General features: G+C 70.2%; 58 protein-coding genes (2 of these 58 only partly in view). 29 read left to right on the top strand and 29 right to left on the bottom strand.

Translation table 11 applies throughout. From position 1 onward, the window contains the following. Positions 1 to 460, top strand: partial view of an MFS transporter gene (locus tag M2157_RS25665; protein ID WP_280866311.1) — the 3' portion only. 800 nt of this gene lie to the left of the window's left edge; only the last 460 of its 1,260 coding nucleotides appear in the window; its start codon lies off the left edge, out of view; the stop codon is at positions 458 to 460. Positions 461 to 464: 4 nt separating this feature from the next. Here M2157_RS25665 and M2157_RS25660 read toward each other — a convergent pair whose 3' ends face one another. Then, entirely contained in the window at positions 465 to 890 is a 426-nt protein-coding gene (locus M2157_RS25660) for a DUF2000 domain-containing protein (RefSeq protein WP_280866310.1), read from the bottom strand. Between the two features lie 49 nt (positions 891 to 939). On the opposite strand from M2157_RS25660, the gene M2157_RS25655 reads away from it, so the two are divergent. Next, positions 940 to 1,803, top strand: coding sequence for an AraC family transcriptional regulator (locus tag M2157_RS25655; RefSeq protein WP_280866309.1), 864 nt, complete (start codon positions 940 to 942; stop codon positions 1,801 to 1,803). A gap of 10 nt (positions 1,804 to 1,813) precedes the next feature. After that, positions 1,814 to 2,308 (top strand): hypothetical protein, encoded by a 495-nt coding sequence (locus M2157_RS25650; protein WP_280866308.1) that lies wholly within the window; start codon positions 1,814 to 1,816, stop codon positions 2,306 to 2,308. Positions 2,309 to 2,334: 26 nt separating this feature from the next. Here M2157_RS25650 and M2157_RS25645 read toward each other — a convergent pair whose 3' ends face one another. Both M2157_RS25645 and mshA read right to left on the bottom strand, forming a co-directional pair. Beyond that, complete coding sequence (locus M2157_RS25645; RefSeq protein ID WP_266517426.1) at positions 2,335 to 2,835, bottom strand: YbjN domain-containing protein; 501 nt, start codon at positions 2,833 to 2,835, stop codon at positions 2,335 to 2,337. Further along, positions 2,828 to 4,165, bottom strand: a complete 1,338-nt coding sequence (gene mshA, locus M2157_RS25640; RefSeq protein ID WP_266517425.1) for a D-inositol-3-phosphate glycosyltransferase — start codon at positions 4,163 to 4,165, stop codon at positions 2,828 to 2,830. The genes M2157_RS25645 and mshA overlap by 8 nt, the downstream gene beginning before the upstream one ends. Positions 4,166 to 4,377: 212 nt before the next feature. Between mshA and M2157_RS25635 the strand changes: the two genes are divergently transcribed. The 3 genes from M2157_RS25635 to M2157_RS25625 all read left to right on the top strand — a co-directional run bounded on the left by M2157_RS25635 (position 4,378) and on the right by M2157_RS25625 (position 8,120). Beyond that, complete coding sequence (locus tag M2157_RS25635) at positions 4,378 to 5,208, top strand: class I SAM-dependent methyltransferase (RefSeq protein WP_280866307.1); 831 nt, start codon at positions 4,378 to 4,380, stop codon at positions 5,206 to 5,208. 216 nt (positions 5,209 to 5,424) lie between these two features. Next, positions 5,425 to 6,498, top strand: a complete 1,074-nt coding sequence (locus tag M2157_RS25630; RefSeq protein ID WP_280866306.1) for a C40 family peptidase — start codon at positions 5,425 to 5,427, stop codon at positions 6,496 to 6,498. Between the two features lie 323 nt (positions 6,499 to 6,821). Further along, positions 6,822 to 8,120: a response regulator gene (locus M2157_RS25625; RefSeq protein WP_280858519.1), complete on the top strand. Its 1,299-nt coding sequence runs from the start codon at positions 6,822 to 6,824 to the stop codon at positions 8,118 to 8,120. A 409-nt stretch (positions 8,121 to 8,529) separates the two neighbouring features. On the opposite strand, the gene M2157_RS25620 is transcribed toward M2157_RS25625, so the two are convergent. The 3 genes from M2157_RS25620 to M2157_RS25610 form a co-directional block, all read right to left on the bottom strand. After that, entirely contained in the window at positions 8,530 to 8,868 is a 339-nt protein-coding gene (locus M2157_RS25620; protein WP_280858520.1) for a DUF2516 family protein, read from the bottom strand. 144 nt (positions 8,869 to 9,012) lie between these two features. Further along, positions 9,013 to 9,690 carry a hypothetical protein gene (locus M2157_RS25615; RefSeq protein ID WP_280866305.1) on the bottom strand — a complete coding sequence of 226 codons (678 nt, stop codon included), beginning with the start codon at positions 9,688 to 9,690 and terminating at the stop codon, positions 9,013 to 9,015. A 95-nt stretch (positions 9,691 to 9,785) separates the two neighbouring features. Continuing rightward, complete coding sequence (locus tag M2157_RS25610) at positions 9,786 to 10,298, bottom strand: helix-turn-helix domain-containing protein (RefSeq protein ID WP_280858521.1); 513 nt, start codon at positions 10,296 to 10,298, stop codon at positions 9,786 to 9,788. Between the two features lie 110 nt (positions 10,299 to 10,408). On the opposite strand from M2157_RS25610, the gene M2157_RS25605 reads away from it, so the two are divergent. The 3 genes from M2157_RS25605 to M2157_RS25595 all read left to right on the top strand — a co-directional run bounded on the left by M2157_RS25605 (position 10,409) and on the right by M2157_RS25595 (position 13,623). Beyond that, positions 10,409 to 11,149 carry a VOC family protein gene (locus tag M2157_RS25605; RefSeq protein ID WP_280866304.1) on the top strand — a complete coding sequence of 247 codons (741 nt, stop codon included), beginning with the start codon at positions 10,409 to 10,411 and terminating at the stop codon, positions 11,147 to 11,149. A gap of 156 nt (positions 11,150 to 11,305) precedes the next feature. Then, positions 11,306 to 11,779: a DUF3592 domain-containing protein gene (locus tag M2157_RS25600; RefSeq protein ID WP_280866303.1), complete on the top strand. Its 474-nt coding sequence runs from the start codon at positions 11,306 to 11,308 to the stop codon at positions 11,777 to 11,779. An 89-nt stretch (positions 11,780 to 11,868) separates the two neighbouring features. Further along, positions 11,869 to 13,623 carry an ankyrin repeat domain-containing protein gene (locus M2157_RS25595; protein ID WP_280866302.1) on the top strand — a complete coding sequence of 585 codons (1,755 nt, stop codon included), beginning with the start codon at positions 11,869 to 11,871 and terminating at the stop codon, positions 13,621 to 13,623. Between the two features lie 92 nt (positions 13,624 to 13,715). On the opposite strand, the gene M2157_RS25590 is transcribed toward M2157_RS25595, so the two are convergent. The 3 genes from M2157_RS25590 to M2157_RS25580 are packed head-to-tail and all read right to left on the bottom strand — an operon-like array spanning position 13,716 to position 15,662. Beyond that, the gene (locus tag M2157_RS25590) at positions 13,716 to 14,441 is read right to left on the bottom strand and encodes a class I SAM-dependent methyltransferase (RefSeq protein ID WP_280866301.1); all 726 of its coding nucleotides are present in this window, start codon (positions 14,439 to 14,441) and stop codon (positions 13,716 to 13,718) included. A gap of 52 nt (positions 14,442 to 14,493) precedes the next feature. Then, positions 14,494 to 15,015, bottom strand: a complete 522-nt coding sequence (locus tag M2157_RS25585; RefSeq protein WP_280866300.1) for an HAD domain-containing protein — start codon at positions 15,013 to 15,015, stop codon at positions 14,494 to 14,496. Between the two features lie 23 nt (positions 15,016 to 15,038). Next, positions 15,039 to 15,662: an RraA family protein gene (locus M2157_RS25580; protein ID WP_280866299.1), complete on the bottom strand. Its 624-nt coding sequence runs from the start codon at positions 15,660 to 15,662 to the stop codon at positions 15,039 to 15,041. 193 nt (positions 15,663 to 15,855) lie between these two features. On the opposite strand from M2157_RS25580, the gene M2157_RS25575 reads away from it, so the two are divergent. After that, positions 15,856 to 16,698: a nitroreductase/quinone reductase family protein gene (locus M2157_RS25575; RefSeq protein ID WP_280866298.1), complete on the top strand. Its 843-nt coding sequence runs from the start codon at positions 15,856 to 15,858 to the stop codon at positions 16,696 to 16,698. A 299-nt stretch (positions 16,699 to 16,997) separates the two neighbouring features. Here M2157_RS25575 and M2157_RS25570 read toward each other — a convergent pair whose 3' ends face one another. The 6 genes from M2157_RS25570 to M2157_RS25545 all read right to left on the bottom strand — a co-directional run bounded on the left by M2157_RS25570 (position 16,998) and on the right by M2157_RS25545 (position 24,729). Then, entirely contained in the window at positions 16,998 to 19,043 is a 2,046-nt protein-coding gene (locus tag M2157_RS25570; protein WP_280866297.1) for an AAA family ATPase, read from the bottom strand. Between the two features lie 56 nt (positions 19,044 to 19,099). Beyond that, positions 19,100 to 19,708 (bottom strand): TetR family transcriptional regulator, encoded by a 609-nt coding sequence (locus M2157_RS25565; RefSeq protein ID WP_280866296.1) that lies wholly within the window; start codon positions 19,706 to 19,708, stop codon positions 19,100 to 19,102. 30 nt (positions 19,709 to 19,738) lie between these two features. Further along, positions 19,739 to 21,547 carry an aminoglycoside phosphotransferase family protein gene (locus tag M2157_RS25560; protein WP_280866295.1) on the bottom strand — a complete coding sequence of 603 codons (1,809 nt, stop codon included), beginning with the start codon at positions 21,545 to 21,547 and terminating at the stop codon, positions 19,739 to 19,741. A gap of 460 nt (positions 21,548 to 22,007) precedes the next feature. Beyond that, positions 22,008 to 22,892 (bottom strand): GntR family transcriptional regulator, encoded by an 885-nt coding sequence (locus M2157_RS25555; protein WP_280866294.1) that lies wholly within the window; start codon positions 22,890 to 22,892, stop codon positions 22,008 to 22,010. A 224-nt stretch (positions 22,893 to 23,116) separates the two neighbouring features. Further along, positions 23,117 to 23,851 (bottom strand): HAD family hydrolase, encoded by a 735-nt coding sequence (locus M2157_RS25550; protein ID WP_280866293.1) that lies wholly within the window; start codon positions 23,849 to 23,851, stop codon positions 23,117 to 23,119. Continuing rightward, entirely contained in the window at positions 23,851 to 24,729 is an 879-nt protein-coding gene (locus M2157_RS25545; protein WP_280858534.1) for a winged helix-turn-helix domain-containing protein, read from the bottom strand. The genes M2157_RS25550 and M2157_RS25545 overlap by 1 nt, the downstream gene beginning before the upstream one ends. A gap of 166 nt (positions 24,730 to 24,895) precedes the next feature. Here M2157_RS25545 and M2157_RS25540 point away from each other — a divergent pair, with 166 nt between their 5' ends. After that, complete coding sequence (locus M2157_RS25540) at positions 24,896 to 25,084, top strand: hypothetical protein (RefSeq protein ID WP_266517371.1); 189 nt, start codon at positions 24,896 to 24,898, stop codon at positions 25,082 to 25,084. Positions 25,085 to 25,119: 35 nt separating this feature from the next. Here M2157_RS25540 and M2157_RS25535 read toward each other — a convergent pair whose 3' ends face one another. Beyond that, the gene (locus tag M2157_RS25535; protein WP_280858535.1) at positions 25,120 to 26,037 is read right to left on the bottom strand and encodes a GntR family transcriptional regulator; all 918 of its coding nucleotides are present in this window, start codon (positions 26,035 to 26,037) and stop codon (positions 25,120 to 25,122) included. Positions 26,038 to 26,221: 184 nt separating this feature from the next. Between M2157_RS25535 and M2157_RS25530 the strand changes: the two genes are divergently transcribed. Next, positions 26,222 to 26,407, top strand: a complete 186-nt coding sequence (locus tag M2157_RS25530) for a hypothetical protein (protein WP_280858536.1) — start codon at positions 26,222 to 26,224, stop codon at positions 26,405 to 26,407. A 213-nt stretch (positions 26,408 to 26,620) separates the two neighbouring features. Here M2157_RS25530 and M2157_RS25525 read toward each other — a convergent pair whose 3' ends face one another. Next, a complete protein-coding gene (locus M2157_RS25525; protein ID WP_280866292.1) occupies positions 26,621 to 27,868 on the bottom strand; it encodes a GNAT family N-acetyltransferase in 1,248 nt (415 codons plus the stop codon). 70 nt (positions 27,869 to 27,938) lie between these two features. Beyond that, complete coding sequence (locus tag M2157_RS25520) at positions 27,939 to 28,565, bottom strand: aerial mycelium formation protein (RefSeq protein ID WP_280858538.1); 627 nt, start codon at positions 28,563 to 28,565, stop codon at positions 27,939 to 27,941. A gap of 158 nt (positions 28,566 to 28,723) precedes the next feature. Here M2157_RS25520 and dtd point away from each other — a divergent pair, with 158 nt between their 5' ends. Then, entirely contained in the window at positions 28,724 to 29,149 is a 426-nt protein-coding gene (gene dtd / locus M2157_RS25515) for a D-aminoacyl-tRNA deacylase (RefSeq protein WP_069765012.1), read from the top strand. Positions 29,150 to 29,168: 19 nt separating this feature from the next. Here dtd and M2157_RS25510 read toward each other — a convergent pair whose 3' ends face one another. From M2157_RS25510 to M2157_RS25485, 6 genes are all read right to left on the bottom strand, one after another. After that, the gene (locus M2157_RS25510) at positions 29,169 to 30,134 is read right to left on the bottom strand and encodes a folate-binding protein (RefSeq protein ID WP_280858539.1); all 966 of its coding nucleotides are present in this window, start codon (positions 30,132 to 30,134) and stop codon (positions 29,169 to 29,171) included. 10 nt (positions 30,135 to 30,144) lie between these two features. Next, positions 30,145 to 30,582 carry a transcriptional repressor gene (locus M2157_RS25505; RefSeq protein ID WP_057608747.1) on the bottom strand — a complete coding sequence of 146 codons (438 nt, stop codon included), beginning with the start codon at positions 30,580 to 30,582 and terminating at the stop codon, positions 30,145 to 30,147. A 15-nt stretch (positions 30,583 to 30,597) separates the two neighbouring features. Further along, positions 30,598 to 31,173, bottom strand: coding sequence for an FABP family protein (locus M2157_RS25500; protein ID WP_057608748.1), 576 nt, complete (start codon positions 31,171 to 31,173; stop codon positions 30,598 to 30,600). A 214-nt stretch (positions 31,174 to 31,387) separates the two neighbouring features. After that, complete coding sequence (locus M2157_RS25495; protein WP_280858540.1) at positions 31,388 to 32,227, bottom strand: hypothetical protein; 840 nt, start codon at positions 32,225 to 32,227, stop codon at positions 31,388 to 31,390. Continuing rightward, complete coding sequence (locus M2157_RS25490; protein ID WP_280866291.1) at positions 32,224 to 32,886, bottom strand: hypothetical protein; 663 nt, start codon at positions 32,884 to 32,886, stop codon at positions 32,224 to 32,226. Before M2157_RS25490 ends, M2157_RS25495 begins: the two co-directional genes overlap by 4 nt. Positions 32,887 to 33,041: 155 nt before the next feature. Next, a complete protein-coding gene (locus M2157_RS25485; protein WP_280866290.1) occupies positions 33,042 to 33,851 on the bottom strand; it encodes a hypothetical protein in 810 nt (269 codons plus the stop codon). A 111-nt stretch (positions 33,852 to 33,962) separates the two neighbouring features. Between M2157_RS25485 and M2157_RS25480 the strand changes: the two genes are divergently transcribed. The 6 genes from M2157_RS25480 to M2157_RS25455 all read left to right on the top strand — a co-directional run bounded on the left by M2157_RS25480 (position 33,963) and on the right by M2157_RS25455 (position 37,548). Next, positions 33,963 to 34,325 carry a DsrE family protein gene (locus tag M2157_RS25480; protein ID WP_037711040.1) on the top strand — a complete coding sequence of 121 codons (363 nt, stop codon included), beginning with the start codon at positions 33,963 to 33,965 and terminating at the stop codon, positions 34,323 to 34,325. 134 nt (positions 34,326 to 34,459) lie between these two features. After that, entirely contained in the window at positions 34,460 to 35,188 is a 729-nt protein-coding gene (locus M2157_RS25475) for a DUF2993 domain-containing protein (protein WP_280866289.1), read from the top strand. A gap of 412 nt (positions 35,189 to 35,600) precedes the next feature. After that, on the top strand, positions 35,601 to 36,440 hold the full coding sequence (locus M2157_RS25470; RefSeq protein ID WP_280858544.1) for a sulfurtransferase: 840 nt from the start codon (positions 35,601 to 35,603) through the stop codon (positions 36,438 to 36,440). A gap of 60 nt (positions 36,441 to 36,500) precedes the next feature. Beyond that, positions 36,501 to 36,788 (top strand): DUF1416 domain-containing protein, encoded by a 288-nt coding sequence (locus M2157_RS25465; protein ID WP_020122955.1) that lies wholly within the window; start codon positions 36,501 to 36,503, stop codon positions 36,786 to 36,788. A gap of 75 nt (positions 36,789 to 36,863) precedes the next feature. Further along, positions 36,864 to 37,124, top strand: coding sequence for a DUF3099 domain-containing protein (locus tag M2157_RS25460; RefSeq protein ID WP_280858545.1), 261 nt, complete (start codon positions 36,864 to 36,866; stop codon positions 37,122 to 37,124). Between the two features lie 10 nt (positions 37,125 to 37,134). Next, complete coding sequence (locus tag M2157_RS25455) at positions 37,135 to 37,548, top strand: VOC family protein (protein ID WP_280866288.1); 414 nt, start codon at positions 37,135 to 37,137, stop codon at positions 37,546 to 37,548. Here M2157_RS25455 and M2157_RS25450 read toward each other — a convergent pair. From M2157_RS25450 to M2157_RS25440, 3 genes are read right to left on the bottom strand one after another with little or no spacing between them, the layout of a single operon-like run. Next, entirely contained in the window at positions 37,545 to 38,957 is a 1,413-nt protein-coding gene (locus M2157_RS25450; RefSeq protein WP_280866287.1) for a hypothetical protein, read from the bottom strand. The genes M2157_RS25455 and M2157_RS25450 overlap by 4 nt on opposite strands. 2 nt (positions 38,958 to 38,959) lie before the next feature. After that, on the bottom strand, positions 38,960 to 39,214 hold the full coding sequence (locus M2157_RS25445) for a MoaD/ThiS family protein (RefSeq protein ID WP_007382997.1): 255 nt from the start codon (positions 39,212 to 39,214) through the stop codon (positions 38,960 to 38,962). 37 nt (positions 39,215 to 39,251) lie between these two features. Continuing rightward, positions 39,252 to 40,130 (bottom strand): alpha/beta fold hydrolase, encoded by an 879-nt coding sequence (locus M2157_RS25440; RefSeq protein WP_280866286.1) that lies wholly within the window; start codon positions 40,128 to 40,130, stop codon positions 39,252 to 39,254. A 118-nt stretch (positions 40,131 to 40,248) separates the two neighbouring features. Here M2157_RS25440 and M2157_RS25435 point away from each other — a divergent pair, with 118 nt between their 5' ends. From M2157_RS25435 to M2157_RS25395, 9 genes are all read left to right on the top strand, one after another. Continuing rightward, positions 40,249 to 41,049 (top strand): response regulator transcription factor, encoded by an 801-nt coding sequence (locus tag M2157_RS25435; RefSeq protein ID WP_280866285.1) that lies wholly within the window; start codon positions 40,249 to 40,251, stop codon positions 41,047 to 41,049. Between the two features lie 117 nt (positions 41,050 to 41,166). Continuing rightward, positions 41,167 to 42,189, top strand: a complete 1,023-nt coding sequence (locus M2157_RS25430; protein WP_280858550.1) for a LacI family DNA-binding transcriptional regulator — start codon at positions 41,167 to 41,169, stop codon at positions 42,187 to 42,189. A 155-nt stretch (positions 42,190 to 42,344) separates the two neighbouring features. After that, positions 42,345 to 43,541 carry a trypsin-like peptidase domain-containing protein gene (locus tag M2157_RS25425; RefSeq protein WP_280866284.1) on the top strand — a complete coding sequence of 399 codons (1,197 nt, stop codon included), beginning with the start codon at positions 42,345 to 42,347 and terminating at the stop codon, positions 43,539 to 43,541. A 31-nt stretch (positions 43,542 to 43,572) separates the two neighbouring features. Then, positions 43,573 to 43,755, top strand: a complete 183-nt coding sequence (locus tag M2157_RS25420) for a hypothetical protein (RefSeq protein WP_280866283.1) — start codon at positions 43,573 to 43,575, stop codon at positions 43,753 to 43,755. A gap of 99 nt (positions 43,756 to 43,854) precedes the next feature. Then, positions 43,855 to 44,592 carry a response regulator transcription factor gene (locus M2157_RS25415; protein WP_280858552.1) on the top strand — a complete coding sequence of 246 codons (738 nt, stop codon included), beginning with the start codon at positions 43,855 to 43,857 and terminating at the stop codon, positions 44,590 to 44,592. Beyond that, on the top strand, positions 44,589 to 46,055 hold the full coding sequence (locus M2157_RS25410; RefSeq protein WP_280858553.1) for a HAMP domain-containing sensor histidine kinase: 1,467 nt from the start codon (positions 44,589 to 44,591) through the stop codon (positions 46,053 to 46,055). The genes M2157_RS25415 and M2157_RS25410 overlap by 4 nt, the downstream gene beginning before the upstream one ends. A 133-nt stretch (positions 46,056 to 46,188) precedes the next feature. After that, positions 46,189 to 47,046, top strand: a complete 858-nt coding sequence (locus M2157_RS25405; protein ID WP_280858554.1) for a hypothetical protein — start codon at positions 46,189 to 46,191, stop codon at positions 47,044 to 47,046. Between the two features lie 78 nt (positions 47,047 to 47,124). Beyond that, positions 47,125 to 49,182, top strand: a complete 2,058-nt coding sequence (locus tag M2157_RS25400; RefSeq protein WP_280866282.1) for a pectinesterase family protein — start codon at positions 47,125 to 47,127, stop codon at positions 49,180 to 49,182. A 90-nt stretch (positions 49,183 to 49,272) separates the two neighbouring features. Continuing rightward, positions 49,273 to 51,036: an immunity 49 family protein gene (locus tag M2157_RS25395; protein ID WP_280866281.1), complete on the top strand. Its 1,764-nt coding sequence runs from the start codon at positions 49,273 to 49,275 to the stop codon at positions 51,034 to 51,036. Between the two features lie 63 nt (positions 51,037 to 51,099). Here the strand turns inward: M2157_RS25395 and M2157_RS25390 are convergent, their stop codons facing one another. Beyond that, positions 51,100 to 52,233, bottom strand: a complete 1,134-nt coding sequence (locus M2157_RS25390) for a DUF2993 domain-containing protein (RefSeq protein ID WP_280858558.1) — start codon at positions 52,231 to 52,233, stop codon at positions 51,100 to 51,102. Positions 52,234 to 52,305: 72 nt separating this feature from the next. Further along, entirely contained in the window at positions 52,306 to 54,120 is a 1,815-nt protein-coding gene (locus M2157_RS25385) for a bifunctional metallophosphatase/5'-nucleotidase (protein ID WP_280866280.1), read from the bottom strand. Between the two features lie 174 nt (positions 54,121 to 54,294). Here M2157_RS25385 and mshD point away from each other — a divergent pair, with 174 nt between their 5' ends. Next, positions 54,295 to 55,191 carry the 5' portion of a mycothiol synthase gene (gene mshD / locus M2157_RS25380; protein WP_280866279.1) on the top strand. Its footprint extends 30 nt past the window's final position, so only the first 897 of its 927 coding nucleotides appear in the window; the start codon lies at positions 54,295 to 54,297; its stop codon lies beyond the right edge, outside the window.

Genomic DNA, 55,191 nt, shown 5'->3' with positions numbered 1-55,191 from the left:
CGTCGCGCTGCAGATCCCGGTGACCCGGTTCATCCAGGACCGGGACCCCCAGCGCCTCCTCGTGGTCTCGTCCCTGCTGGCGGGATACGGCTTCGGGCTCACCGCCTTCGCCGGGTCCGTCGGCCTCTTCGCGCTCACCGTCTGCGTGTGGACCCTGGGCGAGATGATCAACGCGCCCACCCAGACCGGGCTCGTCGTCCGCCTCTCCCCCGCCCACGGCCGCGGCCGCTACCAGGGCATGTACACCCTGTCCTGGTCCGTCGCCGCCCTCGTGGCGCCCCTGATGTCCGGTTTCGTCATCGACCGGTTCGGGGCGGAGTGGCTGTGGGGACTGTGCGCGGTCGTCGGGACGGTGGCGGCGGTGGGGTACGCCGCCCTCATGCGCCGGCTGTCCACGGAAACGGCCGCCGAGGCCGCCGTATCGGAGAAGTCCGCCGCCACCGAGGCCAGCCCGGCCTGATCCGTCACGGATGCATCCGCGCACCCTTGAGCACCTTGTCCACGGCGTTGCGCGGCCCGTACACCGCGAGGCCCACCAGGTCCAGCTCCCCCGTCGCGACCGCCCGGACCGCCGCGCGGTTGTCCCGGTCGTTGCCCGTCGCGAACAGGTCGCTCGTGAAGAGCGCACGCGGGAGCGAACGGGACAGCACGCGCGCGTGGGCCGTCTTCAGCGTCTCCTTGGTGCCCTCGAAGACCAGCACCGGCTGCCGGAACATCGGCAGGTAGGGGATGCCGTCGGCGTCCTCGTACGGCTCACCGAGCACCTCCGGGGCCTGGGTGCCCAGGCCGCTGACGAGGAACGCGGTGACGTTCAGGCGCTGCCAGGTCTCCAGGTCCTCGCGCAGCAGGACGGCGATCTTGGTGTCGAAGCGGATGGGTTCAGTACTCATGGAATGAGACTGGCGGGCGTCGTACGGCCTCGTCTTGTACGTTCTTTGCATGGCGGCCAGAACCATGCCCGCGCAGGAGGTCACCGCGTGGCGCCCCGCCGTTCCGGGCGTCACCGAGGTCTTCCACGCCCACTTCACCGAGTACGCCTATCCGATGCATGTGCACGAGGCGTGGACGCTGCTCATCGTGGACGACGGGGCCGTACGGTACGACCTCGACCGGCACGAGCACGGCACGCCGGACGACACCGTGTCGGTGCTGCCGCCGCACGTCCCGCACAACGGCTCGCCCGTGTCGCCGGACGGCTTCCGCAAGCGGGTCCTCTATCTCGACGGCACCCATCTCGGCGACGAGCTCATCGGGCCCGCCGTCGACGGCCCCGATCTGCGTGATCCCGTACTGCGGCGGCGGGTGGGGCAGTTGCACACGGCGCTGGCCAGGCCCGGTGAGGAGTTCGAGGCGGAGAGCAGGCTGACCCTCATCGGCGACCGGCTCAGGACGCTCCTACGGCCACCACTGCACGACGGGCCCGCACGCCGCGATCCCGTCCTCGCCCGCCGACTGCGCGAACTCCTCGACGAGCGGGTCGTGGAGGGGCTGTCGCTGGAGGAGGCGGCCGGGGTCGTCCAGGCTCATCCGACGCATCTCGTACGGGCGTTCAGTGCCGCTTACGGCATCGCGCCGCACCAGTACCTCAACTCCCGCCGTGTCGGCCGGGCCCGGCGTCTGCTGCTCGCGGGGCAGGGTCCCGCCGAGGTCGCCGCGCTCACCGGTTTCCACGACCAGGCCCATCTCACCCGGCACTTCAAGCGGCTGGTGGGGGTGACGCCGGGGCGCTATCGCAACAGCTCCAGGGTCGAGTCAATCAGGCGTTCGACGGAAGGCGTCCGTCCGGTGATCGACACCGATTAGCGTCGCCGGCATGGATGACAGACAGAACTCCTTACCGTTCGGACGTCTCTCCGTGGCCGTCGCGGGTGCGGCCGCCCTGGTCGCCCTCAGCGTCGGTGGCGCCATCGCCGCGAACTCGGACGACGGGCCCATCGCCGAGCCGAGCGTGTCGACCACCCTCCCGCCGGACGAAGGCGGAACCGACGGCGGCACGGTCGGCGGCAGTGGCGGCACCGACGGCGGCGGCGGCACCGACCCCAGCCCGACCGCCACGTCCCCCGACGAACCTCCGATCACCGACGAACCCTCCGCCCCGAGCGAGCTGGCGGAGCTCAACCGCCGTATCGCCGAGCTCGAGAAGAAGGTCGACGAGCTGCCCACCAAGAAGGAACTCGCCGACGCGCTGCGGGCCTTCGCGGACCAGCTGGACAAGCCGGCCGCGCCCGGGGACCCCGGCCAGACCCATGAGCCGACCGACGAGCCGACCAACGGACCGCAGCCCACCGACTCGCTTCCGCCCAACTAGGCGTAGAACGGCGAAAACGCCCGGGATCAGTCCTGCGAGCGCTGGGTCAGATGCGCGAACGCGTCCAGGTTGCGCGTCGACTCGCCCCGGGCCACCCGCCACTCGTACTCCTTGCGGATCGCGGTGGCGAAACCCAGCTCCAGCAGGGTGTTGAAGCTGCCGTCGGCCGCCTCCAGGACCTGGCCGAGGAGGCGGTCGACCTCGTCGGCGGTGACCGCGGCGAGGGGGAGCTTGCCGGCGACGTAGACGTCACCGAGCCGGTCGACGGCGTAACTCACGCCGTACAGCTTGAGGTTGCGCTCCAGGAGCCAGCGGTGGACGCCGGGTTCGTTCTCGTCGGGGTGGCGGATGACGAAGGCGTTCAGCGACAGGGAGTGGCGGCCGACGAGGAGCGAGACGGTCGTCTTGAGCTTGCGGGTGCCGGGGAGCTGCACGACGTAGTTGCCGGGTGCGGGGCTCTCCCACTCGACCTCGGCGTCCTTGAGGACGCCCTCGATGACCTGCGCTGCCTTCTCTGCCTCAGCCATGGTGGGAGCGTACGTGACGCCGGTACGACTGCGCCGCGGCCGCGTACACGTCCGCCGTCGCCGCGGCGGCGGTGTCCCAGCCGAAGGACTGGGCGTGCCGCGCCGCCGCCTCGCCCATGCGGGGCGTGAGCGCCGGGTCGTCGGCGAAATCGCGCAGCACGCGCGCGTAGGCGGCCGGGTCGTGTCCGCGTACGAGGAAACCGGTCCGTTCGTCGGCCACGGCCACCGGCAGTCCGCCGACCGCCGCCGCGAGCACCGGGGTGCCGGCCGCCTGGGCCTCTATGGCGACCAGGCCGAAGGACTCGCTGTAGGAGGGCATGACCAGTACGGACGCGGCCCGGAACCAGTCGGCGAGCTGCTCCTGGCCGACGGGCGGGTGGAACCGTACGACATCCGCGATGCCGAGGCGGGAGGCCAGTTTCTGCAGGCCCTCGGGTTTGGCGAGGCCGCTGCCGCTGAGGCCGCCGACGACCGGGACGAGGATGCGGGAGCGCAGGTCGGGGCGCTGGTCGAGCAACACCGCCACGGCCCGCAGGAGGATGTCCGGGGCCTTCAGGGGCTGGATGCGGCCCGCGAAGAGCGGGATCAGGGCGTCCTGGGGCAGACCGAGACGGGCTCGGGCCGCCGCTCGGCCGTCCGCCGGGCGGAAGCGCTCGAGGTTCACGCCGGGGTGGACGACGGCGACCTTGGCGGGGTCGGCGGCGTAGTGCTGTACGAGTTCCTCGCGCTCCTCGGCGGTGTTCGCGATGAGGCGGTCGGCGGCGGCGACGATCTGGGTCTCGCCGATGACCCGGGCGGCGGGCTCGGGGGTGTCGCCGTCGGCGAGGTTGGCGTTCTTGACCTTGGCCATGGTGTGCATGGCGTGCACGAGCGGGGTGCCCCAGCGCTGGGCGGCGAGCCAGCCGACGTGGCCGGAGAGCCAGTAGTGCGAGTGGACCAGGTCGTAGTAGCCGGGGCGGTGGCCGGCCCAGGCCTGCATCACACCGTGGGTGAAGGCGCACAGCTGGGCGGGGAGGTCCTCCTTGTTGAGTCCCTCGTAGGGGCCCGCGTCGATGTGGCGGACCAGGACGCCGGGGGCCATCTCGACGGTCGGCGGGAGACCGCCGGTCGTCGCGCGGGTGAAGATCTCGACCTCGATATTGATCGCGGCGAGGCGCTGGGCCAGTTCGACGATGTAGACGTTCATGCCGCCCGCGTCGCCGGTGCCCGGCTGGTGGAGCGGTGAGGTGTGCACGGAGAGCATGGCGACGCGGCGGGGGCGGCGGTGCAGGCGCAACCGGTGGGGTGCGGCCTGGGAGCGACGCTGGAGCCTGCTGACGTACTGGCTCACGTGGCGTTCCTCCTTGCTGCGGGCATGCCGGACGGAGGGTGTGGGGACCCTCCGAGGGCGGCAACACCGGAAGTCGGCATTCCCATTCCGTGCGGGGCGGTTTTTGCCGAGGTATTACCAGATTTCGCTCAACCGTTCGAGGCCGGGGTGCGTCTCGGCGCGGACCGGGAGAGCGCGCGGTGGCCCGTCGCCCGCCGCATACCCTCGTAGGCATGACATCCCGCGCCGCCTCCCGTCCTGTGGGCACGGTCACGCGCGGGACGACCAACCCCAACCGGCTGCGCCGCATGGACCGCTGGATCGCGGCCGCACACGGCGCCGAGCTGCGCCGCGCCGCCGATCCGGTCGCCGTCGATCTCGGGTACGGCGCCGCGCCCTGGACCGCCGTCGAGTTGCTCGCCAGGCTCCGTGAGGAGGCTCCACGCACGCGCGTGGTCGGTGTCGAGATCGAACCGGCCCGGGTGGCGGCGGCGAAGCCGTACGAGAGGGAGGGGCTCGTCTTCCGGCACGGCGGGTTCGAGATCCCGGTCACCCAGCGGCCGTTGCTCGTCCGGGCGGCCAATGTGCTGCGCCAGTACGACGAGGCCGAGGTGGCCGCCGTATGGGAGCGGCTGTGTGCCCGGCTGGCGCCGGCCGATCCGGCGCGGGGGTCGCGCGGCGGGCTGCTCGTCGAAGGAACCTGCGATGAGATCGGGCGCCGGCACGTGTGGGTCGCGCTCGGTCCGGAGGGGCCGCGGACGGTCACCTTCGCGACCCGGCTGGGCTCGCTGGAGCGGCCCTCCGACTTCGCCGAGCGGCTGCCGAAGGCGTTGATCCACCGCAACGTCCCGGGTGAGCCGGTGCACTCCTTCCTGCGCGACTTCGACCGCGCGTGGGCGGCCGCCGCGCCCTACGCGTCGTACGGCGCCCGGCAGCGGTGGATCCGGACCGTACGGGACCTGACGGCCGACTGGCCGGTGATGGACGGGCCTTCGCGGTGGCGGCAGGGGGAAGTGACGGTGGCGTGGGGGGCGTTGGCGCCGCGCGGAGTGCCGGACGCGTGAACTCCGGTGCGCCTCACGGGTGAACCCGTTCCGGGGTGACCTGCAGGGAACGATCTGTGTGAGTCGTTCGTCACACAGGCGGGGAGATCGTCTTCGGGGGGAGGGAAGAGGGGGATGCACCGGGAAGGCCTACCTCTGTCGCTTTCGGCCATGACGTGGCACGATCCCCCGAGCGCCGTAAGTTACTGACGGTAAATCAGCTTTGGGGGCAGGGGTATGGGAACGGGCAAGCGCGGTCTGATCGCTACGGCCGTGACCGTGATCGGCGCGGTAGCCGTGCTGGCGGCACCGGGTACCGCCTTCGCCGCCCCGAGTCCGACCCCCAGCCCCACGGCTTCGCCGACCACCGTGACCAACAAGGACATCGAAGCCGTACACAAGCAGCTCGAAGCGCTCTATCACGACGCGGCCGTCGCCACCGACGCCTACAACGCCGCCGAGGAGAAGGCCGAGCAGCAGTCGGCGCAGATCGTCGCGCTGGCCCAGAAGATCGTCAAGGGCCAGGAGAAGCTGGCGAAGCTGAAGGCCCGCGCGGGTGCCGCGGCCGCCGCCCAGTACCGCAGCTACGGGCTGTCGGACGAGGCGCAGCTGATGCTGAGTGACGATCCGCAGGAGTTCCTGGACAACACCGGCCGGGTGCTGCAGGGCCAGCGCGCCACCAAGGCGCTGATCGCGGAACTGACCCGGACCCAGCAGGACTTGAAGCAGTACGCCGCCGACGCCTCCGCGCAGTGGACGAAGCTCGAGGCGAACCGCAAGGCGAAGGCGACGGCCAAGAAGCAGGTGCAGCAGCAGATCGCGGCCGCCGAGAAGCTCGAGTCCCAGCTGGAGGAGAAGGAGAAGAAGCGCCTCGCCGAACTGGAGGAACAGGCCGCCCATCAGGCGCAGACCGCCTGGCTGGACTCCGGCATCCTCGACGAGATCGACGGCAAGGCGAGCGCGGCCGGGAAGATCGCGGTCGCCTTTGCGACGACCCAGATGGGCAAACCGTATGAATGGGGCGCCGAGGGCCCTGACTCGTACGACTGTTCCGGACTGACCTCACAGGCCTGGGCGAGCGCCGGCAAGTCCATTCCGCGCACCTCGCAGGAGCAGTGGAAGCAGCTCAAGCACGTCGACGTGAAGGACATGCGGCCCGGCGACCTGATCATCTACTTCGACGACGCCAGCCATGTGGCGATGTACCTCGGCGAGGGCGCGATCGTGCACGCGCCGCGGCCGGGGCGGACGGTGACGATGGCCGGGGCGGGGTCGATGCCGATACTCGGGGTGGTGCGGCCGGACGCGTGAGCGCCGCCGGTCGGCCGATTGGGACCTGGATCAAGTGTGACCTGGGTCGAGTGTGACCTGGGATCAAGTGAGACCTGGGTCATGTGATGCGGGGCACGCCTGACGGCCCCGCAAACCTGCCGCGAACGTGACGTTCGTCATCCCCGCGGCATGCGCCATCTGTCCAACTGCGGTGGATAACGCGGCATATGACAGTGGCCACCGGCCGAGCGGCGTGTCCCACGCCATTCCTTTCCCGCCCCGCCACCCGCTATGGTCCCCGTCGGTGGATCGAGGTCCCTCGCTCCACCATGCCCTCGGGGGGAGGGAAGGAATCCGAGACCATGCCCGTACCCATACCGCGGCAGCGAGCGATCCCGGCCGTGGAAAGTGGTCAGGCGCCGGCCGCACCGAAGGACCCCCCCTCCAAGGAAGCCCCGCGCAAGGAAGCCACGGTCGACAACAACGCCACCACCCAACTGAGCCTGCTGGTGATCGAGGACGATCCCGGCGGGTCCACAGTCGTCCCCGAACTCCTGGACTCGGCCGGCAAACCGATCCGCGTCCGCACCGCCCGCAACCTCACCGAGGCGGAGCGACTGCTCACGGACGACGTGCACTGCATCCTGCTCGACCTCGCGCTGCCCACGCCCGGCCGTTCCGATGACGACGACGAGCTCGCCGTACTCCGTCATGTCCTGGAGCTCGCACCCCGGCACGCCGTCCTCGCGCTCACCGCGTCCGGCGACGCCGAGCGCGGTGCGGAGGCCGTGCGCGTGGGCGCCCAGGACTATCTCTTCCGGGACGAGCTGGACGGACGGCTGCTGAGCCGGGCGATCCGGTACGCGGTGGAGCGGAAACGTTCCGACACGGCGGAGCGCAGGCTCGCCGAGGGACGGGTGCGGGCGCAGGAGAACCGGCGCCTGGAGCGCGGGCTGCTGCCCACGCCGCTGCTGGAGGGGTCGTCGCTGCGGTTCGCCGCGCGGTACCGGCCGGGCCGGTCGCGTGCGCTGCTCGGCGGTGACTTCTACGACGTCGTACGGACCCCCGACGGGACCGTGCACGCGATGATCGGCGACGTCTGCGGGCACGGCCCCGACGAGGCGGCGCTCGGCGTGGAGCTGCGGATCGCCTGGCGTGCGCTGACCCTGGCGGGGCTGTGCGGGGACGAGTTGCTCGGGACGCTGCAGGAGGTGCTGGAGCACGAGCGCTCCGACGAGGAGATCTTCGCGACGCTGTGCACGGTCGACATCGCGCCGGACGGGCGGCGGGCGGGGCTGTGTCTCGCCGGGCACCCGTCGCCGCTGGTGGCCCGGCCGGGGTGGCCCGCACGGCTGTTGCCGTACGACAACAACGGGCCCGCGCTGGGCCTGCTGCCGGGGGCTCGGTGGCCTCGGATGCAGGTGGAGCTGGGGGCCGAGTGGAGTCTGATGCTCTACACCGACGGGCTGATCGAGGGGCGTGTCGGGGAGGGCGGCGAGCGGCTGGGCCAGGACGGAATGGTCTCCATGATCCGTCGCCAGCTGTCCGAAGGGCTGCGCGGCGAGGCGCTGCTGCGGGCCGCGGTGAACGAGGTGCGGTCGCTCAACGGGGGCGAGTTGGCGGACGACGTGGCGGTGCTGCTGCTCGACCGGGAGGGTTAGCGGGCTGCTTGCCCGACCGGGAGGGCCAGCGGGCTGCTGCTCGACCGGGAAGTTCAGCGGGCTGTTGCTCGACCGGAAGGGCCAGCGCGGTCCTGCTCGACCGGGAGGGTTAGCGGGCTGCTGCTCGACCGGAAGGGCCAGCGCGGTCCTGCTCGACCGGGAGGATCAGCGCGGTCCTGCTCGACCGGAAGGGCCAGCGCGGTCCTGCTCGACCGGAAGGATCAGCGGGCTGCTTCCGACCGGAAGGATCAGCGGGCTGCTTCCGACCGGGAGGGTCAGCGGTTCGCGCCGTAGGGGTGGCTGTCGTGTGCCGGCCGCGGGTGCGTTGTGGCCGGCCGCGTCCACCCGGCGGTGCCGCCTGTCGACACGGCCGGCGCCCACCGAGGGGCGCTGCCCGCGGCCGGCATGATCACCTGCCGCCGTTGTACGGGCCGTAAGGGCCGTCGCTGCTCGAACCCCTGCCCCCGCCGCTGCGGCCGCCGCCCGGGAGGGCGCGGATCGCCGGGCGTACGTCGACCATGTAGACGATCGTGGCGATGAGGCCGATGATCGGCAGGAACGACAGGATGTTGAAGATCAGGTTCACCACGAAGGCGAGCCCGAGGATGATCAGCCAGAAGGGCTTGGTCTTCTTGTCGGCCGCGCGGTAGGCGTCCTCACGGCGGATGGCGGCGTCGAACAGTGCGAAGCCGCTGAAAACGATCAGGGCCATGCTCAGCAGCCACATGAAGCCTGCGAACCCCTGCATCAGCACAACGTCCACCACCTGACTCGGCTCGTCATTTCGCGATTACGCGGTCACCGTACCCGCTCCCGTGAGTCCGCTACCCGCAGAACGGGCCGGGCACTCGGTAAGTGCCCGGCCCTGAGTCCTGAAGTGTCCCGCGGTGCCTTACTTGGCGGGCGGGGCCTTCTTCGCCGTGGTGGTCTTGCGCGGCGTGGCCTTCTTGGCGGTGGGGGTCGTCTTCTTGGCCGGGGCCGGGACGGCGGCCGTGGCCGTGGCCGGGGTGGGCTTCGCGGCCGGAGTCGCGGTCGCCGGCTGCTTGACCTCGCCCGGCTCGGCGTTCGGCTCGACGGCGATGGCCAGCTCCTCGATCTCCTCGGCGGCCTCGCCACGCCAGGTCTTGACGGCCTGCTCGCCGTGCTCGGCGACCTTCTCGTAGGTCTCCCGGGCCTTGACGGCGTACTCGGCGGCAACGCCGACACCGCGCAGGGCGAAGTCCTGGGCGGACTCACCGAGCTTCTTCAGGTCCGCGTCGAGGGTGGTGCCGATCTTCTTGATGTCCCCGTCCAGGTTGGTGATGAACTCACCGACCTTGGTCTGGAGGGTCTCCTGGGTCTCCTTGACCTTGGCGCCGGCCTCCTTGGCACGGGCCTGGGCCTTCTCCTGGACCGCCTTCGGGTCGGTGCCGCGCACGGCCTCGATACGGGCCGGCGCCTCGGCGCGCAGCTGCTCCACCAGGCCGGGCACCTTCTTGGCCTCCTGGAGGGCGAGGTCACCGGCGCCGGCGAGGAAGTACAGCGGGGTCGGGTCCGTGACGGCCTTGCGGATGTCGTCGGTGATGGCCATGGTGGTGGTCCTCCCGGATCGCTTTCTGATGAGGGTTTTGGGTCCCGCGGTGCCAGTCGGCGTGCTGTGAGGCGTGCCGGGTCTCCGGTCGAGTCTCAACTGGCCGTCTGGTGCGGGTCGGCGTCGCTGCCGTCGGTGGTGCGGGGGTCCGCTGCTGCGGCGGTGTCGTCGTCCAGTACGTCACTGTCCTGGACGTCGCTGCCCCGAAGGGCCGTACCGTCGCTCTGCGCGGAGGGTGCCGCGTCCGGCGGGGCTATCTCGAACCCGTTCTCCTTGCGGAAGGATTCGTAGATCTGGATCAGCACCTGCTTCTGCCGCTCGTTGAGCGTGGGATCGGCGAGGATGGCCGCACGTGTCTCCACGTCGTCCCGGTCCCGCTCGGCGTCGAGGATGCCGGCCCGCACATACAAGGTCTCGGCGGAGATCCGCAGCGCCTTGGCGACCTGCTGCAACACCTCCGCGCTCGGCTTGCGCAGCCCGCGCTCGATCTGGCTCAGATACGGATTGGACACCCCGGCGGCATCGGCGAGCTGCCTGAGCGACAGCTGCGCGGTGCGCCGCTGTTCACGCAGGTATTCACCGAGATTGCCGACGTTGAGGGATGCCATGTCTCCACTGTGCAGCACCCGCGCTAACTATTGCAAGCAGGCGCTTGCAATAGTGTGCCACGCCACTCGTCTGCCTCATTCCTCTTCCGGACCTGCATAGGATCGCCGGTATGGCCCTGCGACCGGTTCAGGTGAACATCAAGGCTCTTGACGGGCCGGCGGTCGGCCGGTTCTGGGCGGAGGCGCTCGGCTGGGATGCCTACAGCCCCGGTGTGACCACCTACGTCGGCCCCGCGGGCGGTCTCGTGTGGCCGGAACCGGTCGGTGTCGGCATCGACGTCGTTCCCGTCCCGGAACCCAAGACGGCGACGAAGAACCGTGTGCACCTCGATCTCGCCACCACCTCCGCGGCCCATCAGACGGAGTTGGTCGCGCGACTGAAGGCACTTGGCGCGACGCCCGTCGACGTGGGCCAGGGCGAGGTGCCGTGGGTGGTCCTCGCCGACCCGGAGGGCAACGAGTTCTGTGTGCTCGAGCCTCGGGAGGTCTACCGGGACACCGGGCCGATCGCCGCGGTGGTGGTCGACTGCGCGGATCCGCAGGCCATGGCCCGGTTCTGGGGCACGGCGACGGACTGGACCCTGCACGAAGTGACCGACGACCAGGCGGCGTTGCGCTCCGCCGAGGGTGTCGGCCCGCATCTCGAGTTCCTCCGCACGCCCGACGTGAGGAGCGTGCCGGACCGCGTCCATCTCGACCTGCTGCCGTACCCCGGTGACGACCGGGCGGCGGAGGTGGCCCGGCTGCGTGCCCTAGGCGCCACCGACCTCGACCTCGGCCAGGGCGACGTCTCGTGGACGTGCCTGTCCGACCCGGAGGGCCACGAGTTCTGCGTGCTCTCTGCGCCCTGACGCGGACCCGGTGGGTCGGACTGCGGCGGGGCGCCGGAAGCGCCGGGTCACCCACTTGTCGTCCTCTCCGGGCCCTTCGCTTGGCGTGCTCCTGCGTTGGGATAGCGTCCCTTGTCACTCCGGGTGAGCGGACGAGTGGATGAGCGAGGGGGCGGTGTGCGGGTTCCGTGGCGTGGGTGGGGTGCCCGGCAGTGGGTCACGTTCGGGGTGATCTCGTTCGGGTCGTTGTTCCTCGTCATCGGGTTGGTCCTGGCGGGGGTGTCGGTCTCGTTCCTGACGGATGCGGAGAAGGCCCGGGGCACGGTGGTCGCGCTGGAGTGGCGCAACGACAGCGTCGGCACGTCCTCCCGCAAGGTGAGGTCGCAGGACAAACCCGCGGCGTACCCCGTGGTCGAGTTCACGCCCACGGACGGCACGCCGCGGACCTTCCGCAGCTCGACGGGGGCCAATCCACCGTCGTACGAGGAAGGCGACCGCGTCGAGGTGCTCTACCGCGCCGATTCGCCCGACGACGCGGAGATCAACGGCTTCGCCTCACTGTGGCTGCTGCCTCTGGTCTTCGGCGGGCTCGGGCTGCTGTTCGCGGGGATCGGGACGGCCGTCGCGGTGGTGGGGCGCCGGCGTTCCTGACCTGGACGCCCAGCCCCGCCCCGAGCCCCCCCACATCAGGAAGTTCCTCGCGCCCGGGCGTTGTCAGTGCCGTGTGCAACGCTCGGCGCATGGGGTTCTTTGACGATCTGGTGCTTGCTGAGGAACCGGCCGATGAACAGGCCGTGTTGGCCCGGTTAGGGCCGCCGGGAGAGGACGACGGACGGTATGCGCCGCCCGTCGACCGGTTCGCGCCCGCGCTGTCGCCGCAGCTGGAAGTGGTCGGCGTGGGGGCCGAGACGCGGGTTCTGGTGACGGGGTGGTCCGTGTGGCCGCGGTCGGTCACGCTGCATCTGGCGGTGTACCGCAAGACCCGCCGACAGGGCGGGGACCGGCGACGGCAGTCCGGGCTGCGGGTGGGGCTGCTGTTCTCCGACGGACGGCGGGTGACCTCGCTGGACGGCACCGTGATGCGGAGCATCTCCTTCACCGGGCCGCAGGGACGGCCGCAGCAGGCGTCGACCGAGCAGGCGGTCGGGCTGATCCCGTTGGATCCGGGCCTGCACCACTCCCGCAGATCCCTGTTCAAGACGGACGTCGACCTGTATCTGGCGGAGCTCCCCCCGCCCGGGGAGACACAGTTGGTCGTCGAGTGGCCGGACGAAGGCGTGCCCGAGACCCGTACGCCGGTCGACGTGGACGCGCTCCATGCCGCCGCTCGACGGGCGATCGAGGTCTGGCCCGGACTCCAGCCACCGGAACAGGAGGCGCTGCCGGGTTCGTTCGCGACGATAGAGGTCAGCGGCCCGCCGGCGCTCCTGGCGCCACCCCTGAACCGACGCCAACGCGAGGCGCTACGGCTCGCGGAGGAGGCCCGGCAGCGCTACGTACCGCAGTCCGACTGGCAGCGCATGGGCTACGGCGACTGGGGCGACGCGGCCCTGGTCAGGGCCCGGTTGGAGGCCGGCGCCCCGCCCGACGCCCGGGTGGGATGGCGTGGCGCCACCCCGCTGCACCTCACGGCGGAACAGGGCTCGGCCGAAGCGGTGGCTGCGCTCCTGCCCCACGTCGCGGACGTCGACGTACGCGACGACGAAGAGCACACCCCGCTCTGGTACGCCGTCCACAGCATGGACGAGGCCACCGTGCGCGCGCTGATCGACGCCGGGGCGGACGTGTGGACACCGCAATCGGACCGCTGGTCGCCGGGGCGGCTGCTGCTGACCACGCCGTTCGCTCCGCTCGTCCGACACCTGGCGGGGGCGGTGGAGCTGCCCCCGGAGGAGGTCGCCGCGCAGCAAGCCGCGGACGCGCTCATCGCGGCCTTCGGTACGGAGCCGATGTGGACCGAAGGGCTCGGAGTCTGTTTCGTACAGGGCCTCGACGAGGACGAGTTGATACGGCGCCTCGGGGCCGATCCCGCGCAGTGCCCGAGCACCGCTCCCGACGACGCGCCCTTCGACCCGATGGACTACGACGAGTCCCTGCGTTACGTGGGCGTCAGGGGCGTCGACGGCACCCCCGGCGGCTGTGTGATCACACAGGACGGGTACATGCCGAGCGATGACGCCGTGCTGCGGGCGATATCCGCGGGCACCACCGCCTACGGGGTGTACTTCAACCCCAAGGGCGGCACGTTCGGCGCCCTGGCACGTGACGGCGAGATCGTCGGCGGCGACGAGATCCACATCGGGCCGCACGACTCGGACCCGGACGCCTACTGGACCTTCCGTTTCTGGCAGCGCAAGCACGCGTTCCCCTACGGCGCCGACGTCCTCGCCTACTGCTGCGCCGCGGCCGGTCTGCGGATCAGCGACGGGCGGGACGCGGTCGACGGCCAGGCCCCCCGCCGCTGGGTGGCCCTGCCGACGCGACTTCAGCGCTAGGCGCGCGGTTCCGGTGTGGCTCAGCGGTCGCAGGCGATCAGTGAGCCGCACCGGAACTCCCTGTTCAAGTAACCCACTGCGTAACTACCTTTTCAGGGTCGCCGCGCCACGAAGACCAGCTCCTTGCCCGGCCGGTCCGGCGCATCCCGTACGTCCTCCACCACCAACCCCCGCGCGACCAGTTCCGCCTCGACCTCCCCCCGCTCCCGGAAGCGCAACGTCGAGTCCGAGGTCAGTGTCCGCCCGTCCGCGGCGAACACATAGCTCCACCGGAACGACACCACCAGCCCGTCCACGCCAGTGACTTCGACCCAGCTCTCCACGGCTCCGACACCGGGCACGTCCGTCACGGCGTAGGACGCCTCCCGGTTCCACTCCTCCCAGGCCCGCCGCGCAGGGTCCCGCGTCTCGAACACCAGCCGCCCACCGGGCCGTAGCGCCGCGTGCACACCCAGCAGCGTCTCCCGCCAGGCATCTGCTTCCACGATCTGCTGGGCGACGTTGGCCGTCATGGTCACCAAGTCGACGCTGAGCGGCGGCAGTGCGGACGCGTCCCCGTGGATCCAGCGAACCCGCTCGCTCCCCGGCTTCCCCCGGGCCACGTCGAGCGAGGCAAGGGCGGGGTCGACCCCCACCACCTCGATCCCCCGCCCGGCCAGCAACAGCGCGAACACCCCCGTCCCACAGCCGATGTCCAGCACCCGCCGCGCCCCGAACTCCTCCACCATCTCGACATACGCGTCGAGGTCGCCGCGATCGGGTTCGACCGCGTCATAGATCGCGGCGAGCCGGGGATGTGTGAAGCCTTCGTCAGCCATGCGGGCGACCGTAGAGGGAGCGGGGCTCGGCCGACCACTCGATATCGCCCGGTCACCGCCCTCCTCTCGCCAGCCACTCCTCCAGCACCGCGAAGTCCTCTTCGGTGAGTCCCACTTGGGGATCCACTCGGTGCAGGAGAGCCCGTTCGGGATGATGCGTCGCCACCCAGGCCCGGTCGGCGTCGGTGATCTCGTCGTCGACCCAGACGAACGGCCGCCCGGCCGCCCAGGAGACGAGGGGGCGGGTCTTCCAGTGCAGGCCGACCGTCTCGTCGTCGTCCGGGTCGTCCGGGTCATCCGGGTCATCCGGGTCGTCCGGCCAGTCCACTAGCGGCAGCCGGGGCAGCCCGAGCCAGGGCGCCAGACCGGTGTTGGCGTCATCTCCCCAGGTCGTGGCCCACACCAGGGCACAGTCCAGCGAGGTCAGACGCGCGCCGAGCGCGGGATCGACACGGGTCAGCAGCGGATGGTCGGTGGCGGCCCCGGCCGACGGAAAGGCCGGTTCGTACTGCGGATACGGCCCCGCCGCCCCGAACGGCAGCAGTGTCCCGTCGACGTCCAGGAAGAGAAGCACCCTCAGCCTCCAGCCCCCATCCGTCACCCCTCGAACCCGGCCTCCGCGAGGATCTCGTCGATACGCGCCCGATGCGCCGCCTCCCACGCGTCGAGCGTCTCGGCCGCCTCCTTCGCCAGCTTGGCGCGGGCAGCGGTGAGGACGTCGGACCGGCGCGCGGCGGGGACCGCCACGATCCCCTCCTCGTCGGCGACCACCACGTCCCCGGCCTCGACCCGCACCCCGCCGCACCGCACCGGCCCGCCCAGCGGCGCCACGGCCTTCTTCGCGGCCGGGATCGGGACGACTCCGCGGGCGAACACCGGGAAACCGGCCTCCCGGACCTCGGCGAGGTCGCGGATCAGCCCGTCGGCGACGAACCCCGCGATCCCCCGCCGCTGCGCCACCGCGCACACGTTCCCGCCGGCCAGGGCGTAGTCGAGGTCCCCCGACTCGACCACGATGACCGAGCCGGCCGGCGCCCGGTGGATCGCGGCGTGCAGCATGAGATTGTCGCCGGGCGGGCACAGCACGGTGAACGCCGGCCCCGCCACCCTCGGCACCGGCCCCCACACAGGCCGGATCCCGATGTCCATGACCTGGTCCCGACCGAGCAGATCGGCCAGGGTGGTCGTGGGAATGTCCGCAAACTCGCTGGTCTCGGTCATGTCCCGGACGTTACCGTGCGTGCATGACTGCCGGGTCGGCCTTGTGCCGTGAGCGAGTTGGGTGCCCGGCCTCTGAGTGAGGCCGATGGGGGTCCCCCCACTCGAGCGAAGTCGAGAGTGGGGGAGGGCGAGGAGCCCGCCGCTTCCTCTGAGTCGTCCAGGAAATGACCGGAGACCAGAGAAAGCAGAGAGAGTGACCAACCCCATCCACGACTTCAACCAGCGGATCATCGACGAGTTCCGCGCCAACCACGGCCGGGTCGGCGGCCCCTTCGAGGGCGGCCGCCTGATCCTCCTCACCACCACCGGCGCCCGCACCGGCACCCCGCGCACCAACCCCGTCGGCTACCTCCCCGACGGCGGCGACCGCATCCTCGTGATCGCCTCGGCGGGCGGCTCACCACGCCACCCCGACTGGTACCGCAACCTCGTCGCGCACCCTCAAGTCACCGTCGAGAGCGGGGTGTTCACCTACGAGGCGAAGGCAGTGGTGCTGGCGGGCGAGGAGCGGGACCGGGCCTTCGCCCGGGCCGTGGAGTCGGACCGCGGCTGGGCCGCGTACCAGGAGAAGACCGACCGCGTCCTCCCCGTGGTCGCCCTGCACGAGATCGCCCGCCCGGGCCCGCCGAACATCAACGCCTCGTCCCCGGGTGAGGCCATCCGGCTCGTCCACGACGTCTTCCGCCGCGAACTCACCCTGATCCGAAAGGAGTTGTCTGCCGGGGCCAGCACCCTCGGCGCCCAACTCCGCGTCAACTGCCGGACGTTCTGCCAGGGCCTGCACAACCACCACACCGGCGAGGACGTGGCGATGTTCCCGTTCCTGGCCGGCCGCCACCCGGAGGCGGCGCCCGCCATCGACCGCCTGCGCACCGAGCACGAGCACATCGCGGCCCTGGTCGAGGAGTTGCGGGAGGCTCTCTCCGGCACCGACCTCGATTCCGTCCGCACGGAGGTCGACCGCCTGACGACCGAGCTGGAGGCCCATCTGACGTACGAGGAGGAGCAGTTGATCCCTGTCCTCGACCGCGCCTGACCTAGCCACGGGCGGCCGCCGCCGGGTGGGCTGTCCACGGGTGACCTTCACGCGCCTCCCCACGGACGACCGCCACCGGACAACCCACCCGCGATACCACCACCCGGCCGCCCGTGGGCAGCCACCACCCCGCACCCCATGGACCGCCGGGTGGGCTGTCCACGCGTGACCGTCACGCGACTCCCACGGACGACCGCCACCGGGCTACCCGTGCTCGGGCACGGCGCTCCCGTGGACGGTCATCACCCGGAACCCGTGGACGGCCACCACCCTGCTGCCCCCGGGCGCCCGCCGCCGCGCTAGAACGGCAGCGGCCGCCCGTGCACCACCACCAGACGCGACACCGCCCGGGTCAGCACGACGTACAGCCGGTGCAGCCCGCGCTCCTCCGCCTCCGCGATCGCGGCCGGCTCGACGGCCACGACATGGTCGTACTCAAGTCCCTTGACCACACCGGCCGGTACGACGCTCACCCGCGCACCGAGCTCGTCGGGTCCGGCGGCGACGATCCCTGCCGCGTCGAGGGCCTGCCGTAGGCGTTCCACATCGGCGTCGGCGGCGACGACCCCCACGGACCCCTCGTGCGCGAGCGATTCCCGTACGGCGTCCACGACCGCGCCGGGCAAGGCGTCCAGGGAGGTGGGACGCATCCGCAACTCCCCGTCCCCGCGCAGGGATCGCCCCTCCGGCACCGCCACGTCCAGCAGCCCGAGAAGCCGGTTGGCGAGCTGGACGACGGCCTGCGGGACACGGAACCCGATGGTCAGCGGTACGACGGCCGCCTCCGGCTTGCCCAGATGGCGCAGGACGGTGTGCCACGAGCGGGCCGCCCAGGGCGTGGTCCCCTGCGCCAGGTCACCGAGCACGGTGACCGACCCGAAACGGGCCCGGCGGGCAATCGCCCGGCACTCCATGGGAGACAGGTCCTGCGCCTCGTCCACGACGAGATGGCCGTACCCCTCAGGATGCTCCACGAGCCCGGCGACCTCGTCGAGCAGCACCAGATCGGCCGCCGACCAGCGCGCCGACTTCCACGACCGCGGCGGCTTGGTCCACAGCAGGTTCTTCTGCTCCTCGGAGTCGAGGATCCCGTCGGCGGCGGCCGCCAACTCCTCACGGTCACCGAGCAGTTCGGTCACGACCTCCTCGGGCCGCGCCTTGGGCCACACGGCGTCGAGGAACGCCCCGAGCACCCGGGACCGCGAGACCCGCTGCACCCACGCACCGCTTTGCGGCCCGGCTCGCCGCTCGGCCTGCAGCTGCACACTCCGCACCACCCGGCTGCGCACCCGCTCCCTCCCGGTCGAGTACGGCGGTTCCTCCTCCCGTACGTCCGCCACGATCCGCGCGAGTTCACCGGCCCCGACCCGCCACTGGTACGAACCGTCCTTGATCTCCAGGGAGTTGACCTGCGCGGTCGACACCCGCGCATACAGCGCCCGGCGCAGCACCTCCGCCATCCGGGGGTCGTGCTTGAGGACGGCGGTGGGGTGGGCGTCGATGGCGGTGACCGGGTGGCGGGCGATCTCGTCCTGGAGCGTGGACTGCCGTACGCCGGTCTCCCCGAGCGCGGGCAGCACCTGCGCGATGTAGGAGAGGAAGGTCCGGTTGGGCCCGAGGACGAGGAGCCCGCCGCGCCGCATCCGCTGCGGGTGCGTGTAGAGGAGATAGGCGGCCCGGTGCAGCCCGACGGCGGTCTTGCCGGTCCCGGGAGCCCCCTGGACGCACACGGAGACGGCGAGGTCCCCTCGTACGAGATCGTCCTGCTCGGGCTGGATCGTCGCGGCGATGTCCCGCATGGGGCCGACGCGGGGCCGTTCGATCTCGCGGGCGACGATGTCGCTGACCTGCGGCGGCCCGCCGTCCCGCAGGTGCTCGTCCTCCAGCCCGGTGAGATCGGCGGACTCGCCCTTGCTCCCCGGCGCCCACCCGAACCGCCGCCGCACCGCGACACCCTGCGGATCGCGGGCGCTCGCCTGGTAGAAGGCGCGGGAGACGGGCGCGCGCCAGTCGACGACGAGGGGCGGGGCGGCGGGGTGCTCGGTGATCCGCAGCCGGCCCAGGTGATACGCCTGCCCGGCATGGTCGCCGTGGTCGAACTCCAGCTTCCCGAAGAACAAAGGCCCTTCGGGCAGCTCCCGCATCTCCTTGGCCTGACTGCGCAGCTGATACCCGAGCACCTCGGCGTCCGCCCCGGAGGCGGAGACGTCCTCGCCGACGACGACCTGCTCCTGGGCGCCGTCGATCATGGCGACGAGGGCGGTACGGCAACGGTCGTGGTGGACGCGCTCGCGGTGGAGGGCCCCTTTCAGGGCGGGGTGCGGGACGGGACCGGCTGACGTCATGGGGACGAGCGTACGCGAGAAAATGAAACCGAGTAAAATTCTTTACCCAGTATCACTCAGCTGAGCCGGGGCAACGCGGCTGCCAACATCCCGAAGGCCCGCTCGGCCGCAGCCACGGCATCCCCCCGCACGTCCTCCAGCCGCTCCCCCGCCGAGATCCGCCGCCAGTTCTCCATGGCGAGAATCCGCCGCACGGCGATGATCTGCCCCGCCGCCAGCTGCGCGTCGAGATCCCCTCCGAGCACCTCGGCGAGCGCGGTCTCCTGCCGCTCCAGGTGCCCGTGGGCACGGGCGACGAGGGCGGGGGTGCCGTAGAGCAGCGAGTGAAAGGCCAGGACCTGGGGGTGATCATTGAGCCCGGTGACGGGATCGTCCCGCTCCAGCCCTTCGAGGAAATGCCGCCGGAGGGCGGCAAGGGGCGGCTCGTCGGATTCGGCCACGACCCGAGCCGCCTCGTCCTCATGATCGGAGATCCGATGCAGAACGAGGTCCTCCTTGGCCGGAAAGTACCGGAAGAGGGTGGGCTTGGAGATCTCGGCGGCGGCGGCGATCTCGGCCACGGAGACGGCGTCGAAGCCCTTCTCCAGGAAGAGACGGATGGCGATCTCCGACAGGGTCTCGTACATCCGGTGCTTCTTGCGCTGGCGCAGGCCGAGGTCATTCATGGCCGTGAGCCTACGCACTGGGGCCGGGAGTCAGGACGCCCTGAGCGACGCGGGCGCCTTCGGCACGACACGCCTGCGCAGCCCCAGAGAGCCCGTGGCGGCGGACAGGGTCATCTCGTACGCGTCGACGGCCCGCCGTACGTTCGGAGTGCTCAGTGCGGCACCCGTCGTCATCCTGTCCAGGTCGACGTAGGCCGAGCGGATCTGCTCGATCCAGCGGTAGACGCGCCAGTCACGCTCCCACCCCGCGACACACCCGGCAGGAAGCTTCCTGCTCCAGCGCTCGAACATACGCATCCGCATCTCCGTGCGCGTCGGCGTCAGATGCAGATGGCGCACGAGGTCGTACAGGGGATCGCCGATCATCCCCATTTCCCAGTCGATGATCGTCAGCCCTCCCCGGCGCCCGGCACGCACCAGATTCCAGGGGTTGAGGTCGCCGTGCAGCAGAACGGGGGTGCGCTCGGTCACCTCGTAGCGGCCGAGGATCCGCCGGAGCACCTGACCGTCCGGCAGTCCCCGTTGGTCGGCGGCCCGCAGGGTCTCGGCGGGGAGATCGTCGACGAAGCCGGCGAGCCGTTCGGTCAGCCAGCGGTAGAAGCCCCCCTCCGGCTCGTCGGACGGCAGTGACGAGTGGTCCACCTTCGCGAGCGCGGCGAGTTCGTCGACGAGTTCGTCCGCCTCGGCGGGCAGCAGGCCGTCCACGGGATGCTGCGGAGGCCGGCCCTCGGGCCCCTCGTATGTGTGGATGGCGAAGTGACGCCCACGGTCGTCGTACCCGAGCGCCAGGATTCGCGGTGCCCGGATCTGCGCGCCGGACTGCTCGATCACCTGCAGCACGGCGTGTTCCGGGAGAAGCCCTTGCTCACGGCGAGGAGCCGCCGCGGTTTCGCGACGAACCACCACGGGTCCCGGGGAGTCCTCCGGTTGGACGACGGTGTTGAGATGAGCCGTCCCGCGGAAGACCCGGTGAGCGGGGGCGATGCCCTCCAGTGCCAGGGCCTGCCGGACCAGGCCGTACGGGAAGTCCTCCCGGTCGGTGACACGTGTGTCCCGCGCCCACCGGAACAACGCGATCGGCAGCCGCTTCTTCCGCTGCACGAGGTGCCCCGACTGCCATCGGAACAGCGCGTCCGCGATCTCCCTCACGGGCGGAACCTCGGACATCCCGAGCACGCCGGACGCGGCCCCCAGGGCGGCCTTGACGTTCTCGGCAACCGCGGCCAGCCGTGGTACGTCGATCACGTCGCCGAGGGATTCGGCCGCCCTGATCACTTCGGCGTAGGCGACATTGATGCGCTCGAAGGTGACGTAGTGCGCAAAGTCCCGGCGGGCACCGTTGACCGCCGTGAGCCTCACGCTTCCCATCTCGCGCACCCATGCGTCCAGGACCTCGTCCAGCTGGTGGTCGGGGTAACGCATCCGCACCACATGACTCGCGAGACCGTGCAGCGGATCCCCGTACGACGCGGAGTTCCAGGCGAGGCGGGCCATCGAGAGCTTGGGGCCCTCCAGGACGATCGCGTTGTCACGGTTGAGGTTCATGAGCAGGAAGCCGTAGGGGCGGCGGGCCGGGGAGGGCATCTGTCCGGCAAACCGGGCCAGAGCGTCGCCGGGCACCCCGAGCACGGCGAACAGCCCGCTGAAGTCGGTCCCGTCGGAGCCGAGGATCCGCTGTGTCGCCCTTCGCACGACGGTGTCCAGATAGGCCCGGCTGTCTTTCTCGTTGGGTGGCCATTCGGCCGGTAGCGGAGGCAGCGCTTCCTTGCGCACCAGCGTCAGTTGCGCGAGGAGACGGGTCAGTGCCCTGATGGTCAGGGGATCGACGGGCTTGCCCACGGGACATGTCCTGGGCTGCAAACCGCCGCCTGCCTCAGGAAAGGACATGGGTGCCCCCAGGGAGATCTCCAGCCGGTATCGGCTCTTACTGATCTCCGAGAGGACGGCATTACGGACTTCACCCCCGCGGTCAGGCCAAGCCCCGATCGCCACCTGTGCTCCTGAAACGGTAGTTCTAAACCTCTAAGGGGATGCGCACCCAGGAAAATTGATGCACACGATAGCGGGACGCGCCCCCTGACATGGCCGCATTGCCGCCCTTGGAGCGAGACCTGTCGGACATGTCTGGGCCGCGCCGGATTTTTTAACGTCTCCGTGCCCACTTTGTTACGTGGCGAGCAGCCGCCACGCCGAGTCGAAGCCCATGACGTCGATGACGTCCATGGCAGTTCCTCTGGGCCTTCCGGCCACTGTGCGACGACTAGCCCATTGGGCTGAAAGCAGGAGGGTGACCATGCCGTCACATCGGCGCGTAGCGATGCCAACAAGCGTCGAACCAGTCCTGCCAGCTCTCCATGAACATGGATCCGATGGCTCCGGGGTCACCCTCGTCGTGAACGAGACGTATCAAGGTGGAACCCAGCCCCAGGACGTCCCAGACATCGATCTCGGAATCGTCGTCCATCAGGATCGTGCGTTCCACGATCTTGTACGGGCCGAGAAGTCCCTCCGCACCACGCCTCAAGTACAGCTTGTGCGTCGGTACGAGCGGCACCTCACGGACCCTGACCTCCACGTCGCCCACCAGCCCGTCCGCCTGGAGGTTGCGCAGGACATTGCGCAGGGACGAGGCGTGCCGACGGATGATCTCGCGGGTTCGCACCTGAAGCTTCCGGTCCAGTTCCGCGACATCTGCAGTGGAGTCCTTCGGCACCCTGGCCCGCGGGTACGGCAGCTCGATCTCGTCCGAGGGCAGCAGCATCCGGAGCGCGATGCGCTCGGGGGCGGGAATCTGTTCATGACGGATCGCCTCGGCCTGCACCCGCACATGGGTGTCGAGGCTCTCCGAGGTGAACGTGAAGACGTCCAGTTCCACGGTCGGTTGGGCGAAGGCGCGGGCGACGAAGGGGCCGAGGGCCACACGGCCGGCCGGTACCTTCGTCGGCGACGTCACTTGCAGGGGAGGAGTCGCCAGCACCTTCGACCCGCTGCCCTGGCGGGATTCGATCCAGCCGTCGTCGCCCAGCGCCCTCAGGACTCGCTGGATCGTGTCGCGCGAGACGCCGAACTCCGTGGCCAGATCGCGCTGCGGGGGCAGGTTGCTGCCCGGCTTGTACTCCCCCTCAGAGATGCGGGATCGCAGCGTTGCCAGGATGGTGGCTCCCTTGCCGCGTTCTTCGCTCACACCGCGACCGTACCTCTCTCATCGGTCACGCAAACCGCTTTCAGTCCACCTGCAGTTCAATCTCGCCGGACCAACGGCACCATATTTGCAGGCTAGTTAGTCGATCAAGCAGTCCGGGCACAACCCAATTCAAGAGATCCGGCCAATTGGACCGCTTAGATCAAACAGACCTACCAATGTGGACAGGTGGTGGCTGAGTGGTGGACCGGTTACGTGAACGCGGTTCAGTGCCGGCTGTGCAGGACGTCCAGCACTTGCTCCAGCGAGCCCACGACGACCTCGGCACCCGCGTCCCTCAGGATCTGCTCCTTGCCCCCGTTACGCGCGTAGCCCAGGAACGCGACCCCGGCCTGTTGCGCGGCTTCGAGGTCCGTGGCGGCGTCGCCGATCATCAGAGTGGCCGCAGGAACGGCTCCCATTGCCTTGAGCGCCTCTTCCAGGCAGTGCGGGTTCGGCTTCATCAGGTCGAGGTTCGGCGTGCGGCCGTAGACGTGGGGGAAGCAGTCCGCCAGTCCGCGGCTCTCGACGTATGCCGTCGCCGCGAGGGCGGCGTTGTTGGTGGTGATCGCGAACCTCACGCCGAGCGCCGACCACGTCCTGATCAACGGATCCGCATACGGCGTAGGCATCGCCGTGCCAACAGCCTTCAGTTCACGCCGGGTCAGCCACTCCTCCAGTTCGAGGACCAGATCGCTTCCCGGGCGACGTTCGTGGACACCGCGCAAGGCATCGTGCGGATCATTGCTGGATCGTTCCTGCGCAGTCAGCAGGGAATCCATGCCCAACTGCTTGATCTTCTTGACCAGTTGACCGGCAATCTCGTGCGCCGGATACCCCGCGAACAACCCGCAGATCGGCCCGTCCAGATCCCAGAGCACGTACCGAGCGGAGGCGACCAGTGATGCGAGTCGTGCTGTCTCTGCTGTCACCGGATCAGTGTGCGTCGTTTCAGGAGTCACTAGGAGAGTGTCAGGTCCGTCGTGATGGTTTCCCAGAGGGCGTCGAACCACTTCTGCGATTGGACGACGAACGCGGCGTCACGCTCGCCGGCGCTCTTCGTGAAGGAGAAGAGGAGGGATTCCGTGCCGAGGACGTCATACATGTCGAGCGTTCCCGCGTCAGTCGCCTCCTCCCGGCGCGCGACCATGTAGTACGCGATCAACGCCTCCGACTGGTTGAGCAGGTACAACTTCACCGGCGGGGTGAACGGCAGGGCGCGGAACCTGACCTTGACGTCGATCCCGTGGGAGGAGCGCAGGGAACGGAGATTGTGTCGCAGGACGTGACCCTGGGCGTTGCGCATCTCCAGCCAGCGCTGGTGGACCGGGTTGTCGTCGTCGAGGGCCTCCACCGGCACCGGGAAGGCCAGGTTGATGTCGCGGGAGGGCAGCAGGATGCGGACGTCGATGGAATCGGGGTGGATCCGGCCCTCGTGAATGAGGCGGACCGGCTCGCTCAGGGCCACCATGAGCGTCTCCGCCGTCAGGCAGGCGGCGTCGATCCGGACCTGGGGGCTGGCGAACGCGTCGGTCAGACGGGGCGCCAGGGCCACCATCGTCGGCTGCGGTCCCCCCTGAGCGACCGGCACCTCCGCGATCCGCGGCGGACTCCCCTTGCTCACATTGCTGAGCAACCCGTCCTCCTGCAGTGCGCGCAGCGCCTGGCGGACCGCGCCCCGTTCCACGCCGAACTCCTCCGCGAGTTCGGCCTGCGTGGGGAGGCGGTCGCCCGCCCTGAGGTCGCCCACGCGGATGCGTTCCCGCAGGGTGTCGGCGATTTCCTGGGGCGAGAGCCTTCTGCTGCCGTTCACTGCCACGTTCTCCTGAGTCACGACCAAACGTTACAACTCCAATCCATCTATGGGGAGTTGTCTGGAAGTTGTTTATCAACCCCCACCAAGTGGGGACAACATAAGCAGAGTTGGTTGCCAACTTGGATGAGTTGGCGGAAGTTTTACCTCCTCGCCCGCCTCGCCCGCCCGCAAGTCCGAAGGGGGAACCAACATGCCGGCCCTCGCCATCCTCTCCGCCGTCTTCGTAGTCGGCGTCGAGCAGACCCTGCAGTGGAAGTACGGCGCCAGCGGCATCATCGGGATGCTCCTGCTCACCATCGGCATCAAGGCCAAGAACCCCGCCATCAGTTCGACCGGGGCCGTGGTGCTCGCTCTGCTGGTCGCGGGGCCCGCCCTATGACCCGAACGCACCCGGATCCGCCACTGTGGGAGACGTCAGCCCGTGAGCGCCAGCTCCGAACTGATCGTCTCCCACAGTGCGTTGAACCACAGGTGCGACTGCTCCACGAAGGTCGTGTCGCGCAGGCCGGCGCCCTGTTCGAAGGCGAACAGCATCGACTGGGTGCCCTCGGAGTCGTACAGCTCCAGGTGCTCGTGGTCGATCTCCTCCTTGCGGCGCGTCAGCGTGTAGTACGCGAACAGCGCCTCCATGCCGTTGAGGAGGTACAGCTTCACCGGTGGTGTGAAGGGCAGGGCACGGAAGGAGACCTGGACGTCGATGCCGTGCGTGGCACGCAGGGCCAGGAGGTTGTGCCGCAGGACCTGCCCCTGCGCGTTGCGCTGGGCCAGCCAGCGCTCGTGGACCGGGTCGTCGTCGCCGCGGTCCTCGACCGACACCGGGAAGGCGAGGTCGATGTCCCGGCCCGGCAGCAGGACGCGGACATCGATCTTGGCCGGATTCAGTCGTCCGGCGTGGATCTGGCGCAACCCCTCGCCGATGGCGAGGTTGAGGGACACCGACGTCAGGCACAGGGCGTCTATCTCGACGTGCGGGGCCGCGAAGGCGGTGGCGATCCGGGGACCGAGGGCGACCATCGTGGGCTGCGGCGCTGCTCCGGGGCCGGTGAGCGCCCCGCTGAGCCCCAGGTCGGGGGCGACGGTCGCCGGGCTTCCCTTGGAGACGTTGGTGAGCAGGCGTTCCGTCTGCAGCAGGTACAGCGCCTGCCGTACGACCCCGCGCTCGACGCCGAACTCGTCGGCCAGCCGTGCCTGTGTGGGCATGCGTTGACCTGCCCGCAGCGTGCCGGACCGGATCCGGGTGCGGAGCTCGTCGGCCACCTCGCGAGGTGACGTGTGTGGCCGCTGTGACCTCTTCCGTCCATTGACGGAGGCGTGTTTCGGGTCCACGACCAAACACTACAACTTCTCGCCATCTTTGGGCAGTTCACTGGAAGGTGGTTATGAGCCGCATCCAAGCGGAGATAAGTACAGTGAAGTTGGTCGCCAACTTGAGCAACCTTGAGAAACATGGTCAAAACTTCACAAGGTTGGCCACTCGGCGGCCGACAGGGGCCACCGTCCCGAAGGGGGGACCGTCATGCCGTTCATCGCAGTCGCCATCGCCGCCCTCGCCGTCGGCTTCGAGGCACTCGTGCAGTGGAAGTGGGGTGCGATGGGCATCGTCGCGTTCGTCGCCCTGACCGTCGGCATCAAGTCCAAGAACCTCGCGATCGGTGGCATCGGAGCGGTCATCCTCGTGATGCTGCTCGCCCAGTCCGGATGACGGCCACCCGCCGGGCCCAGGTTCCGGCTGATCGGGCTCCCTTCCGGAGGGGAGCCGGGAGCCCGGTCGGTCTGCACAGTCACAACTGAACACCGACAACTGAACAGCAGCGACAGCTGCACACACCGCACAGCCACAACTGAACAGCCACAACTGAACAGCTCGCTACGGATGCGAAGCAAACAGCCCGCCCGTCCCCGCCAGAAGGGAGCGTCAGAACATGTCCGGGCACCAAGGACGCCTGGATGTGTGCAGCAGGGCGTCGGCCCCCCGGCCGGCGCCCGCTTGTTCTTCCTGCACTCGCCCGAGCGCCACGAGCCGCGCCACCGACTCGTCACCGAGCCACAGCGTCGCCAACTCCCGCACGTCCAGTGTGAGATCGGCGCTCTGCGTCGTCGCCGTACAGGTGGCCCCGGCGGGCGAGGCCTCCAGCCGGTACCGGCCGCCGGCCATCCCGGACCCGTCCACGACCTGCAGCACCAGCGCGCCCTCACCCTCGTACGTCCGCGCCTCCAGGGCCCGTACGACATCCAGGATCCGCACCCACAGCCAGTCCGACTGCATGGTGATCCTGGCCGCCGGGGGGTTGGGCAGCAGGTTCGGGAGCAGGTCGTCGGGGGCCCGCCAGCCGCTCTTGACCTGCATGACCCAGTCGATCGAGCAGAGGTAGTGCCACAGGGCACGCTCGGCGGCCGGGGTCGAGGCGATCATTTGACGCACGTCGGCCGTGTTCAACGGCTGCATGGTGTCGGCCCACTTGTCGTCCACCGCGTACGCCATCAGCCCCTCGACCGTTCCGTCCGCCGCCCGGTACACGGCGAAGAACGGCTCGGTCCACGGGGCGGTGCGTACGGCCCCCGTCTTGAGCTGCCAAAACCAGTCGTCCCGGCTGATCGCCCCCGGCGTGGCACGGCGCATCCGGTCGTGCAGTTCCGGACCGAGCTTGCGTACGTCGCCGGGTTCCACCAGGTCGATACGGCCGCCGTCCAGATCCGGGCCGCGAGGGTCGAGGCCGGCGCGCGTGACGTCGACCGTCCACTCGGCGGCCGAAGTGGCGGGGCCGAAGCCGTAGCGGCCGTAGATCCGGTACTCGGCGGCGATCAGCGTCGCCAGGACGTCTCCGCGCTCCTTCGCGGCGGCGAGGTCCTGGCTCATCATGCGGGTCAGGAGCCCGCGCCGGCGGTGGGTGGCGGTCACGGTGACGGCGGAGATCGCGTCGGCGGCCACGAACTCACCACCGACCGCCGTCACCTCCTGCGCGAAGGACCGGAAGGTCGCCACGCAGCGGTCCCCGTCGAAGGCCCCGAGCAGCCGCCCCGGCTCGAACTGGCTCCTGCGGGCCTCCAGTTCCGTCTCCGACACGACCGGCTCCCGCAGAAACCCGGCATGCACGGCACGCAGCCATTCGGGATACTCGGCCTCGGTGACGGGACGGACGTCTATGTCGGCTGGGGCGTTCATGGGGCCACGGTAGGCGGGCGGGGATGAGGTGTCGCGTCGATTTTCCTGCCCGGGCCCGCCGCGACGTTCCCTAGGTCAGCAGATCCGCCACCCGCGCCTCCCCCTCCCGGTACCGCCGTGCGATCTCCCCGCTGCACTCGTCCGCCGTCCGCTGCAACCGCTGCCGCCGCCCGGACACCTGCTGCTCGTACCGCACGAGCCGGCCCATCGCGGTGCTCAGTTCGAGGTCGGTCCGCGCGGAGAGGTCCGACAGCTCGACCTCGGCGAGCGTCTCGGCGGCCAGCAGCCGGTACTCCTCGCTGTGCGGGGTGCCCAGCGTGACGTGGCGGGCCGAGGAGCGGTGGCGGGCCGGGGCGTCGGTGAGGATCTCCGGGAGCCGGTCGACCACCGAGGCCTCGGGGAGGCGTTCGAGCAGCGAGTCCGCGCCCGTCGGGGACCGGCGCAGCAGTTCCGCGCGGAGGATGTCGATACGGCCCTGCAGCAGCCGTCGGACATAGCTGAGGTCTGCCTCGTCCCGCTGGGCGTCCCGGCGCAGCGTGCGCAGCTCGGGCAGGCTCAGCGTGGCGAGATCGTGTTCTGTCGGATCCGGGGGCAGCAGGTGGCTGTCCGTACGCTGCGCGGGCGGCCGGGGTGTCTCCGGCTCCGCCCTGTGGGCAACGCGGACGGGCCCCTGCTGCCCGGTACTCGGTGTGCTCATGCGCCTCTACCGTCCCCTCGACCGGCGTGTGGAAGCATCGTGCCACCCCAAGTGGCCGCTATGTGACCGAGTGCCCCCGAACGGCCCCAGATGGGGGGTTAAGGATCAAAAACAAACCCGAACAAGGGTCCTTCTTGCGCGACCGGCATGATGGGCACATGCGTGCAGTGGTGCAGAGGGTGGACGGCGCGAGCGTCGTCGTCGACGGTGAGACGGTCGGGGAGATCAGCGGCGAGGGGCTGTGCGTCCTCGTGGGGGTCACCCACGAGGACACCAAGGAGAAGGCGGCCCAACTCGCCCGCAAACTCTGGTCGGTGCGCATGCTGCACGACGAGAAGTCGTGCAGCGACATCGACGCCCCGCTGCTCGTGATCAGCCAGTTCACCCTGTACGGCGACGCCCGCAAGGGCCGCCGCCCCACCTGGAACGCCGCCGCCCCCGGCGACATCGCCGAGCCGCTCGTCGACGAGGTCGTCGCCCAGCTCCGCGCCCTGGGAGCGACGGTGGCCACCGGCCGCTTCGGGGCGCGGATGCGGGTGTCCCTGACGAACGACGGCCCTTTCACGGTCCTGCTGGAGATGTGAAGGCCGCTCGGGCGAGGTGCTACGGCTCCACGACGACTTCCTGGGCCGCGGCCGTCGTGTCGGCGACGAGGCGCGCGTCCAGGGGGACGTTCCGCTTGACCAGGGCGAGCGCGACCGGGCCGAGCTCGTGGTGCCGTACGGACGTGGTCACGAAACCGATCTTGCGGCCGTCGGGCCCTTCGTCCGCGAGCCGGATGTCGGTCCCGGCGGGCGGGAGGTGCACCTCGCTGCCGTCCAGGTGCAGAAAGACCAGGCGCCGCGGGGGCTTGCCCAGGTTCTGCACCCGGGCGACGGTCTCCTGACCCCGGTAGCAGCCCTTCTGGAGGTGCACCGCGGTGCCGATCCAGCCGAGCTCGTGCGGGATGGTGCGGTGGTCGGTCTCGAAACCGAGGCGCGGGCGGTGCTGCTCGACCCGCAGCGCCTCGTAGGCGAGCAGGCCGACCGCGGGACCGGACTTCTCGGCGTACGACTCCAGGTCGGCGCGCGGCAGGAAGAGATCGCGGCCGTACGGCGTCTCGCGTACGACGACCCCCTCCGGCACCTCGGCGATGGAACCGGCGGGAAGGTGGACGACGGCGAACTCGTCCGTGCGGTCGGCGACTTCGACCCGGTTGAAGAACTTCATCGACTCCAGGTAGGCGACCAGCGCCCCCTGGGTGCCGGGTTCGACGTGCGCCCAGACGGTCGTGCCGTCGTCGACGAGATACAGGGCGTGCTCGATGTGTCCGTGCGCGGACAGGATGAGCGCCTCGGTGGCCTGGCCCGTCGGGAGGTCGCTGACGTGCTGGGTGAGCAGCAGGTGCAGCCAGCTGAGGCGGTCGTCGCCGGTGACGGACACGACCCCGCGGTGCGAGAGGTCGACGAATCCGGTGCCTTCGGCGAGGGCACGCTGCTCGCGGAACAGGTCGCCGTAGTGCGCGGCGACGCCTTCGTCCACACCCTCGGCGGGGACGGCACCGGGCAGGGACAGCAGAGGGCTCTTCATATGACTAAGCCTACGACTCGGTAGTTGAAGCCTTGAGAGAGCAGTCCTTGCAGCGGCCGAAGATCGCGAAGTGCTTCATGTCCGTCTCGAAGCCGAACTCCTGCCGGAGCTTCGCGGTGAAGTCGGCGGCCACCTTGATGTCCGCCTCGATGACGTTCTGGCAGTCGCGGCAGACCAGGTGGATGTGGTGGTGGCGGTCGGCGAGGTGATACGTCGGCGCCCCGTGCCCGAGATGGGCGTGGCTGACCAGTCCGAGCTCCTCCAGGAGCTCCAGGGTCCGGTAGACCGTGGAAATGTTGACCCCCGACGCCGTCTTCTTCACTTCCGTGAGGATGTCGTCGGGGGTCGCGTGCTCCAGGGTGTCCACAGCTTCGAGGACAAGCTGGCGCTGCGGGGTCAGCCGGTAGCCGCGCTGCCTGAGGTCGCTCTTCCAATCGGTGCTCACCACACTGGAAGTCTAGAACTACTTGAAGAAGGCGATCCCGTCGTCCGGCAGGTCGTCGGGCAGGGCCTTGGCCCAGCGCTCGACCTCCTCCGGGGTGACGACCTTCTTCAGGTGGGCCGACATGTAGGGGCGCAGCTCGACCTCGGGGGTCTGCTTCTCGCCGACCCACATGAGGTCGCTCTTGACGTAGCCGTACAGGCGCTTGCCGCCGGTGTACGGCCCCGAGGCGGCCGTACGCGCGACGGCATCGGTCACCAGGTCGATCTGTGGCTTCTGGGCGGCCATCTCGCCGTACCAGATCTCGACGACGCCGTCGTCGCGGACCATCGTCACCTCGACCTTGCGGTCGGCGTCGATGCGCCAGAAGCCGTGCTCGGACTCCAGCGGGCGGACCTTGTTGCCGTCGTTGTCCAGCACCCAGGTGTGGGACTCGTACTCCAGGAAGTCCCGGCCGTCATGGCCGAAGGTCACCTCCTGGCCGAAGTTGCACTTCTCCGAGCCGGGGAAGTCGTGCACGCCCGCGCCCGCCCAGTTGCCGAGCAGGAAGGCGAGCGGGACGAGGTCCTTGTGCAGGTCGGACGGGATCTCGATCATGAGTGGCGGTTCCTAGAGGGGGGTCAGCGCTGGCCCTGGTACAGCTTCTTCACGGTCAGCCCGGCGAAGGCGAGAACGCCGACGCAGACCAGGACCAGCAGGGCTTCGAAGAAGATCTCCACGGGGTGCTCCTCGGATGAGCGTGGTGCGGTGCATGTACACGGGCCGGGCCCCAGCTTACGCGGCCGGGGCCCGGGGGGCCGTAGGGGTCTCCTCAGCCGAGGAGCTGGGACTGGAGGGTCACGGTCTGCTGGAAGGGAACGGGGTTCGCGGCGCCCTTGCGGGACTGGAGGATCACCGCGAAGACGTCCCCCGCCGAGAGATAGCCCTGCCGAACCTGCTCAGCGCCGTACGGCTTCGGCTCCGCGAAGGCGGTGCGGGAGATTCCCGCAACGGCTGCCGGCTCCGGGAAGGCCTCGTCGTAGACGGCCTCGGCGGCACCGCGCACCCGGTAGGTCGGGCTGGTGTACGCCTGGACGTCGCTCTCCAGTTTGGACTCCACGACGTTCGCCGTGGCGAACTGAAGCAGGTAGACCCGGGTCCGAGTGCCGTCAGGGGTGGTCCAGCCGCGGGCCGCGATGTGGCGCAGACCGGTGTCGACGAGCTTCTGCCCCAACTCCTCCCGCTCCTCCTTCAGCTCGTACTCCGCCAGGAAGTCCTTCGTCGCCAGCCAGCCGTCCGAGCCGCGCAACGCCTTGTCCTCCCTCGCTCCCTCGGGCGCGGGCAGGAGGAGGGCACGCAGATCGGCGTAGTGGGCCTCGGCCGCGTTGCCTGCGGCGAAGGGACCGGGACTGCCGGACGGCAACGGCGGCTTGGTGAGCCGGGGGAAGTCCCAGCGCCCGTCGGAACGGGTGGACAGCCCCGGTACGTCCGTGCGTTCCATTCCTGAGATCCCGTACGCCGTCGCCGTCCCGGCCGTGGCGAGAACCACCGCGGCGGCGGTCCAGCGCAGGACGGCTCGCAGGACCCGGCGGTCCTTTCTCACCTCGACCGGTACGGGCTGCGGCGGTACGTCGGGCAGGGGCGGTGCGGCGACCTGCTGTGGCTCGGTCATACCGCCTCCCCCGGCTCGGCGATGCGGTCGAGCTGGGTACGCAGGAGCATCGCGACCCCCTTGGGGTCGAGTGGCCGGGCACCGTACGCCGTGACGGAGACCAGGACGTCCCCCACATAGGCGGAGCAGAGCATCATGTCGAGGTCCTCGTCGTTGCTCCCGGGCAGCCGGAAGCACCGGGCGTCGTCGTGGCCCTTGATCTTCGGGCCCTCCTTGAAGAGTTCCAGGGCAGACAGGAACTCGTTCTGTGCCTCGGAACTGTTCCGGACCGCCGTCTTGTTCGCCATCTGGGCGAGCACGACGCTCACCGAGTAGATGCCGCTGTTCTGGGAGGAGGCGTAGGACTCCCCGCTGAAGTAACTGCGCATCGCCATGCCCGACAGGCGCTGCCGGTCGATCTGGCGCTCCAACTGCTTGCGCTGGCTTCGGGGCAGACCTCTGAGGGCCTCCTTCCGCAGGGCCGTGGCCTGGGCGCCGCTGAGTTGCGCGTCGGAGCCGAAAGCCGCCAGGTCAGGACCCTGGACCCAGCCATCGGTGCCGTACGGCACGAGCATGCCGGCGAGCCCGCGCTGGGCCACCGCCTTCTTCTCCTCGACCGTGACCCTGGGGAACTTCCAGGTCGGAGCCCCCGCGTCACGGTCGGCATCGCGCACGGTCACCGCCGTGCCACCCACCCCGGCCACCAGTGCCGCGACGAGCAGAACCGAACCAGCGACAGCTGCGATGCGGCCCCGTCGCGCGGGTCCGCGGACCGGTGCGATCGGTGCAGTTGAGTGTTCGGTCGCCGATTCCGTCTCCGTTGTCTCGTGTTCCGTCACAGCCGCTCCATCTGCCGCTCGGCCAGGTCCATGATCGTCTTCTTGGCGATCGGCTTGGTCCCGTACACCCAGATCTCCATCGAGACGTCCCCGCGCCACGCGTGCGCCTCGGCCGCGTACTGCGGCAGATACCCCGGCTCGGTGTCCGGCCGGGTGTGCACATACGCCATGCCGTCCCCGGTGCCCGGGATCGCCCAGCTGTCGGTGCCGCTCTCCTCCTCGGCCCAGCCCTGGTGGTTGAGGCTGGAGTCGAGGGCCGCCATGGAGTCCTCCTGCCGGAACTGGACGAGCCGGACCTCCACGCTGTACGAGCTGCCCACCTTCCAGCCGACGACGGCTGCCCTGCGGAATTCGTCGCCGACGAGGTCGGTGAACTTCTCGGCCGGGTCGGTGAAGTCGTTCGCGTACTCGGCGATGTCCAGCCAGCCGTCCCCGGCCGCCCACTCGGCGTTCCGTGCCCCGGCCGGCTTCTTCAGCAGCAGCTTCCGCAGATCGCCCTCGGTCTTCACCCGGCGGTCCTGCGCGGCCGACAGCGGTTCGGGGCCGTCCCCCTTCGCCTGCGGCAGTACCGGCTGGGACAGCGGCGGCAGCGGAGTCGGGTCGCGGTCGGCCTGGATCAGGTATCCGACGCAGGCACCGGCGACGACACCGAGCGCGGCGGCACCGGCGATCAGCGTCGTGGTCCGTCCACGGCGGCGCGGCGACCGGCTCCCCGCCGAGGGGGCCTCCGTGACCGGGGCAGCCGGCTCGACCGGTTCACCCTCGGCCCGGACCGCTTCCCCTGCTTCTTCTGCTACTTCGGGCACTTGCAAGACATCCCTCACCTACCGAACCTGAAGCGCGCATGCCATATACACGCGCACAGGTGACTCATGGTCAGCGGCCGGAGTTGCAGCCGCGCTGGTTACGATTTGGACATGGCGAAGAAGCTCGTGATCAAGGTGACCGCCGGGGCCGACGCCCCCGAGCGCTGTTCGCAGGCGTTCACCGTGGCGGCGGTGGCCGTGGCCAGTGGGGTGGACGTCTCGCTGTGGCTGACCGGGGAGTCGGCGTGGTTCGCGCTGCCGGGGCGGGCCGCCGAGTTCGAGCTGCCGCACGCGGCCCCGCTGCCCGACCTGCTGGACTCGATCCTCGCGGGCGGGCGGCTCACCCTGTGCACGCAGTGCGCGGCCCGCCGGGACATCACGGAGAAGGACGTCATCGAGGGCGTACGGATCGCGGGGGCGCAGGTGTTCGTACAGGAGGCGCTCGCCGAGGAGACGCAGGCGCTCGTCTACTGAGCGGACACCGAGCCGGGCCGCGGCCTGTCACAGGTGATCGACAATGTGCCGGGCGTCTTACCCGGCGGGACTAGTCTCACGCTGGACGGCCACCCGTCCGTCGACATGACCGCCGCTCTGGGGGGACCCACCGCATGCGCGCCCTGCGAATACTTCTGATCATCGCCGTGATTCTCGGCGGGCTGTTCGTCGCCGCCGATCGTCTGGCGGTCCACTTCGCGGAGGGCGAGGTCGCGGACCGGCTGAAGGCGCAGGAGGGGCTGACCACGACGCCGAGCGTGGACATCAAGGGGTTCCCGTTCCTGACCCAGGTGGCCGGCGGTGAGCTCGACGACGTCGAGGTCGGGATGAAGGACTACGACGCGGACACCGGGACCAGCGGCGGCACGATCCGCATCGACGACCTGAACGCCGCCATGAAGGGCGTCGCGTTCTCCGGCGACTACAGCTCCGCCACCGCCTCCACCGCCGCCGGCTCGGCGACGATCGCCTACGACCAGCTGCTGAAGGCGGCCAAGTCGGAGGAGACCCAGCTCCCGCTGGGCATCACCGCCAAGGTCGTCGGCCTCTCCGACGGCGGCAACGGCAAGATCAAGGTCGACATCAAGGTCAGCGCCCTGGAGCAGCCCGTCTCCGTGCTCAGCACCGTCAGCGTCGTGGACGGGGACACCGTGCGGGTGCACGCCGACTCGATCCCGAGCTTCGGCAACATCACCCTGGCCGACTCCGACGTCCGTTCGATCGCCGACTTCGATCAGAAGATCGAGGGCCTGCCGGGCGGTATCAAGCTCGACAAGGTCGAAGCGGGTGCGGACGGTGTGGAGATCGCGGTGAAGGGTTCGGACGTCAAGCTCGCCGGGTAGGACGAGCGTCGGGCCGTACGCCATACGCCGATACGCCGGACGCCGCGCGTCCGACAGGCGAGACGGTGGCGTCCGTACCGTAGATGTGATGACGACTACAGCCGCCCGGGACCCGTGGGACCATGGCCCGGGCGGCTTTCTGGTCCCATATTCCGGACGATCGCATCTCAGCATGCGACACACCGGTGACATGCCGGTATGTCCGTCCCTACGATCGACGGCATGAAGCGACAGGCGGATCTCACGAAGCGGCGGGCAGTAGACCTGTGCCGCGTCGCCGCCATGCTCTGTCGCCCCTTCTGAGCGGACGGCATCGACCTCCGCATCCCCCTGCCCTGGCACTCTCAGGCATCCGTGCGCCCCGCGCACCCTTCCGCACGCCCCGCCGCAACTGCCCCGGAGGAGAAAGAGCATGAGCCGCAGCGACGTCCTGGTCGATGCAGACTGGGTCGAGGCCAACCTCGACAACCCGAGCATCGCGATCGTGGAGGTGGACGAGGACACGTCCGCCTACGAGAAGAACCACATCCGCAACGCGATCCGCATCGACTGGACCAAGGACCTGCAGGACCCGGTCCGCCGCGACTTCGTCGACCAGGAGGGCTTCGAGAAGCTCCTGTCGGCGAAGGGCATCGCCAACGACACCCTGGTGATCCTCTACGGCGGCAACAACAACTGGTTCGCGTCCTACGCCTACTGGTACTTCAAGCTGTACGGCCACGAGAACGTCAAGCTTCTCGACGGCGGCCGCAAGAAGTGGGAGCTGGACGCCCGCGAGCTGGTCGAGGAGGTCCCGGAGCGGACCGAGACGACCTACACGGCGAAGCCGCAGAACAAGTCCATCCGCGCCTTCCGCGACGACGTGGTGGCGGCCATCGGTTCGCAGAACCTGGTCGACGTCCGTTCCCCCGACGAGTTCTCCGGCAAGCTGCTCGCCCCGGCCCACCTGCCGCAGGAGCAGTCGCAGCGTCCGGGCCACGTCCCGTCCGCGCGCAACATCCCGTGGTCGAAGAACGCCAACGACGACGGCACCTTCAAGTCGGACGAGGAGCTCAAGGAGCTCTACGCCGAGGAGCAGGTCGACCTCGCCAAGGACACCATCGCGTACTGCCGCATCGGTGAGCGCTCCGCGCTGACCTGGTTCGTCCTGCACGAGCTGCTCGGTGTGGAGAACGTCAAGAACTACGACGGCTCCTGGACCGAGTACGGCTCCCTGGTCGGCGTTCCGATCGAGCTCGGCGCCAACAAGTAAGACACCCCGTCCAACCCGACCGGCCTTCCTTCCGGTCAGACCCCTTCCTTGGAGAAAGACATGTGTGGAGCGAAGGCCGGCGGCCCGGACGCCTCGACGATCAAGCCCGGTGAGACCACGATCCAGGGTCAGGTGACGCGTGACGGCGAGCCTGTGGTGGGTTACGTCCGCCTCCTGGACTCGACCGGCGAGTTCACGGCGGAGGTCCCGACCTCCGCGACGGGCCAGTTCCGCTTCTACGCGGCCGAGGGCACCTGGACCGTCCGCGCCCTGGTCCCCGGCGCCACCGCCGACCGCACGGTCGTCGCCCAGCAGGGCGGCCTGGCCGAGGTCGCGATCGCGGTCTGAGGCACCTGACCGACACCGGAGGGCCGTACCCCTGGGGGTACGGCCCTCCGGCCTTTCCCGGCCTACCCTGGACGTATGTTGGCGCGACGGCGGCATGTCTACTTCGTCATGATGGGCACCTGCATCGGGCTGTTCGTCCTGGCCTGGGGAGTCGTGCGGCTCTGGTCGATACCGGTGGCCGTGGGGATGTGCGTGGTGGCGATGGTGATCCCGCCGCTCGCCGCGATGGTCGCCAACCGGCGCGGCCCCGACGACCGATGGTGGGACGACCCTTCCGGCGACCCCAAGTCCGACGACTGGTGGGACGAGCTGGACGGGAAGAAGCGGCCGCAGTAGGAAGGCCCGCATGTCTTCTTCCGCGAGGCTGTCGCTGTCCACCGTCGTCCTCGACGCGCATGACGCCCACGAACTCGCCGCCTTCTACCAGCGCCTGCTCGGGTACGTGGTGCGCGCCGAGGAGCCGCGCTGGGTGCTCATCGGACCGCCGCCCGGCACCGGGGGCATCTCCCTCGCCTTGCAGACCGAACCCGAGTACATGCCGCCCGTGTGGCCCACCCGCAAGCCCGGCGACCAGCAGATGATGCTGCACCTGGACATCGAGGTCGACGGCGGCCCGGACGCCTTGGCGGCCGAGACCGCGCGAGCGGTGGCGGAAGGGGCGCGGCTCGCCGAGTACCAGCCGCAGGACGACGTCCGGGTCCTGTTCGACCCGTCCGGGCACCCCTTCTGCCTGTGGACCGAGACGCCTGGGACGACCTAGCCGATCGCCCGGCCCAGCACGTACACCGCCGGAGCCGCCGCGGCCAGCGGCAGGGCCACGCCCGCCGTGAAGTGCACGAAGCGCGACGGGTAGTCGTAGCTCGCGACCCGGTGGCCGATCAGCGCGCACACCGCGGCGCCCGCGCCGAGCAGGGCACCCTTCGCGCCGAGCCCCGTCATCCCGCCGACCGCGATGCCCGCGCCCGCCGCGGCGAGCAGGGAGACGACCACCGAGGCCGGGGTCGGCAGGGGCAGCGCGCGGGCCAGGACCGCGACGGCCACCGCGGCCGCGCCTACCGTCACCGCGTCCGGGTCCGCCGCGAGGTGGCCGGTCGCCACGATCGCCAGTGCCGCGGAGGCGACGGTCGCCATCAGGCCGTACATCCGCTCGTCGGGGTCGGCGTGCGAGCGGAGCTGCATCACCAGGCTGAGCAGGACCCAGACGCCGAGGGTGCCGAGGATCGCGGCGGGCGCGTTCTCCCGGCCGGCCGCGAGGAGTGCGGCGTCCGCAACCAGCGCCCCGAGGAACGCCAGCGCGATGCCCTGCCGGGCGGGCCACATGCCGTTCAGCCGGAACCAGCCGGCCGCGGTGACCGCCTGGAGGACGACGAGGGGCACGAGGAGGGCGTACGACCCGACGGCCGCCGTTCCGGAGAGCAGCAGGCCGAGCAGCGCGGTGAGGGCGGCGGGCTGGATGCCGGGCTCGATGATCGGGGAGCGGCCCTCGAGACGTGCGCGCTGGGCGTCGGTGACGCGGGGGTTGCCGGCGAGGGTGGCGGGTCCGTAGCCGGAGGGATCGGGCGCCGACCCCTGCGCGGCGGCGCCGGGATGCACCTGGGCGGCCCCGTGGACGGGGCCCCCGGTCGCCGGGGCATGAGCGTGACCGTCAGGGCCGGGAGCCATCGGCGCGGTTCCGTAGCCGACGGGGTCGGAAGCCGCGGGCGCGGGACCGTACCCGGCGGGACCGGGAGCCGTGGGCGCGGGTTGCCCGCCGGGGCCAGAGGCCGTCTGGCCCGACCCGTGACCAGCAGGGCCAGGAGCCGCCGACCCATGACCATGACCCGCGTGGTCGGAAGAAGCCGGCGCCGAACCATACGCGGAGGGACCGGAAGTCGCCTGCGCCCCGTACGCCGGGTCGGGAGCCGCTGCGGAGCCGTACGCACCGGCGGGCCCGTATCCGGGGCCGTACCCCTGGGGCTGGGGCTCGCCCTCGTAGTCCTGCTGCGGCCGATACGCCGTATCGGGCGCGGCCTGGGCCTGGACCGGTCTGTGCATCTGGGTGTCCCAGGTCTGGCCCTGCCACTGCTGGGTGTGCTGCTGGGCTGCCTGGGCGTCGTCGTCGTACCCCTGCTGGGCCGGCCAGCCCTGCTGCGGATACTGCTCGTAGTCGTCGTACGGCTGGTTCGTCATCGTCACCCTCCTGCGAACGGCGGGAGCACCTCGACCGTGCCGCCGTCGGCCAGCCGTACCGTCTCATGTCCGCGGGTGCCCACGGGGTCACCGTCGACGAGGAACGAGCATCGCCGCAGGACGCGCACCAGTTCACCGGGGTGTCGCTCACGCGCCGCGTCCAGCGCCTCGGCGAGCGTGGCCGCGTCGAAGGGCTCCTCGGCGATCCCGGCCGCGGCCTTCGCGGCGGCCCAGTAGCGCACCGTGACCTTTGGCATCCGCTTCCTCAATCGATCGGTGGTGTACGGGGCCAGGCTAGCCGCCCGCTGTGACAGCCCAGTCCCCGATACGGCCCAGCAGCTCGTCGCCGGCCGCGTGCTCGGCGTGGCCCATGGGCTCGATCCACAGCTCGCCGTGGTCGCCGGCGGCCGCCGCGAGCATCCGCGGGTGGTCGAGGGGGAAGTAGCCGTCGCGGTCGCCGTGGACGATCAGGAGCGGGGTGGGGGCGATCTGCGGGACCGCCTCGACCGGGGCGAGCGGGACGGGGTCCCAGTCGCGGTGATGGATCCTCGTACGGAATCCGTAGCGGCTCACCAGGCGGCCCTCGGGCCGGGTCACCAGCCAGTGGAGTCTTCGCATGGGGGCCGTGCCGCGGTAGTACCAGCGGGCCGGCGCACTCACCGAAACCACCGCGTCCGGGTACGCGTCCGTACGCCCCTCGCGCCCCGACACATCCGGACCGCCGGGCCGGTACAGCGCCGCGTGCCGCAGCGCCACCGAGCCGCCCATCGAGAACCCGAGGGTCACCACGCGCGTGTGGCCGAGTTCGCGTGCCCACGCCACCGCGGCGGCCAGATCCAGCACCTCGCGGTCGCCGACCGTCGAGCGCCCGCCGGAGGCTCCGTGGCCGCGGAAGGAGAAGGTGACCACGGCGCCGTACCGCGTGAACACGTTCACCACCCGGCGAACATGAGGACGATCCACATCGCCGGTGAAACCGTGCGCGATCACGAACACCAGGTCACGCGCGGGTGGCCGGGAGGCGTCGTATACGAGAGAGGGCGGATCGTATACGGAATCGATCGTCACACCGTCGTCAGTGTGCAGAAACGTCCGTATAGGTGCATGTCTGCGCGTCTCAGAGTGCGGACCACCCGTGGAACGCGCCACACGACCTGCCGGATCAATGCTCATGTGGGCTATTCTCGTCGGAAGAGGACTCGGGCAACGCAGCCCCCGGGTCCTTTTGTGCTTTCGGATACCCCTGTATACGAAGGCCGTGACCTCGCGGGACCGAGGAGGAACCAGACATATGAGTTCTCTGCTGCTCCTGACCAATGCCCTCCAGCCATCGACTGAGGTGCTGCCTGCCCTCGGCCTGCTCCTGCACAACGTGCGTGTGGCTCCGGCGGAAGGCCCCGCCCTCGTCGACACCCCGGGCGCCGACGTCATCCTCATCGACGGACGCCGTGATCTGCCGCAGGTCCGCAGCCTGTGCCAGCTGCTCCGCTCCACCGGGCCGGGCTGTCCGCTCATCCTCGTCGTGACCGAGGGCGGCCTCGCCGCCGTCACCGCCGACTGGGGCATCGACGACGTCCTTCTCGACACCGCCGGGCCGGCGGAGGTCGAGGCGCGTCTGCGGCTGGCCATGGGCCGCCAGCAGATCGTCAACGACGACTCCCCCATGGAGATCCGCAACGGCGACCTCTCGGTCGACGAGGCGACCTACTCGGCGAAGCTCAAGGGCCGGGTCCTCGACCTCACCTTCAAGGAGTTCGAGCTCCTCAAGTACCTCGCCCAGCACCCCGGCCGCGTCTTCACGCGCGCGCAGCTGCTGCAGGAGGTCTGGGGCTACGACTACTTCGGCGGCACCCGGACGGTCGACGTGCACGTACGACGGCTGCGCGCGAAGCTCGGACCCGAGCACGAGTCGCTGATCGGGACCGTCCGGAACGTCGGTTATCGATTCGTTACGCCGGAGAAGGGCAGCGTCGGCGCGGGCGAGGACGCCAAGGCCAAGGGCGGCGTGACCGGTGCTTCCGGCCAGGCAAACACGGAGGATGCGGACGAGAGTGCCGCCCTGGACGCCTCCGAGGTACCGGCCGAGGCATAGCGGGTTCTCCGCCTGGGCATGGCTCCCGCACGGGCTACCTCCCGGTAGGCCTTCGCGGGGGCACAGTGCCTCCTTCACGCCCTGCCCAGAGCGGGTCCATCCGCGTAGACTCCGCGCGTGGCCAAGGTAACCAGGGATGATGTGGCGAGACTGGCGGGAACGTCCACCGCCGTAGTCAGTTATGTCATCAACAACGGACCCCGGCCGGTCGCCCCGGCCACGCGCGAGCGTGTCCTCGCCGCGATCAAGGAGCTGGGCTACCGGCCCGACCGGGTCGCCCAGGCGATGGCGTCCCGGCGTACGGATCTCATAGGCCTGATCGTGCCGGACGCGCGCCAGCCGTTCTTCGCGGAGATGGCGCACGCCGTCGAACAGGCCGCGTCCGAGCGCGGCAAGATGGTGCTCGTCGGGAACTCCGACTACATCGGCGAGCGCGAGGTCCACTACCTGCGGGCGTTCCTCGGGATGCGCGTGTCCGGGCTGATCCTGGTCTCCCACGCGCTGAACGACAACGCCGCCGCCGAGATCGATGCGTGGGACGCCCGGGTCGTGCTGCTGCACGAGCGGCCGGAGGCGATCGACGACGTCGCCGTCGTCCTCGACGACCTCTCCGGCGCGAAGATCGCCGTCGAGCATCTGCTGGGGCACGGATACCCCTACGTCGCCTGTATGGGCGGTACCGCCGACACTCCCTCCGTGGGCGACCCGGTCTCCGATCACGTCGAGGGCTGGCGACGGGCCATGGAGGAGGCCGGGCTCCCCACCGAGGGACGGCTCTTCGAGGCGCCGTACAACCGCTACGACGCGTATCAGGTGGCGCTCGGGGTGCTCTCCGGGCCCGATCGCCCCCCGGCGATCTTCTGCTCCACCGACGACCAGGCGATCGGTCTGCTGCGGGCCGCGCGCGAGCTGCGCATCGACGTGCCGGGCGAGCTGGGGGTCATCGGGTTCGACGACATCAAGGAAGCCGCGCTCGCGGATCCGCCGATGACGACGATGGCGTCGGACCGCTCGGCGATGGCCCGGGCCGCGGTGGATCTGGTGCTGGACGACGGACTCCGGGTCGCGGGGTCCCGCCGGGAGCGGCTGAAGGTGTTCCCGTCCCGCTTGGTCGTACGACGGTCCTGCGGGTGCGAGTGACCTCTCGGGGCAACTCTCGGGGCGCCTCTCTTAAGAGCGTCTGAGAACACCTGGCCGGAGGCCAGCGGCGGCTTTATATCGGGCATACGAGGTTCTGCCGGGCTTCTCAGGGAGCACTCAGGGAGCTCTCATGGTGGGGCGACAAGCTCGTTGTCATGACCGAGAGCTTCCGCCGCGACGGCGAGTACGAGCAGTACGAGACCCCCTCCCAGGGCGCCCAGCAGCACGCTTCCTCGCCCGTGAACCCCGAGTGGCCGCCCCCGCCGGCCCAGCCGCCCGTGACGCCCGCGCAGCCCGCGGCACCGGTTCAGCAGCCGGTCGTCGAGCCGACGACCGTGTGGCCGGGCGGGCAGCAGCAGGCTCAGCCCGCCGCCTTCGCCTCCCACGGCGGCGGTTCGTACGGCGGTGACGGCAGCGGCGGCGGGACCGCTCTCCTCACCGCTCCCCCGGCCGCGCCCGCGACCCCCGCCCACAAGAAGCGCACCCGCGGCCCCCTCGCCCTCCTCGCCGCCGTCGCGATCGTCGCCGCGGCGATAGGAGGCGGCACCGCCTACGGCATCCAGGAACTGACCGGCAGCGACGCGGTCACCTCCAGCAGCACCAGCACCAGCGTGGTGCCGTCCTCCGCCAAGGGCACGGTCGCGGGGGTCGCCAAGGCGGTCAGCCCGAGCATCGTCGAGATCAACGCCACCTCGAACGCCGGTGAGTCCACCGGCTCCGGCGTGATCATCACCAGCGACGGCGAGATCATCACCAACAACCACGTCATCTCCGGCGCCACCACCATCAAGGTGAGCACCAGCGACGGCAGGACCTACACCGCGAAGGTCGTCGGCACCGACAGCAAGAAGGACCTCGCCCTCATCAAGCTGGAGAACGCCTCCGGCCTGGCCGTGGCCACCCTCGGCAACTCCGACGGCGTCCAGGTCGGCGACGAGGTCGTGGCGATCGGCTCCCCCGAGGGCCTCACCGGCACCGTCACCAGCGGCATCGTCTCCGCTCTCAACCGGGATGTCACCGTCGCGACGGACGAGGGCCAGGATCAGGGACAGAGCCAGGGCGGCGGCAACGGTCAGTGGCCGTTCGAGTTCGGCGGCCAGCAGTTCAACGGCGACACCGGTTCGTCCACGACGACGTACAAGGCCATCCAGACGGACGCCTCCTTGAACCCGGGCAACTCCGGCGGCGCGCTCATCGACATGAACGGCAACATCATCGGCATCAACTCCGCGATGTACTCCGCCACTTCGGACTCCTCGACGGCCGGCAGCGCGGGCCTCGGCTTCTCCATCCCGATCAACACCGTCAAGTCCGACCTGGCCACGCTGCGGGCCGGCGGCGCCGACAACTGACACACCCCCTGACCTTGGCAAGGAGTACGTCATGATCAAGCAGGTTTCGCACCCGGTGGCCGGCACCGACCCGGCCGGATTCACCCTGGCCCTTGAGGTGGCGTACGAGCTGCACCCGCCGGTGACGCGGGCGCCCGAGGTGGCGTCCGTGGCGGTGGCCCGCCGCGGGGTGAGCGCCGCCCGCAGCCGCCGCCGCAGCGCCGCACGCGGCTGAACCCCGCCCTTAACGCACCGGCCGGGAACCATGCGAGGCTGAAAGCGTTCACTGTCCTCAGCCCCCTGCCGTCCCACCGCACCCGAGGAATCGCCAGCCATGAGCCCCGCCGAAGGCGACCGTGACCCCCAGCGCATCCTGATCGTCGACGACGAGCCGGCGGTGCGCGAAGCACTCCAGCGCAGCCTCGCCTTCGAGGGCTACGACACGGAGGTGGCCGTGGACGGCGCGGACGCGCTCGACAAGGCGACCGCGTACCAGCCCGACCTGGTCGTCCTCGACATCCAGATGCCCCGCATGGACGGGCTCACCGCCGCCCGGCGCATCCGCGGCGCGGGCGACACGACCCCCATCCTGATGCTGACGGCCCGCGACACGGTCGGTGACCGGGTCACCGGGCTCGACGCGGGCGCCGACGACTATCTGGTCAAGCCGTTCGAGCTCGACGAGCTGTTCGCCCGGGTCCGTGCGCTGCTGCGGCGCAGTTCGTACGCGGCGGCGGCCGGTGCGGGGTCCGTCGAGGACGACGAGGCGCTCACCTTCGCGGACCTGCGGATGGATCTCGCGACGCGTGAGGTCACGCGTGCGGGGCGGCCCGTGGAGCTGACCCGTACCGAGTTCACCCTGCTCGAGATGTTCATGGCCCACCCGCGCCAGGTGCTGACCCGGGAACAGATCCTGAAGGCGGTGTGGGGCTTCGACTTCGAGCCGTCGTCCAACTCGCTGGACGTGTACGTGATGTACCTGCGCCGCAAGACGGAGGCGGGCGGCGAGCCGCGGCTCGTGCACACCGTTCGCGGCGTGGGGTATGTGCTGCGGCAGGGTGGCGCGGAGTGAAGAGGGTCGTACGGCGCTACCGGTCCCTGCCGATCCGGTCACGGTTGGCGCTGCTGGTGGCGGCGGCGGTGGCGTTCGCGGTGGCGGCGGTATCGGTGACCTGCTGGTTCATCGTGCAGGGGAAGCTGTACGAACAGTTGGACAAGGACCTGCAGCGCGGCACGGACGGACCTCAGCAGGTGCGGCAGATGCAGCAGGCCCAGTTCGCCCTCGACAACTGCTCGCAGACCTCGCAGGGCACTGGTGTCTTCCGCGGCAACTACACCCAGGTGGTCACGGAGAGCGGGAAGGTCTGTGTCTTCGGCGACTCGGTGGGCACAGTGGAAGTCGCCCGAGCGGACGAGAATGCGATCAAGAACGCGGACCGAGACAAGCTCTACTTCCGCAATGGCACCGACGACGACGGCGACGCTGTACGGGTGATGACCCAACCGCTGGGAGCCACCGTCACCCAGACAGGGGAGACCGGTCCCAAGGTCGGGATTCTCGTTGCCGTCTCCCTGAAGAGCACCCAGTCCACCCTCAACGACCTCGCCCTCATCCTCCTCCTCGTCTCCGGCATCGGAGTCCTCGGCGCCGGTGCCGCAGGCCTCTTCGTCGCCCGCGCCGGTCTCCGCCCCGTCGACAAGCTCACCGAGGCCGTCGAGCAAGTGGCACGCACCGAGGACCTGAACATCCGCATCCCCGTCGAGGAGGACGCCGAGGACGAGGTCGCACGCCTGTCACGCTCCTTCAACTCGATGACGAGCTCCCTCGCCAGCTCCCGTGAGCTCCAGCAGCAGCTCATCGCCGACGCGGGTCACGAGCTGCGCACCCCTCTCACCTCCCTGCGCACCAACATCGAGCTCCTCACCCGCAGCGAGGAGACCGGCCGCCCCCTCCCCGAGGCCGACCGCAAGGCGCTGCTCGCCTCCGTCAAGGCGCAGATGACCGAACTGGCGTCTCTGATCGGCGACCTGCAGGAGCTGTCCCGCTCGGAGGGCCAGCGTGGTGAGCGGGTACAGGTCGTCGCGCTGGAGGACGCCGTCGAGTCGGCCCTGCGCAGGGCACGGCTGCGGGGCCCGGAGCTGACCATCGACGCCTCGCTGGAGCCCTGGTACACCCGGGCCGAACCCGCCGCACTGGAACGCGCCGTGGTCAACATCCTCGACAACGCCGTGAAGTTCAGCCCCGAGGGCGGCACGATCGAGGTCCGGCTCAACGAGGGAGTCCTCACCGTCCGCGACCACGGCCCCGGTATCCCCGCCGAGGAACTCCCGTACGTCTTCGACCGCTTCTGGCGTTCCCCGTCGGCCCGCGCCCTGCCCGGCTCCGGTCTCGGCCTCTCCATCGTGGCCCGCACGGTCCAGCAGGCCGGCGGCGAGGTCACCCTCGGCCACGCCGGAGGCGGCGGCACGATCGCGACCGTACGACTGCCGGGGGCGCCGACTCCGCCGCCGGAGGCTCCCGCCGCCGTACTGTGAACGCCAAGCTGTCGATGTCCTGTCAACCCTCACGCGTTCTCGACCCTACTCACGGGTTCTCTGCCAGCTTCCTGAGTTGTCGAACAGGTGCCCCACGCATCTGTCCTCAGCACTCAGGAGTGAAGAACCCCCCATGCGTTTGTTTCGTACATCGACTCTGAAGAAGAGCGTCCTCGCCGCCGCGTCCGCGGCCCTCGCCGTCACCGGGCTGCTGGCCGGTTCGGGGACCGCTCAGGCGGCCGGTCCCGGCGGGGCCCAGAACGTCCGGGGCGTGGACCCCGGGAACACCGACGTCATGCTGGACCGGCTGTGCAGCCAGGAGACCAGCCTGACCGGGGTCTACGGCGCGCTCAACGTCGACACCGGCGAGTTCAAGACGCAGGACGAGTACCTGCGGGATGTCGTCGGGCTGTGGGTGCCCGCCGGGCCGTGGGAGCTGTTCCGCGGCTGGTGCGGGTACGCGCAGTCCTCGACCTGGTCCGTGAAGGGCGAGCCCGTCCGCACCTCCGAGTGGACCGGCAACCACGGCACGACCGAGGACAAGGTGACCTTCGTCAGCGGGTACAGCACCAAGACGTTCGCCAAGAAGAGCGTCGGCGCCAGCATCAGCCTCTCCCTGGCCAAGAGCATCTTCTCCGGAACCGTGGGCGGCACCGCCGGCTACGAGTGGGGCTGGGAGAAGACCTCGTCCTTCGAGCGGCGCAGCGAGAAGTCCATACCGCCGTGCACCCAGGTGGCGACCACCTGGACGCCGTACCAGCGGGTGGTCCGCGTGAACCCGGTGTTCTACGTCGAGGACTACCAGTGGAACAAGGGCGACGGCGAGGTCACCGCGCACACCTGGCGTGGCCGGGACGCGAGTTGGAAGACGATCTACTCGTACGGCTACTACATCGACGGCACCTCCGACAAGCTCCTGCCCAACGGCCAGCCCGACGGCCGTGAGGACAAGTGGCAGGAGAACCTCGACCCGAAGTCCTGCGCCCGGTAGGCGCATTCGGGCGGCAACCTTCCGTGCGGGGGCGGCGACTGCACTGCGGTCCATCCCCCGCACGGAACGGAACCGCAGATGAGTGAGACACGCAGCAAGGCCCGCCACCGCAGAAGGAAGACGGCCCTGGCGGTCGGTCTCCCGCTGGCTCTGAGCGCCGCCGGAGTCCTGGGCTACGGCGCCCTGCCCGGCGCCCAGAGCCGGGCGTCCGCCGCCACCACCGCCGCTCCGGCCTGGGTCACCGCCACCGCGGACGGCTTCGCCTCGGTCAACGCGCTCGGCCAGAACGGGACCTACGGCGGCCGGGACGGCCAGATCGTCACCGTGAAGACGCTCGCCGACCTGGAGAAGTACGCGACGGCGAGCGAGCCGTACGTCATCGTCGTCGCCGCGACCATCACCATGGACCCGGTCGGGAAAGAGATCAAGGTCCAGAGCAACAAGACCATCGTCGGGTCCGGGACCTCCGGGCAGATCGTCGGCGGCGGCTTCTTCCTCGGCTCCGGCGTGCACAACGTGATCATCCGCAACCTCACGATCCGGGACGCCTACCAGGGCGTGTGGAACGACAAGGAACACGACTTCGACGCCATCCAGATGGACGGCGCCCACCACGTGTGGATCGACCACAACGACCTGCGGCACATGGCCGACGGACTCATCGACGTCCGCAAGGACAGTACCTATGTGACGGTCTCCTGGAACAAACTCAGCCAGGACAACAAGGCGTTCGGCATCGGCTGGACGGAGAACGTCGTCACCGACATCACCATCCACCACAACTGGATCCGCGAGACCGAGCAGCGGAACCCCTCCACGGACAACGCGGCCCACGCGCACCTCTACAACAACTTCCTGGAGGACGCGGCCGGGACGGACATCAACTCCTCCTACGGCAACTACTCGCGCGGCGCGACCAGGATGGTCCTGGAGAACTCCTACTTCCAGGGCTTCAAGAACCCCGTCATCAAGGACAGCACCGCGAGCATCGTCCAGAAGGGCAACACCTTCGTGGGGACGAGCGGGCGCAACGAGAGCGGGGGCACGGCCTTCGACCCGAAGACGTACTACGCCTACACGCTCGACAAGACGGCCGACGTACCGGCGCTTCTCAAGTCCGGTGTGGGGCCGCGCAGTTCGATCGGTACGACGGCGACCGCGTCGACGAAGGCCGCCGCCGCGACCACGCTCACCGTCGCCAAGGACGGCAGCGGGCAGTTCTCGACCGTGCAGGCCGCGGTGAACGCCGTACCGGCGAACAACCCCTCGCGCGTGGTGATCTCGGTGAAGCCGGGGACCTACCGCGAGCTGGTCAAGGTGCCGTCCAACAAACCGCACGTCACCATCCAGGGGTCGGGCGGCAGCCGTAACGACACGGTGATCGTCTACAACAACGCGTCCGGCACCCCCAAGCCCGACGGCTCGGGCACCTACGGCACCGGCGGCAGCGCCACCGTCGCCGTCGAGGCCGACGACTTCCAGGCCCGCAACCTGACGATCTCCAACGACTTCGACGAGGCCAGTCACCAGGACATCGCCAACCAGGCGGTCGCCCTGCGCACCGCCGCCGACAAGGTGTTCCTCGACGGGGTCATCGTCAGCGGCGACCAGGACACGCTCCTCGTGGACACCGCGGCCAAGGACAAGCTGGGCCGGGTCTACATGACCAACTCCTACGTCATCGGCAACGTCGACTTCATCTTCGGGCGGGCCACCGCGGTGATCGACAAGTCCGTCATCACGCTGAAGAAGCGCTGGAACGGCACCTCGGCCGGTTATGTCACCGCGCCCAGCACCGCCGCGGGCCGCAAGGGCATCCTCATCGCCAACTCGACGGTGAACGGGGACGTCTCCTCCGCGAGCTTCTACCTGGGCCGCCCCTGGCACGCCGGCGGTGACGCGAGCCTCGACCCGCAGACCACGGTCCGCAACACGTCGTTGAGCGCCGCGATCAAGTCCACGCCGTGGACCGACATGAGCGGCTTCTCCTGGAAGGACGACCGGTTCGCGGAGTACAAGAACTCCGGTGCCGGCTCGGGTGCGGCGAGCAGCAACCGGCCGCAGCTGACCGACGCGCAGGCCGCCGGCCAGGAGGTCGCGGACTGGCTGGGCGACTGGACGCCGAGCAGCTCCTGACCTGGCGTTTCACCCGCTTTCCGCTCCACTGTCAGACCCTCGATCTAGGCTGGTTTCCGTAGATCAAGGTGTCGGACGGGGGAGCGGAAAATGGTGCGTATCGAAAGGCATCGGGTCGGCGAGGCGGCCGTTTCGGCGGTGCGGAAGGACTTCGCGAACAGGATCGGTTCGCAGGTCCACTCCATGTCCAAGGCCGGCCCGGTGACGGCGTGGGAGTGGTGGCTGATCGCCCAGGAGTTCGTCGAGTATCTCGGCGCGCTCTCGGTGGAGACCCCCGATCTGCACTCCCCCGAGGCGAAGGCGGTCCTGGAGGACGCCGCCGAGGCGGCCGCCGGAGCGGTGGCGTACGCGGCGTACTTCCCCCGCGACCACTTCGAGGTCTTCCTCACCTACCCGAACTGGGGCCTGGTGTACGACCGCGAGACCGGCGGCACCCCGGAGCCGGTCACGGCCGCCAAGTGGCTGGACGCCTTCTGCCTGGCGATCCTCGCCGAGAAGACCCAATGGCACGGCGAGGCCTTCCACTTCGCGCGCGAGGCCCCCCAGCGGGGCCGCTCCGGCCACCCCGACGCCGAACTGATCAACGGCTTCATGGCCTGCGTCCTCGGCGACACCGACGACGACGGCGTCACCTGCCCGCCCTCCCGCAAGCAGAAGCTCACCGCGCTCGACGCGGCGCTCGACCGGGTCCGGGCCCGGGAGACGGAGACCGGCGAGCACCTCGCCAACCAGGCCTACGGCCTCGGGCTGCAGGCGCTGCGCGCGCTGACCGCGGGTGACCGGCAGGGGTTCGACGACGCGGTCGTACGACTGCTGCGGCCGCTGACCGGTACTTCCGGGCCCGGAGCACGTCCGGGCAGTCTTCTCCCCCTCCTCCCGATCGCCCTGACGGCACTGGCGCACCGCGAGGAGGGCTGGCCGCCGGCCGCCGACAGCGACTATCTGCCAGACGCGCTGGTCACCGGTTTCAAGGCCACGCCGCCGCGGGTGGGGCCCTACGGCCGGGACCGCCGTCCGGACGCGGTGGCCGAACTCGCCGAGGGGGTGGTGGAGTTCGGGCGGTTCCTGGAGCCGCGTCCCCTGGACCCGGACAGCGAGGAGCAGTTCGAGCGGTACACCCGGGACGCCATCACCCCGATGCCCGGCAAGTCGCTCACCACCTTCGGGCTGGCCTACGCCGTCACCTATCAGGAGCTCCTGTTCCGGACCCGCGCCTCGCACTCGCCCGACGCGAGCGACGCCCAGCTGGAGAACCTGCGGCTGGCCGCGGAGCTGGGGGCCGCGTTGTTCCGTACGACACTGGCGGAGCCCGGTACCGACGTGCCGGTGACGATCGACGGCAGGACCGTGACCTACCCCGCCTGCCGGGACGAGGACGCCGGGCCGGGCGCCTGGCACCGGGCGGTGCACTTCGCGCTGGTCACGGGCCGGCGGGAGCATCTGGCGCCGCTGGTCCTGGCGGGGCCGGAGCGCGTCGGCCCCGACCGTTCCGCGTCGGCGTCCTACCGGCGGGCCCTGCACGCCTATCTGCGCGGCGAGGACCCCGAGCCCGCCACGGACCTGGCGCTGCGGGACGCCGGGAAGGCCCGCGACCAGGGTGTCCTGCCGCCGCCCGCGGTGCTCTTCTCCCAGCTCGTGGAGGGTGACGAGGAGAGTTTCAACCTGGCCCTCCTGGACGCTCTCACGGCCCACCGCGACCACTACGCCGTCGCGGACCGCCCCACCGACCCCGACGCCGCTCTGAGCCTCGAGATCCTGGGCCTCGTCTGTCACGCCCGTCGGCGGGGCTGGGAGATCAGGGTGCGGTCGCCGTATCTGCCGGCCCGGATCGTGGGGGCGGCGGAACCGTTCTGAGGTGTACGGCCCGCGCGTCAGCGCCTGAGGACCACCGTGCCGTCCAATTTAAAGGGCGGACATCTACGGACCGACCGCCAGTCCGGAGCCCTCGATGCGCACCCGGATTCCGTCCTTCGCCACGCGGACGTCCCTCAGCCGCAGGTCACCGCTCGGCGGCTCCGGCAGCCGGAAGCCGAGGGAGAGGCGGTCGGCGAGGACCGGGCGGGTCAGCCGGGAGAGGGCATCGAGAAGCGCCGGGTCCAGGCCCAGGCGGTCCAGGAGCTCGGGGTGGGCCAGGGCCAGATCGAGGAGGTTCAGGCGCATGGCCTGCCGTACGAACTCCGGGCGGCCGGTCAGACGGGACAGCGCGGTGTCGGAGCGCCGCGCCTCACGCACGGTGGCGTCGGGCACGCCCAGCGCGCGCACGACGGACGGGACCGCCAGCAGGGCCCTCGCCTTACGTGTCTCCCGGGCGACGGCCGCGGCGGACTCACGGGTCAGATGCAGGCCCTGTGAGGCGCGCGTGCCCGGCCGGTAGGTCGCCAGCTCCCCGATGTCCAGGCGCATCCCGCCGATCCGGGTGTCGACGCCCCGCTCTCCGTCGCGCGCCACGCGCACGTCGGCCCGCAGCCTCAGGTCGTGTCCGGCGACCGGAAGAGTTCCGCGCACGGCGACCCGGTCCCGGCCGGCCCCCGTGAACGTCACCTGGGACGCGCCGAGTTCACGGTTCATGTCGGCGAAGGAGAGCAGGACGTCACCGTCGAGCCGGGGAACTCGCGCCCCGCGCACGGAGGTCGGCCCGTCCCCGTCGAGCCGTATGTCATGGGCCGTCGCCGACACCGCGGCCAGCGTGACCCGGTCGGCCGCCACGTCCGGGACGGTCACCCTGACCGAGTCCAGGCGCTTGCCCACGAGTTGCGGCAGGAACGGGAATCCGTCGATCTCCACCTCGGGCGCCGCGGTCAGCCGCAGCCGGTCCTTGAGGGTGTCCGCGGCCCGGTGCTCGGCGTAGAGGACGGCCCAGCGGTCGGCGAGGGTGAGGAAGGCGGCGAGCACCAGCAGCGACGCGACCGCCTTCAGCGCGAACGGCAGGCCTGTGAAACGGCCCCGCCGACGTCGCCCGGTGCGGCGGTGGGTGGTCGGCGGGGCCGGGGGTTCTTCGTACGGAACGTCATATGGGTGGGGATGCGTGGGTATGTGGTGGGGGGAACGCATCAATCCATCCGATCATGCGTATGCCCCCCACCCGCAACCCGTACCGGGGTGGTGCGACTCAGCTCACGATCTCTACTGCACGATCGCGATCCGGTTCGCCGTCGGCGGTGCGATCGGAGCGCTCGCCGACGAGTTGGCCGTCAGGTACTCCACGAGAGCGGCGAGGTCGTCGCCGCCGACGAGGTCGTTCGTGCCCTGGCCCAGCGTGGTGATGCCGTCGCCGCCGCCCGCGAGGAAGCTGTTGGTCGCGACGCGGTAGGTGGCCGCCGGGTCGATGGCCGTTCCGTTCAGCTTCACGGAGTCGACGACGATCCGGTCCGCGCCGGTCTTCGTCAGGTCGAGCGTGTAGGTGAACCCGGTGGACGGCAGCAGGATCTTCGGCGAGGCCGCGTTCGACCCGCTCACCTGCTCCTGGAGCACCTTGATCAGCTGGGCCCCGGTGAAGTCCTGGAGGTTCACGGTGTTGGAGAAGGGCTGCACGGTGAAGCCCTCGGCGTACGTCACCACGCCGTCGCCCTCGGTCCCCTTGGCCGCGTAGGTCAGGCCCGCCCGGACACCGCCCGGGTTCATCAGCGCGAGATCGGTCCCGGGGTCGAGCTCCTTGCCGTACGCGAGTTGCGCGTCGGCGATCAGGTCACCCATCGGCGACTCGGTGCCGGTGCTCGGGATGTCGGCGGAGATGTAGCCGACCGCGCGGTTGCCGATGGGCGCCGCGAGGGTGTTCCACTTGGCGATCAGCTCGGTCATGTCGGGCGCCTTGGCGACGGTCCGGGTGACCACGTGGTTCGCCGACTTCACGGCCGTACGGGCGATGTCGCCGGTGAACCGGTCGTACGTCAGCGTCGTGTCCGTGTAGATCCGGCCGAAGGAGGCGGCCGAGGTGACCATGCGGGGCTTGCCCGACGGGTCGGGGATCGTGCACACGTACGCGGCGTGCGTGTGGCCGGTGACCAGGGCGTCCACCGACGGCGAGATGTTCTTGGCGATGTCGACGATCGGGCCTGAGATGCCGTCACCGGCGCCCGGGGAGTCACAGTTGTAGTTGTAGGCGCCCGAGGCCGGCAGCCCGCCCTCGTGGATGAGGGCCACGATCGACTTGACGCCCTGCTTCTGCAGCACCTTGGCGTACTTGTTGATCGTCTCGACCTCGTCCTTGAACTTCAGGCCCTTGACGCCCTCGGCGGAGACGACACCCGGGGTGTCCTCCAGGGTGACACCGATGAAGCCGACCTTGACGTCCTTCTTCTTCCACACCCAGTACGGCTTGAGGATCGGCCTGCCGGTCTTCTCGTCCAGGACGTTGGCCGCGAGGTAGGGGAAGTCGGCGCCCTCGAACTCCTCGTTGTTGTAGCAGCCGGCGGTGGGATGACAGCCGCCGTTCTGGAGACGGCCCAGTTCCCTGGCGCCCTCGTCGAACTCGTGGTTGCCGACGGACGTGACGTCCAGGTCGAGCTTGTTCAGCGCCTCGATGGTGGGCTCGTCGTGGAAGAGACCCGAGATCAGCGGCGACGCGCCGACCATGTCACCACCGGCGGCGGTGATGGAGTACCCGTTCGCCTTGCGCGCCTCGCGCAGATGGGTGGCGAGGTACTCGACACCACCGGCGTCGATCGTCTTGGTGGTCCCGTCCGCCTGGAGCTCGGTGACCCGGCCGGAGGAGCCGGACGGCGGCTCCAGGTTGCCGTGCAGGTCGTTGAAGGACAGCAGCTGGACGTCCTGGTAACGGCTCGGCAGCGGCTTGCCGTGCTTGCTGTCGTGCGCGCCGGCCGGCAACGCGGCGGCGAGGGCGCCGACCGTGGCGAGACCGGCGGCTGCGGCGACCAGACGGTACGTACGACGTCTGAGACGACCGGCGTCCGACTGGCGCGGCTGGGATATGGCTGGCATACGCCCCCCTGAGCTTCTGCTGAATCCGGTGAACCCGGTGGATCCGGATGAGGAAGTGCCCCCGTCCCGGCGCAGCCTAGGGTCAACGCGCGTAGCGCGACAGAGGTTTCGTGGTTACATCCTGGTTGCTTCTTTGCCGCCGCTTTGCCCGGACCTCCCCTTACCCTCGTAGCCATGACCAGCGACGACATCGGACGCCCCGGCATCTCCCGCTCCATCGAGACCCTTTCGGCGCTCTCGCCGGAACAGACCGAGGCGGTCCTCCAGCTCCTCGCCGAGGCCGCGCACGACGACGGCCAGCAAGCGGTGTCCGAACAGGGCAGGCTGCAGCTGCGGGGCGGTGCCCGTGAGGGCGTGTCCCATCTGCTGCTGCAGGTCGGCGACGAACTGGTCGGCTACGCCCAGTTGGAGGACACCGACCCGGTGGAGGCCCCGGCGGCGGAGCTGGTCGTCCACCCGGCCCACCGCGGCCACGGCCACGGCCGCGCCCTGGGCGCGGCCCTGCTCGCCGCCTCCGGCAAGCGGCTGCGGGTGTGGGCGCACGGCGGCCACAGCGCCGCCCGGCACCTCGCCCAGGTCCTCGGCCTGACCCTGTTCCGTGAACTACGGCAGATGCGCCGCCCCCTGACCGGCATGGAGCTGCCCGACCCGGTGCTCCCGGCGGACGTGACGGTCCGTGCCTTCGTCCCCGGTGAGGACGACGCCGCCTGGCTCGCGGTCAACGCGGCCGCATTCGCCCACCACCCCGAGCAGGGCTCCCTGATCCAGCGTGACCTGGACGACCGCAAGGCCCAGTCCTGGTTCGACCCCGAGGGCTTCTTCCTCGCCTTCCGCGACGGCGAACTGGTCGGCTTCCACTGGACCAAGGTGCACGCGGCCGAGCAGCTCGGCGAGGTCTACGTCCTCGGCGTCCGCCCCGGCACCCAGGGCGGCGGCCTCGGCAAGGCCCTCACCACGATCGGCCTGCGCCACCTCGCCGCCCAGGGTCTGCCGACGGCGATGCTGTACGTCGACGCCGACAACAAGGCGGCGGTGTCGGTCTACGAACGGCTCGGTTTCACGACGTACGAG

Origin of the sequence: Streptomyces sp. SAI-127 (assembly GCF_029894425.1) — a bacterium.
Taxonomy (GTDB): Bacteria; Actinomycetota; Actinomycetes; order Streptomycetales; family Streptomycetaceae; genus Streptomyces.
The sequence above is the reverse complement of the archived record's forward strand: the minus strand, read 5'-3'. Positions and strand labels throughout refer to the sequence as shown.

What these genes read in the sequence shown, in the direction of transcription:
- M2157_RS25510 (WP_280858539.1), bottom strand. Translation starts at nt 30,134, where the DNA reads ATGAAGAGCCCTCTGCTGTCCCTGCCCGGTGCCGTCCCCGCCGAGGGT.
- M2157_RS25635 (WP_280866307.1), top strand. Translation starts at nt 4,378, where the DNA reads ATGACATCCCGCGCCGCCTCCCGTCCTGTGGGCACGGTCACGCGCGGG.
- M2157_RS25470 (WP_280858544.1), top strand. Translation starts at nt 35,601, where the DNA reads ATGAGCCGCAGCGACGTCCTGGTCGATGCAGACTGGGTCGAGGCCAAC.
- M2157_RS25385 (WP_280866280.1), bottom strand. Translation starts at nt 54,120, where the DNA reads ATGCCAGCCATATCCCAGCCGCGCCAGTCGGACGCCGGTCGTCTCAGA.
- M2157_RS25455 (WP_280866288.1), top strand. Translation starts at nt 37,135, where the DNA reads ATGTCTTCTTCCGCGAGGCTGTCGCTGTCCACCGTCGTCCTCGACGCG.
- M2157_RS25425 (WP_280866284.1), top strand. Translation starts at nt 42,345, where the DNA reads ATGACCGAGAGCTTCCGCCGCGACGGCGAGTACGAGCAGTACGAGACC.
- M2157_RS25580 (WP_280866299.1), bottom strand. Translation starts at nt 15,662, where the DNA reads ATGACCGAGACCAGCGAGTTTGCGGACATTCCCACGACCACCCTGGCC.
- M2157_RS25475 (WP_280866289.1), top strand. Translation starts at nt 34,460, where the DNA reads ATGCGCGCCCTGCGAATACTTCTGATCATCGCCGTGATTCTCGGCGGG.
- M2157_RS25590 (WP_280866301.1), bottom strand. Translation starts at nt 14,441, where the DNA reads ATGGCTGACGAAGGCTTCACACATCCCCGGCTCGCCGCGATCTATGAC.
- M2157_RS25530 (WP_280858536.1), top strand. Translation starts at nt 26,222, where the DNA reads ATGCCGTTCATCGCAGTCGCCATCGCCGCCCTCGCCGTCGGCTTCGAG.
- M2157_RS25520 (WP_280858538.1), bottom strand. Translation starts at nt 28,565, where the DNA reads ATGAGCACACCGAGTACCGGGCAGCAGGGGCCCGTCCGCGTTGCCCAC.
- M2157_RS25450 (WP_280866287.1), bottom strand. Translation starts at nt 38,957, where the DNA reads ATGACGAACCAGCCGTACGACGACTACGAGCAGTATCCGCAGCAGGGC.
- M2157_RS25465 (WP_020122955.1), top strand. Translation starts at nt 36,501, where the DNA reads ATGTGTGGAGCGAAGGCCGGCGGCCCGGACGCCTCGACGATCAAGCCC.
- M2157_RS25615 (WP_280866305.1), bottom strand. Translation starts at nt 9,690, where the DNA reads ATGGCCATCACCGACGACATCCGCAAGGCCGTCACGGACCCGACCCCG.
- M2157_RS25420 (WP_280866283.1), top strand. Translation starts at nt 43,573, where the DNA reads ATGATCAAGCAGGTTTCGCACCCGGTGGCCGGCACCGACCCGGCCGGA.
- M2157_RS25525 (WP_280866292.1), bottom strand. Translation starts at nt 27,868, where the DNA reads ATGAACGCCCCAGCCGACATAGACGTCCGTCCCGTCACCGAGGCCGAG.
- M2157_RS25645 (WP_266517426.1), bottom strand. Translation starts at nt 2,835, where the DNA reads ATGGCTGAGGCAGAGAAGGCAGCGCAGGTCATCGAGGGCGTCCTCAAG.
- M2157_RS25415 (WP_280858552.1), top strand. Translation starts at nt 43,855, where the DNA reads ATGAGCCCCGCCGAAGGCGACCGTGACCCCCAGCGCATCCTGATCGTC.
- M2157_RS25605 (WP_280866304.1), top strand. Translation starts at nt 10,409, where the DNA reads ATGGCCCTGCGACCGGTTCAGGTGAACATCAAGGCTCTTGACGGGCCG.
- M2157_RS25595 (WP_280866302.1), top strand. Translation starts at nt 11,869, where the DNA reads ATGGGGTTCTTTGACGATCTGGTGCTTGCTGAGGAACCGGCCGATGAA.
- M2157_RS25660 (WP_280866310.1), bottom strand. Translation starts at nt 890, where the DNA reads ATGAGTACTGAACCCATCCGCTTCGACACCAAGATCGCCGTCCTGCTG.
- M2157_RS25620 (WP_280858520.1), bottom strand. Translation starts at nt 8,868, where the DNA reads ATGCAGGGGTTCGCAGGCTTCATGTGGCTGCTGAGCATGGCCCTGATC.
- M2157_RS25460 (WP_280858545.1), top strand. Translation starts at nt 36,864, where the DNA reads ATGTTGGCGCGACGGCGGCATGTCTACTTCGTCATGATGGGCACCTGC.
- M2157_RS25650 (WP_280866308.1), top strand. Translation starts at nt 1,814, where the DNA reads ATGGATGACAGACAGAACTCCTTACCGTTCGGACGTCTCTCCGTGGCC.
- M2157_RS25565 (WP_280866296.1), bottom strand. Translation starts at nt 19,708, where the DNA reads ATGAATGACCTCGGCCTGCGCCAGCGCAAGAAGCACCGGATGTACGAG.
- M2157_RS25500 (WP_057608748.1), bottom strand. Translation starts at nt 31,173, where the DNA reads ATGATCGAGATCCCGTCCGACCTGCACAAGGACCTCGTCCCGCTCGCC.
- M2157_RS25610 (WP_280858521.1), bottom strand. Translation starts at nt 10,298, where the DNA reads ATGGCATCCCTCAACGTCGGCAATCTCGGTGAATACCTGCGTGAACAG.
- M2157_RS25655 (WP_280866309.1), top strand. Translation starts at nt 940, where the DNA reads ATGGCGGCCAGAACCATGCCCGCGCAGGAGGTCACCGCGTGGCGCCCC.
- M2157_RS25630 (WP_280866306.1), top strand. Translation starts at nt 5,425, where the DNA reads ATGGGAACGGGCAAGCGCGGTCTGATCGCTACGGCCGTGACCGTGATC.
- dtd (WP_069765012.1), top strand. Translation starts at nt 28,724, where the DNA reads ATGCGTGCAGTGGTGCAGAGGGTGGACGGCGCGAGCGTCGTCGTCGAC.
- M2157_RS25435 (WP_280866285.1), top strand. Translation starts at nt 40,249, where the DNA reads ATGAGTTCTCTGCTGCTCCTGACCAATGCCCTCCAGCCATCGACTGAG.
- M2157_RS25495 (WP_280858540.1), bottom strand. Translation starts at nt 32,227, where the DNA reads ATGACCGAGCCACAGCAGGTCGCCGCACCGCCCCTGCCCGACGTACCG.
- M2157_RS25395 (WP_280866281.1), top strand. Translation starts at nt 49,273, where the DNA reads ATGGTGCGTATCGAAAGGCATCGGGTCGGCGAGGCGGCCGTTTCGGCG.
- M2157_RS25405 (WP_280858554.1), top strand. Translation starts at nt 46,189, where the DNA reads ATGCGTTTGTTTCGTACATCGACTCTGAAGAAGAGCGTCCTCGCCGCC.
- M2157_RS25480 (WP_037711040.1), top strand. Translation starts at nt 33,963, where the DNA reads ATGGCGAAGAAGCTCGTGATCAAGGTGACCGCCGGGGCCGACGCCCCC.
- M2157_RS25445 (WP_007382997.1), bottom strand. Translation starts at nt 39,214, where the DNA reads ATGCCAAAGGTCACGGTGCGCTACTGGGCCGCCGCGAAGGCCGCGGCC.
- M2157_RS25400 (WP_280866282.1), top strand. Translation starts at nt 47,125, where the DNA reads ATGAGTGAGACACGCAGCAAGGCCCGCCACCGCAGAAGGAAGACGGCC.
- M2157_RS25440 (WP_280866286.1), bottom strand. Translation starts at nt 40,130, where the DNA reads ATGAGCATTGATCCGGCAGGTCGTGTGGCGCGTTCCACGGGTGGTCCG.
- M2157_RS25390 (WP_280858558.1), bottom strand. Translation starts at nt 52,233, where the DNA reads ATGCGTTCCCCCCACCACATACCCACGCATCCCCACCCATATGACGTT.
- M2157_RS25625 (WP_280858519.1), top strand. Translation starts at nt 6,822, where the DNA reads ATGCCCGTACCCATACCGCGGCAGCGAGCGATCCCGGCCGTGGAAAGT.
- M2157_RS25540 (WP_266517371.1), top strand. Translation starts at nt 24,896, where the DNA reads ATGCCGGCCCTCGCCATCCTCTCCGCCGTCTTCGTAGTCGGCGTCGAG.
- M2157_RS25570 (WP_280866297.1), bottom strand. Translation starts at nt 19,043, where the DNA reads ATGACGTCAGCCGGTCCCGTCCCGCACCCCGCCCTGAAAGGGGCCCTC.